Genomic DNA, 43675 nt, shown 5'->3' with positions numbered 1-43675 from the left:
TTCGGAAACGTCCGGAGGGACAGGGTTTCCGTTCAGGCCGCCAACCATGAGCGAAGTGAGCGGCACCTGCTGGCGGACCACATCGCCGTCGAGCGTGGCGACGATCCGGGCCAGGCCGCCGAGCACCTGTCCCGGATACTGCTGCTCCAGCCGGTCCACATGGGCCATGCCGTTGAGGATGGGAATGATGCTGGTCCCTGGCCCTACGAAAGCGCCGATCTCGCCGAGCACGCCCTCGAACGCGACGGCTTTGACCGTGACGAGGATCAGGTCGAAAGCCTCCGACCCGTCCGGGGCGGTGATGGTTTTCACCTGGTGCGTCCGGTCAGCGGTGGGGGAGACGAAGCGCAGCCCGTCGCGGCGGAGGACCTCCTGCTTGCGCGGCCGCACCAGATACGTGACATCCCGTCCCGCTTCCTGCAGGAGCGTACCGAACGCCCCGCCTGTTGCTCCGGCTCCGACGACGAGTATCCGCATGGGTGCATCCCTTCCGGTGGTTTTCGACTTGTTGATCGGGTCCAAAAGCCAGGACGGCCGCGGCTTTGTATCCGATGTTCCAAGGCTAGGCCGTTTCCGCAATGCGACCCACCGTCGGGGCCAACCTCACGACCGGCCCCAGATGGGCCGGGGCGTAGGGTGGGACGTGGACGAAAGGAGCACTTCATGAAGAAAATCCTCATGGTACTGACCAGCGTTTCCGAGATTGGCGATACTGGGGAGAAGACCGGCTACAACGTGGCCGAGGCTGCACATCCCTGGAAGGTGTTCAAGGATTCCGGGCATTTCGTTGACTTTGCGTCCATCCAGGGCGGTCAGCCGCCGCGCGACGAGGTGGACCCGAAAGATCCCATCCAGGTTGCCTTCACGGAGGATGAGACCACGCGCGCCGGCCTCTACAACACCGCCCGCGTCGACGTCGTTGATCCGGACCAGTACGACGCCGTCTACCTCGTGGGCGGCCACGGCACCATGTGGGACTTCCCGGACAGCGAAGGCCTGCAGAGCCTGGTGGCCAGGGTCTACAACAACGACGGCTTGGTGGGCGCGGTCTGCCACGGACCGGCCGGCCTGCTGAACGTGGAACTGGAGAACGGGCTTCGCCTCGTCGAGGGCCGGAGGGTGGCCGCCTTCACCAACGACGAGGAGGTCGCCGCAGGCAAGGACAAGGTCATTCCGTTCTTCCTGGCAGACCGGCTTGAGGAACAGGGCGCCACACACGTCTCCTCCGGTGTCTTTGAGGAAAGGGTCGTGGTTGACGACCGGCTGGTGACCGGTCAGAACCCGGCGTCAGCTGCCGGTGTTGCCAAGGAGATGGAGAAGCTCTTCGCAGCGGTCATCCACCAGGAAAAAGCCGAGGAACAGCATGACGCGGAGGCTCTGCGCGCCGAGAAGGACGCGATTAAGGCGGCTGCTGCTGCCGAAGGGGAGCAGTAACCCAACGCTCACTGAGACTGGCGGACACGCTGCAAGGACGCCCGCATTAGCCCTTGAGCGGTTGGGACCGATCGCCCTACAGTGACTGCCAACGACACTTCAGGAGAGACGACATGTCCCTTGTCCGCGTGCATAACTTCTCGGTCTCCCTCGACGGCTTCGGCACCGGTGAGGGCCAGCAACTGGACGCTCCATTCGGCCACGCCGGCACGCGGCTGCTGGAGTGGGCCTTCGAGACGCGGACCTTCCGCGCTATGGGCATCCACGGGGAATCGGAAGGATCCTTCGGCATCGACGAGGCGTTCGCCAGCCAGTGGGGACCCGGGATCGGCGTCGAAATCATGGGGCGCAACAAATTCGGCCCTCAACGCGGTCCCTGGGAGAGCGAGGATTGGAAGGGGTGGTGGGGTGAGAACCCTGTGTTTCACACCCCTGTGGTTGTTCTGACGCACCATCCCCGGCCGGTCCTCGAGATGGAAGGTGGAACAACCTTCCATTTTGTTGACGCTGACCCCGTCTCCGCGCTTGAGAAGGCCCGCGCCCTGGCAGGGGGACTGGACGTCAGGATCGGCGGCGGCGCCAGCACTGTGCGGCAGTTCCTGGAGGCCGACCTGATCGACCACATGCATATTGTCCTCGTGCCGATCCTCCTGGGCCGGGGCGAACGGCTCTGGGACGGACTCGAAGGACTCCAAGAACGCTTTGACATTGAAGCGACCCCTTCTCCCCAAGGCGTGGTCCACCTGGTCTTTACCCGTCGCCCGGCCCGTTGACCCGTCACGCTGGGGAGGGCATGAGAACGCGGCCAGGGTTCCTCGGTCCATTCCCCGCAGTCGCGGCAGTGCTAGCGCAGGTCAAAGAGGCGTTGCGCCCGTTCACCTTCAAGGACAGGTTGCGGCTCCGGCAGCGTTCAACGATGGCGCCCAGGTTCGGTTCTCGGGCTATGCCACTGCCCGTGTCAGGGGAGTCGGTCCGGCGGTGACGGCCGTAAGGTCGCTTCATGGGCACCAAACGAGACGGCGAGCTGGAAGGGCAAAGCTCCATCAACGAGCTGCTCGACAAGCCCATCGGCGACAAGCCAATCCAGCTGCCGCTGCCGTTCCATCTCCAGGTCCGGCCGGGGGAATTCCGCCGCGCGTCCTGAGGCGCGGCCAAGGTATGACGACGGCGGGGCTCGCCTTCCCGCCGTCGTCCCGGAATCTTGTGTTCAGAGGTCGTGCGGGCAAATTTCGGTGCCCGCCAGCCCAGGCCTTCCCTGCCCGAATGAGGGTTCGTCGTCGCTTCCCGCCCAGATGACACCGCCTCCGGGGCAGGGCATCACATAGAACGCGCGGCCATCAAGCTGCGCCCGCAGATGGCTTCCGTCATCCTCCACCACTTCCCAGCCCGCCGCTGGGAGCGCTCCCCGATAGTGCTGCAACACGTCGGCGCCTCCTGGAAGCTTAAACCAGCGGCTACAGCCGCCGACGCCACTCATGCCGCCGCCACTGAAATGGCCGATGTGGCTGATGGAATCGAACGCCTGCTGGGCCTCACGATCCGCGCTGGCCATGGGTTCAGCGGTGCCCTCGGTGACGCATTGCGGAGCGGAAACAAACTGGCTTTCCATCTTCTGCCCCAGCGCTGCGGGGGTGACAGCGAACATCCCGAGCAGCATGAGGACCGGGATGGCCACGGCCGTCAGCCGCATCCACCGCCGTGTCGAGATCATGAAGCCGATCATGGCAACCACCGCCACCAGACCGAGCCCCAATCCCGAGGGTCCGGCTGTGAGCCCCCACGTGAGACCCTCCAACGGGGTACCGCTCACGTCGCCGTAAATTCTCATGAATTCGTAGTGGACCATCACAGCCAACACCGCCAGGCCTGCCCCAACGACGAGCAGCACGGCAGCAGAAACGAGTCGGCCGGTCACGGGCATGGCTCATTGTATTCCCGGCCCAGTCCTGGAGACAGGGGACGTAGTCCACGGTCGGCGTCAGGGTTACCCCGCCACGGCCGCGTTCGCTGCCTGGGACGCCTCCATCCACTCGCTCAGCCACGGGGCCCGGACGCTCGGTGTGATCCGGCAGTCGGCCACGAAGGTTCCCTTCGCCCCGGCGTCGATCCAGTCCGTGAGCGCGGACAGGTCCGCCAGCGAACGGATGATCGCCGACTCCGCACCGAGCGCGCGGGCGATGCCGCTGAAGTCCACCTCGGGGATCAGCATGGGCTTTTCGGTCAGGCCCTGGGAACCGTACTGGTGGATCTCGGCTCCGTACGCGGCGTCGTTGTAGATCACCACGATGGCACTCTTTGCCGAACCGATGAGCGATTCGAGGTCGGACAGGCCCATCAGGAAACCGCCGTCGCCCGAGGCCAGCACCAGGGTGCGGCCGTCCTCCACTGCGCGGGCTGCCCCGACGGCGCTCGCGAGTCCCAGCCCGATGGACTGGAAGGCGGTCCCCACCATCACCAGGTCCTGCGGCCGTGGGATGTTCCAGTACATGGGAGCCCAGCCGATGAAGTGCCCGCCGTCCTGGACCACCGTGCGGCGCTCGGGCAGCACCGCATCCAGCGCTGTGGCAAGGGCGCGCGGGTCCAGCCGGCCGTCGGGAGTCTCGTCGGTGCCGGGGTGGTGTCCCGGCCCGGAAGTCAGGCGCCGGCGGGCTTCGGCCCGCCAGCCTTCTGCCGAAGTTCCGCCATCCAGCAGTTGGAGGATGTGTGCGGCGGCTGTCTTCGCATCAGCGCTGACGAACACGTCCACACGCGGGTTGGTCGCTTCCAAGCCCGCATCGATCTGGATGACCGTGCTATCCGGGCCGAGCAGGTGCCCGAACCGCATGGTGAAGGGGCTCATGCTCGCCCCGGCCACCAGGACCACATCCGCCTCGCCCATGAGTTCGGCTGCGGTGTCCGTGCCGAAGCCGCCCGCGACACCGAGGTACCCCTCGCCCTGCAGGAGGTTGAGGGCCAGGGCGGTTCCGGCGGTCAGTGCGCCCAGGCGGTCGGCGAGCTCCCGGAGCTCGGGGCCGGCGCCGGCGAGGTGCGCACCGCGCCCGGCCAGGATCAGCGGCCGCTTGGCCCCGGCGAGCAGGCGGGCTACCTGCCCAAGGCCGCCGTCGACGTCGTCCGTAACCTTCGCTGCCGACTGCTCAGGCAGGTCCTCTTCCGGAGCCTCGAGGGCCGCAAGGTCGTAGGGAATGGCAAGGACGACGGCGGTGCGCCGGGTGAGTGCGTACTCCACCGCCTGCCGGCTGATGGCGCCCGCGGCATCGCGGGTTACGGTGAACGTGGCCGCGCCGAGGCCCGCGGCGATGGCCGCCTGGTCCACGTCCCAGGGCCGGGCGCCGCTGCTCGGAGCATCCCCGGTCACCAGCACAACGGGGATCTGCGCCTGGACCGCCTCGGCGAGGGCCGTCAGTGCATTGGTGTAGCCGGGGCCGTAGGTGGTGGTGCCCGCTGCGAGGCGTCCGGAGGTCCGGTAGTAGGCGTCGGCCGCGGCGATGGCGGCGCCCTCGTGCCGAACGGGGGAGAAGCGGATGCCCTGCTTCTCCGCAGCGTCCAGGAAGTAGACGTTCCCGTTGCCCATGACGCCGAAGACATCGCTGACATAGCTGCTGAGAACCTGGGCCACACGGCCTGACACGGTAAGTGAAGTCATGCAGGAAGCCTGTGGGCCACACCTCAGATAAGCAATAGCACCGGTTTTGGTTGGGACTTTTGGCAGCAAGGAGAAGAGTGAACTGAAAATTTGCCTATCTGTGGTGCGCATCACCCACCTCTAGTCGGAGGGGCGGCCTTCCTGCTCGGACAGGCGGCTGATGAGGCCGTCGTAGCGGGGCGGCATGAGTTCCAGGATGGAGATGGCCGTGCTGGTCCGCTCGATTCCGTCGATCTCCAGGATCTCGTTGGTGATGCGGTAGAGGTCGGCGGTGCCGCGGGCCACCACCTTGGCCATGAGGTCCGCGTCGCCGGTGGTGGCGTGCACCTCGATGACCTCCGGGATCGCCGCGAGCCCGTCCTCCACGGAACCCGTCCGCGTCTGGCTGATGGACAGGGAGAGGAAGGCCATGAGTTCATATCCGAGTGCGGCGGGGTCCAGCCTGCGGCTGAACGAGCGGAGGGCGCCGCTGTGCTCCAGCCGCGCCAGACGGGCGTGGACGGTGTTGCGTGCGACGCCGAGTGTCCGGGAGAGCGCCAGGGCGCTGGCTTCGGGGTCCTCGTCGAGGGCCAGGATGATCCGGCCGTCGAGGGAATCGAGGGTGCGGGAGTTCGCGATGGTCATATTTTCACCACATACAGTAGAAGTTGAGCAGTTGTCCCAATGGCTAGAGCGTATCTTGCTATGTGGGCCGGGTCACAGCCATGATCGGTCCTCATGACCCGTGATCAGCTCCTGACCGCACCGGGCACCGCGCTTCCCACCCTTAGAAGCGCGGTCACCGGACTTCCGTCCTACGTCCCGGGCCGGCGCAGCGCCGGCGTGGACGTCGCAGCTCTCGCCAGCAACGAAAGCCACTACGAACCGCTGCCCGCAGCCATCATCGCGGTGGCCGCAGCGGCCGGTGCCATGAACCGCTATCCGGACAGTGCCGCCGTCGAACTTCGCGAACGGATCGCCCGCCACCTCGGCGTCACGGACGGGGAGGTCGCGGTGGGGCCGGGCAGCGTGGGCGTCCTCCAGCAGATCATCACCGGACTGTGCGACGCCGGGGACGAAGTGATCTTCGCGTGGCGCTCCTTCGAGGCCTACCCAATCCTGGTGGAGCTGGCAGGCGCCCGGCCGGTCCGCATCCCGCTGAACCACCTTGAGGGCCACGACCTCGATGCCATGGCCGCTGCCGTCACCGACCGCACCAAAGTCATCCTGCTCTGCACCCCCAACAATCCCACCGGCGTGTCGATTAGCCACGAACGGATCGAGGCCTTCTTGCAATCCGTCCGCTCCGACATCCTCGTGGTGATCGACGAGGCGTATGTGGAATACGCCGAAGCGGGCAGCGCCCCCGATTCCCTGGCGCTCTACCGCGGGTACCCGAACGTCTGCATCCTGCGGACCTTCTCGAAGGCCTACGGGCTGGCCGGCCTGCGTGTGGGATACGCCGTGGCGGCACCGGTCATCGCTGAGGGACTGCGCCGCACCGCCCTTCCGTTCTCCGTAAGCGCGCTGGCCCAGAAGGCGGCGATCGCGTCGCTGGACGCGGGGGAGGAGATGGAAGCGCGAGTCGCCGTCGTGAAGCAGGAGCGCGCACGGATGGCCGCGCAGCTGGAAGCCCAGGGCTGGAAACTGCAGCCGAGCCAGGGCAATTTCCTGTGGATCCGTGCCGGCAACGAGCTCCGGGCAAGGCTTTTGGAGGCGTTCGACGGCGCGGACATCCTGGTCCGGGCGTACCAGGGCGACGGCATGCGGATCACCGTTGCCGACCCCGCCTCCAACGACCGCGTGCTCCGGATCCTGGAATCCCACGCGGCCTAAAACTCCTTGACACCCAACCCCCACCCGTTCCACCTACTAACCAGAGGAATCCCCATGGAACAACAGACAAAGACGTCTGCGCGCCCACTCGGCGCCGCCCTCAAACCCCGCCAGCTCACCATGATGGGCCTCGGCAGCGCCATCGGCGCGGGCCTCTTCATCGGTTCCGGCGCGGGCATCCAGGCCGCCGGCCCGGCGGTGCTGATCTCCTACCTTGTGGCCGGCACCCTTATCATCCTGGTGATGTGGGCGCTCGGCGAGATGGCCGCCGCAAACCCGGACAGCGGTGCCTTCTCCGTCTACACCGCCAAGGCCTACGGGCCGGTGGCCGGTGCCACCGTGGGCTGGCTCTGGTGGCTGCAGCTCGTGGTGGTCATCGCGGCAGAGGCGCTCGGGGCGGCAGGCCTGCTGGCCACCATCTTCCCGGCCCTGCCGGTGTGGCTGATGGCCTTTGTGTTCATCGTGGTGCTCACCGCTGTGAACTTGACGAGCGTGAAGAACTTCGGCGAGTTCGAGTTCTGGTTCGCGCTGCTGAAGGTGGCGGCAATCGTGGCCTTCCTGGCGGTGGGCGCTGCCCTGCTCTTCGGCTGGCTGCCGGGCGTCCAGTCGCCGGGCCTGTCCAACTTCATGGGCGAGGGGTTCGCGCCCAGTGGCTTTGGCGGGATTGCCACGGCACTGTTCGTGGTGGCGTTCGCGTTCGGCGGCACCGAGATCGTGTCCGTCGCGGCAGCCGAGACCGCGGAGCCTGCGCGCAGCGTGAAGAAAGCAGTTCGCACTGTGCTGTGGCGCATCCTGGTGTTCTACATCGGTGCGATCTTCATTATCGCGGCTGTGGTTCCCGTTGGATCTGAGGGGCTGAAGAGCCCGTTTGCCGCGGTATTGGAGGCCGCCGGCATGCCCGGCGCAGCTACCGCCATCACCCTGGTGGCCGTAGCAGCACTGCTGTCCGCGCTCAACGCCAACCTCTACGGTGCCTCCCGGATGGCGTACTCCCTTGCGGAGCGGGGCGAAGCCCCCCGTTGGCTCGCCTCCGTGTCCAAGGCGCGAGTCCCGGTGGTCGCAGTGCTGGCCAGCGTCGCCTTCGGCGTTGTCACGGTTGTGCTGGAGCTGGCTTTCCCCGAGATGGTCCTTGGCGTCCTGCTGAACATCGTGGGTTCCACCTGCCTGCTGGTGTGGACGTCCGCGCTCCTGGCCCAGCTGGCGCTGCGCCTCCGGGCCGATCGTGAGGGAACGGAGCTTCCCCTGCGGATGCCCGGCTTCCCGTGGCTCACTGGCTTCGGGCTGCTCATCCTCGCGGCGATCTTCACGGTGGGTTTCATCGGCGAGGACTCCCGTCCCCAGCTCCTGAGCACCTTCGGACTCGTGGCGCTGTTGGCGGTGGCGAACTGGCTGAATCACCGTGGCCGGAAGGTTGCGCCCGCTGTCGAGCCTTCGGAGGGCGCCAAGCCGCCGGTACTCATCGACTGATCCAGGCGGCTGAACCACTTGCGGGTTCAGGGCACATGAAGGGCGCGTCCGGCTTCGGCTGGGCGCGCCCTTCGCTGGTTTGTATCGCAGGCGTCCGGTCAGCCATGGCAAAAACAACGACGCCCCGACCATTTGCGGCCATACTTGGATCACCACACTCTCTGCAGACCGGGTCGAGAGGATCGGAGTGGCGAATCCGGCGGGGAAGGCGCTGTTGCACACCTGTCTCGTTGAACTACAGGCTGCTGATCAGCACATCACATGAAACGGTGGACGGTCTGGCTATGGATGCTGACGTCTTAAAGGCAATTGAGGTTTCCCACCTTCATGAGGTTGCGCCCGAAAGCCTGCGCAAGTTGCTCGCAGGGGCCCAGTGCAAAGATGTGCCGACGCGTACGGTCACGCATCGCGAAGGCGACAGGAATCCGCACCTGGAACTGATCCTGTCTGGTGTAGTCAGAGTCTTTGTTAGAGCTCCGGACGGACGCACCTTGACCATCCGCTACTGCCGGCCAGGATCCCTGCTCGGCGCAGGATCGCTGTTTGCTGCGGATTTCTCCCTACCTGCTTCCCTTCAGACGCTGACGGCCACAAAGTTGTTGAGCTTGTTGCCGGAAAACGTGCACCGAAGTGTGAATGAGGATCCGAAGGTCGCGCTTGCTCTGCTGGAGGAACTCAGCGAACGGGTTCTGACTTTCATTTACGAGATTCCCGACAGCGCCTTCGCCAGCGTCCGACAACGGATCGCCCGGCACATGCTCGATTTGGCCTCCGAGCTGGCGCCTGAACAAGTCCGGGTTGGCCAGGAGCTCAATACCGAGCTCGTGGTCACGGCATCGCAGAGTGAACTAGCGGAGGCAGTGGGGACGGCGCGGGAAGTTGTGGTGAGGATTCTGCGTGAGCTACGGCACGAAGGCATAGTTCACACTGGCCGGACCGGCATCGTCATTCTGGACCCCGCGCGGCTGGTCCAGGAGACGCGGTGGAACATAGGTTCCTGACAGGCCAACGAGTACCGAACCACACTGGAGTTTCCAATGGATCTAGTAAGGCAGGCGCGTCGTGGTCATTGATTGTGTGGTGGTTGGAGCTGGCCCAGCCGGGCTCGCCGCTAGTTCCGTGTTATCGAAGTGCGGCATCGAGCATGTTGTTCTGGAGCGGGGTCGGCCAGGTGAAACTTGGCGGACCCAGCGCTGGGATTCGCTGCACGTCAACAATCCCGCGTTCATGAACGCGATGCTAGGTGAACAGGAACCAGACACTTACCTGAGCCGACAGGAAGTGGTGCAGCGTCTCGAAGAGCTGGCTTCGAAAGCGCCGGTGTGCGCTGGCATCGACGTCGTTGGGCTGGCCCGGCACAATGGTCGGTGGCTCCTGCGCACAAGTGACGGCCAACTCCAAGCTCGCACTGTCGTGGTCGCATGCGGCGGTGAAAACGTACCACGTGTGCCTGCCCTTGCAGGGCGGCTGCCGGACCGTATCATGCAACGCCATGCTGCAACATATAGGAAACCCAGCGATCTGGCCGAAGGGGCGGTACTGGTTGTCGGCAGCGCACAGTCCGGGGCCCAGATCACTGACGACTTACTGGGGGCAGGCAGGCGTGTGTGGGTTGGCAACCTGCCCGGTCGGTCATGCACCGGCAAGATATCGCGGAAGAGACATTGCGCGATGGTTGGACGAGGCAGGCTTCTTTGAGCAGCGCACCGAGGACCTGCCAGACCCCCGATTGGTCCGGGCAGTACCCCCATTGTGGGGACCCCACGGACACGCTATGAGCCTGCAGTCCCTGTCCAAGGCCGGAGCCACACTCACGGGTCGTCTCGTAGCGGTCCAAGGTGCGACCCTCACATTCGACGACAGCACCGCGGCGAATATTGCCTACGGAGACCGTTTCGCGGCGAACACTCGAAGCCTGATCGACGCCCATATTCAAGCTAGTGGGCTTGACGCGCCACCGGCCGAACCGGACCCAGCGGAACAGCCGTTTGAGATTGATCCGCCCCGACTCCTTCGCCTCTCGAGTGCGGGGATAGCTAGTGTCATTTGGTGTACTGGCTACAAGGGCGCTTTCCGCTGGCTTGGGGAGGACATGACGGATTCCGAGGGTGCGCCATTGCGCCATGGACCAGCTTCACCTGCTCCGGGTATCTGGTTCATCGGCTTGCGCTGGCTCATACACCGCACTTCAGGAAACTTCATAGGCTTCCCCAGAGATGCCGAAGTCATCGCCAACGATGTGCGGAGCTTTCTGGCTGCCAAGGTCTCCTGAGAGCCGGGATGAAGGTCACGGTGGTGGTCATAGTGACACTGGCAGGTTTTCCGGATTAGGGGTATCTCCTTTTTCCCTCAGGACCCCGATTCATCTACTTCCTGGTGGGCCCAATTGGGATTGTGGAGGCTGATCTTGGGCTTGACGCTCGGGTGCGGGCGGTGGAGGTCGGGCTGAAGATTGTGGAGCGGGTGCGGCAGTCTTTCCCCGTTGTTCTGGCAGCGACGGTTGTAGAGGCTGCGAGGTTCTGGCCTGACTTGGCTCATTTGCTTAGTGCGTGAGTTTTGGGCTCCGGATGGCGTCGAGAATGGCCTGCTGCTCGGCGGCGATGTCGGAGGCGAGTGTCTGGTGGGTGCCGTTGATGGCCATGGTCGCTGAGCGCAGGGGTCGGAGTTGTTTGATCACGTTACTCACTGCGAGACCTGTCCGGTTCTGGACTGTTTGGGAGACGGCAAGCGCGGCGAACACGATGGTCAGGTGCGCCTCGATCGCGTCACGGGTGCGGTGAAACATGGGCCTTGCGCGCAGGTCTGTTTTGCTCATCCGGAAGGACTGCTCGACGTGCCACAGGTCGTGGTGTGCCGATGACTTCCCCTGCGGTCATGATGTTTGCGGGGATATTGGTCACGTACCCTTTCAGAGCGGCCAGTTGCCGGGCACGCGTCAGTGATGCCTCGTCGAGGCTGCGCGCCCCGCCGGAGGTCTTGACGAACCTCGGGGTCCGGGCCGCTTTCTGGCCCTCGATGACCTCGCGGGCCCGGTTTTCCTGGGCTGTGAGTGTTTTGTTGTCGTGGACGGCTCGCTTGCGGGAGTACGCCCACACTGCCCGCCATTCGACGACCCGGGCGATGACCAGGTCGCGGAAGACCTCGTCGCCGAGGCCTTCGAATCCCAGGGCTGTGAAGACGCTGGCCAACGCATCGAACAGGACGCGTGAGTCCGTGCCGACCACGCGGGCAGGGCCCGTGCGCCCAGCTGGTGCTGCAGTGTCGGCGAGGTCGAACAGGCGCGGATCGCTGGCCGGAGGGACCAGGCCCAGCACTGGAGGCGTGCGCTCGACACCGAGTTCCAGGACGCCCTGGGCAGGGTCCTCCAGCAGCTCGCGGGCACGCGCCAGCAGCACACCGAGCTCGGCCTCCGTATGCGCCGAGCCGACGTGCTCAACGATGCGTTGCCGGCCTCTCACATACTCCGCGATCTGCACCCCGGTCGCGCCCGAGGCCGTCCGCACCCTCCTGATGAATGCCACACGGTGACACTAGAACAAATCCCATTAGTGCGTGAAAAACCGCTCAACCGCGAACATCACCGCAGGTCAGCGGCCTGCACCCCCCCCGGCGAATCCGCAGCCCGTGAGCCAACTCAGGTCTGGCGGCGTCTTTGCGGCCTCCGAAAAGGATTGCGTTGCTCAACTCTACTTCTTTCCCGTTTCTAGCATCATCTCCCTTTGTCGGAGGATTGGTAGCGAGGAAATATGGGGAGCCAATGTCCGCTGGGCCAAGGACGGGACTAGGTACGTCATCTCTTTGAGCCGGGAGGAAATTGAAGCTGAGCGCCAGAGTCATACGACTTCCCCCGGGTAGTTCACCTGCTTAGCTTGTAGCGTGTAGGCGCCATAGGCGGAGCGTCGCCGAAAGCTTCACAAACTGCCGGACAAGGTTCTCCTCAGCTTTGACCCGTAAGCTGGTCATACTTTTTTGAACTGCCTTTAGACAGGGCTACGGGGTACCGCGTCTCATTCAGCTCTACTTTCGTCCGTAAGGCCGATTCCAGGTCGACTCCGCAAACATCGCTCAGCCGAAGCAGATACGAGAATACGTCCGCGAGTTCAAGACTAAGCATCTGTACGTTAGCTGGGTCTGCCAGCCACGCTTCTACATCGGCATCGGTTGTCCACTGGAGCAATTCGGCCACTTCCCCAACTTCTCCGCTCAGCGCGAGAATGAGATTCCGAGGGGTATGGATTTTCCCCCAATCGCGCTCATCAGCGAACCGGCGTACTAATCCCTGAAGATCATTTACAGTCATCATGCACCAATAGTGATAGAAAAATGGAGCGGGTCTTTGTTTAGCGGAACGAAGCACTTCAGGCAATGCAGTGCATCCCGCTGAGGGCGGGAACACCGGGCTGACCGTTAGCGACGTTCAGGAGGGAGCACAGAACGCCTTTTCTTATTTATGCGCGGCAGTTGCCTACTCACTAATTTGGCGGGGTCATAAAGCACCGCATAGAGCAGTAGATACCATCCCGCAAAGAACCGGTTCCGTACCTGGTGCGTGGCGTAAGTGGCACGCCGCACGTAGGGCAGACGTTCCTCTGGAGGCAGTCTGACAGGTATAGCCGCCGGGCTTCGACGCTGAGTTCGTCGCGTTGCGGTCTTCCTTCATTATTAGAATTCATCACGCGTTTCCCGTTGCGTAGGTTTCTACTTCGTCGTTCAAGACGTCTAGCGTGACCCCTGCATGCAGAAACATCTCACGACTGCGGGCCGCCGCATGGTACTTCTTGAGCGCTACGACTCGCTCCACGCCGGCACTGATCAGAAGCATAGTGCACGTGGCGCACGGCTCCATTGAGCAATACACCGTCGATCCCTCGAGCGACAGGCCATTTCTCGCAGCTTGAACTAGGGCGTTCTGTTCGGCATGAACTGTTCTGATGCAGTGCTCTCTGATATTGCCGTCTTCAAGCAACACCCTGCCCCATTCATGACCTACGTCGTCGCAGTGTGGCAGACCGGCGGGTGACCCCACGTATCCAGTGCAGATGATCCGCTTATCCCGGACAACCACGCATCCGCTTTGACCTCGATCACACGTCGCTCGTTTGGATACCGCCGCGACAAGATCGCAGAAGTACTCTTCCCAAGAGGGGCGGCTCATAGGTTAACCCTTCCATATTGGACGTCTTGGTTCCAATACCCATCCGGACCGTTCGTTGTACTTGTCTTTGTCGAGGAGTGGGTTGGCAAAGATGATGCCAGGATCGTCCTTAGCTAGGTCACCCAAGTAGACGTCTTTCCCATCCATGCTTACATACACGCAGCCATCCGGCGAAAGCGTGTAGTAGCTATTGTCTAGGTCGCGAGTGCTCTCTGCTACCACTGTCGCTCTAACGTCTAGCCGCTCACAGCGCTCGAGTAATTCCACACGAAACTCTTCGAAGGCTTCATCGGACATCTCGTACTCCTGCCGATTGGCCTCTGCAAAGCCTCGTACAGGATAGAACTGGAAGACTTTCCAGCGCTCCACGCCCCAAGCATCGAGGTGCTGCGGGATCTCCAGGAGCTCCTTAGTGTTGAATCCAAGAGCAACGCTATTCATCTTGAGTCGTACAGGCTCTGATCGATAGCGGTCTAGTAATTTGAGCACGCGTTCGTAATGGCCCTCTTGTCGTCCCGCGCGGACATTGATTGCATCACCGATCCCCTCCAGCGGTAGGGTCAGCCAGTCTAAACCCTGAGGAAGTCCCGTGGGCCAGACCCTGTCTATGAGTGCACCGTTAGTGATGAGCATGGTTTCGACACCAAGACGGGAGGTCTCTTCTATCAGGGTCTTAAGGCCCTTGAAGAGTAGTGGCTCCCCTCCTGCCCAACTCATCTTGCTCATTCCTGCGGCTGCCAACTTCTGCGTGATCGATAAGGCGTCCGCCAAGCTGAGCTTCTTACGATCCAATACTCTCCAGCAAAAGCCGCAGGAGTAGTTGCAGTTGTTGGTCAGCAGCCATGACACGTTGTAAGGCGCGTTGGAGTTGGGCTCAAATGTCACTTGACTGATTCTCCTGCTCAATTGCCAACTACTTACTTGGAGGCGGGAAGTCGGTAGGTGCTAATTCGGCGGCTTCCCACCACAGTGACTCGAAGGTGCTCTCGAAAAATGCGTGCTCGACACTGCCTGCAAAATACTCAACCGCTGGCCCTTGGATACTGAGTTGGCGCACGGGCCGCGGACAGTCAAATAGGCTGTCGCCGATGTAGCAGAGAGTATTGCGGGGGAATGAAGTTGTGTAGCGAGTCTCTATCGCTGCCGCACTCCCTCCGGACGCCCTGACCCTCTCCGTGAGTTGGCTCAGCAGTGTATGCGCCTCCCGAAATTCAGCGTATTCGCTCGAACTGTAGGCGTGAGCAAGCGCACCTGTGTCAGCACGCCAGTCGTGAATGGATTTTTGGCTATGTCCCGGGATTTGTACTGTCGTCCTTGGATCGAATAGCAGAAATTGGAGTGATGCGCCTGCCAGGATAACTTCTACCAGCTGATCAAAATGATCCCGCAGGAAGTCCCTGCCAGCCGAAGCGTATATCTTGATCCCGTCGGTTTCCTCGCCACTGCTCTGCGCGGTAAGTAGCCGGTTAATCCTGTCCCGGATTGATCCGTCGACTCTAGAAGTGCGCCAATTAGGCCTCGCCTTCGTGCGGGAAACTTTCTCTGCAATTGAACCCAGAGTTGCTGTCAGGCCGATGCTGTGAGCTGATTTTACGCCGGCCTTTGCCTCGTACGAGATTACGGTCACGCCCTTCTTCTGCAAGTCATCGCGCCGGACTTGCCCGACGTTCGGTAATATCGCGTAGTGCCGAACTACAGACTCTTCATGTCGGCGGCGCAGTCGATCAGTTATCAGTTGAAAATCTTGGTCTTCCAAGCTGTAGCCAACATAGAGCACCGTTTGGTCCCGCAGCATCTCGCTAAAGAAGGCAGAAGTGAACTCATCTTCCAAGACGTCTGCGTATTTGCTCGTCTCCCACACTATCGACGAGGGCCGGTAGTAAACGCCATGAAGATGAAAGACCCAAGAGGTGAGTAGATTCTTGCGAGCAGCGTCTACAAGGGGATAGTCCGTCTTTTCACTTGTGAAGGACCCTGTTCGAACGTTTTGCCAAGGCCGCTTGGGATCGTGTGCGGCCAGGACATGCTCCAGTGCCCGCTCAAGCATGCAGTCCCAGTTGGTTGTAACCGCACGGCGCACGCCTAAACGAGATATGAGTCGATGAGCGTCACTTTGTGCCTCGCTCCAGAAATGCCGTCGGAAAAAATCTGCCCTCTCGTTCTTGGTCAGGCGACCAAGGAGATCATCACCGACTGTCTGTGGGGAAAGAGCGCTGAGTTCGGCAGCCCTCGATGAATCAATAGTCCCCGCCTTCAGAGCTTCCTGAATGAGAGACTTTCCAAGAGCGTCCCAAAGCGGTAGCCCTGCAGTGGCCGAAAGGCCCGAACCAGCAAAAAGAACGACGGAGTCCTCCCGGAGCTTTTTGATCAACTCCGCTGGTATCTGATCGTGGCTCATCGAGCTCCGCCACTCGAAATCAAGGGAAGCCCGCGACGTTCAAGTTCTGACATAAGCCATTGACTCGAGCTATCCGCATCCCTGAAGGTGGTGTCCACCAGCACAACTGGCGTCGCCGCCGCGGCCATGACACTTGAATAGCTTTCTTCGAGACGGCTGTCCATCGAAACATCGAGCCAGAGATTTGCGGTGCCGTCGCTCAATGCCCTTGACCGTCTGATTGCTGGTTCTGCGGTCACGTAGACGACCAGGTCTGGACTCCTATACTTCGAATCTCCCAGAAATTCTGCAACGTAGCCCGTCAAGTCGTCGCCAAGTAGCAGTTGATGGTAGGCGGCAGTGGAGTATATGTAGCGATCTAAAACAATATGCGACCCTTGGTCAGCCAGCAGCCGTGCACCTTTCAGCGCGTTGCATGTGCGATAAAAGCAAAATCGATCCATAGGAGAGAGTGCGTCGGCCTCCTCTCGAAGGCCCGCAAGCGGGGCTACAATTCCTGATTGGTATTCTCCACCTACATGGTTCGCCAGCGCTTTCGCCAGCGTCGTCTTCCCCGAGGAGTCGGGGCCTTCAAACACAATGAACACTTGGTCCTCGAATCAGCCTTGCACATCACCCATATCGACAGTCAAAAGATTAGCGTCAGGGCAGGATGAGTTACCCAAATGCGCTGTATGTGTCGACGTCACGTCGATGAAAGTGCGATATGTGAATAGTTGACGTGCACAGTGCATGAATATATACGGCCTGCCGGAGATGTGCGCTCTGCGCACCCGCACGTTGAAGCTGCCCTCGCTGGTCCTGTTCGGGCTGGCGTACCTGACCCGATCATCGTCCTGGGGATCTTCGGCATCATCGCCGAAACCACCGGCGGCGCCGCGCCCGCCGCGTACCTCGTGGCACTCGTGGCCATGCTGTTCACCGCGCACAGCTACGGCCGGATGGCCATCGCCTACCCCGTAGCCGGCTCCGCCTACACCTACGTCCGCCGCTCCATCGATTCCCGGGTCGGGTTCCTGGTGGGGTGGGCCGTCCTTCTGGACTACCTCTTCCTGCCCATGGCCATCTGGCTCATCGGCGGCTCCTACCTGAGCGCCCAGTTCCCGGGCATCCCCATCGGCGTCTGGATCGTGGGATTCATCGTCATCACCACGCTGCTGAACATCCTGGGCATCAAGGTGGCCGACAAGGCCAACTACGTGCTGATGGCCTTCCAGCTGCTGGTCCTCGTGTTCTTCGTGGCACTGGCCATCGGCAACGTGGTGTCCGCCAACGGCGCCGGGGGACTGGCCAGCGGGGAGCCGTTCTTCAACGACACCGCCAGCTTCACCACCATCTCCGCCGGCGCCGCCATCGCTGCCTACTCGTTCCTGGGATTCGACGCGGTCACCACGCTCACCGAGGAAACCACCAATCCGCGCCGGACGGTGCCGCGCGCCATCATGCTGGTGGCCCTGATCGGCGGCGGCATCTTCGTGGCGGTGTCCTACGTGACCCAGCTGGTCCACCCCGGCGGCGTGTTCGAGGACTCTGCGTCCGCGGCCAGCTCCATCGCCGTGCAGATCGGCGGGCAGCTGTTCGGTGCCGTGTTCCTGGCCGGCCTGGTGGTGGCGCAGTTCGCCTCCGGCCTCGCCGCGCAGGCCAGCGCCTCCCGCCTGCTGTACGCGATGGGCCGCGACTCCGTCCTGCCCAAGGCAGTCTTTGGCCGGCTCAGCGAGAAGTTCCACACCCCTGCGGCGAACCTGGTGATCACGGGCATCGTGGGCCTGATCGCGATCTTCCTGGACGTGGCCACGTCGACGTCGTTCATCAACTTTGGTGCCTTCACCGCCTTCACGCTGGTGAACGCCGCGGTGGTGTTCCACTATGTGCGCCAGCGCCGGGCCGGGCAGCAGCTGAACCCGGTGTCCTACGTGGTGGTCCCGGTGATCGGCGCGATCATCTGCGCCTACCTGCTCTCCCGGCTGGACAGCAACGCCATTACGCTGGGGGTGTCCTGGCTGGTGCTGGGTGTGGTGGTCCTGGCCCTGATCACGCGCGGGTTCAAGGCCTCGCCACCGGAGATGACGGCAACGGAGAAGGCGACGGTCGAGGCGGCCGCCTGACGCTTGCAAGTTTGTAGTGTGGCCTGCGGGGCCCGAGGGAAGGAACTCTTGTGAAGATTGGGCTGGGGCAGCTGGAGTCGGGCGCCGACATCCGGGCCAACCTCGCCGCGATCGACCGGTTCACCTCCGAGGCAGCGCACGACGGCGCCGCGCTGGTCGCCTTCCCCGAGTACGCCACCTACGAGAAGAAGAAGGTGGACGCGACGTTCCCCGCGGTGGCCGAGCCGCTGGACGGGTCCGTCTGCCGGGAGCTCGCCGCCATCGCCCGCCGCCACCGCATCGCGCTGGTGGCGGGCGTGGTGGAGACCTCGAACGAGCCGGACAGGGCGTACAACACGCTGGTGGCGTTCGGACCCGATGGCGGCCGGCTGGCTTTCTACCGGAAGATCCACCTTTTTGATGCGCAGGGCTTTGGGGAGTCCACATTCATCAAGCCCGGCCCGTCCACTGAGCCGGTGGTGTTCGAGTGCGGGGGAGTGCGGTTCGGGCTGATGACCTGTTACGACCTGCGGTTCCCGGAGCTGGCCAGGTCCCTGGCCGACGCCGGCGCGCAGGTCCTGCTGGTCTGCTCGTCCTGGGTGCCAGGCGAGCACAAGACGGAGCAGTGGCTGGCGTTGAACGCGGCGCGGGCGATTGAGAACAGCGTGTACGTGGCGGGGGTGTGCCAGGCGCCGCCGGTGTCGGTGGGGCGAAGCGTGCTGGTGGACCCGATGGGCGTCGTTGAGGCTGACCTCGGGCTTGAGCCGGGTGTCCGTGCGGTGGAGGTCTCGCTGGAAACGGTGGACCGCGTGCGAGACTCGTTCCCGATGTTCCGGCAGCGGCGGTTGTAGGGACTGGGCTTAGTTCTGTTTGCCGAAGACTTTAGGACCTCGGCTTAATGCCCTCGGCACCTAGGGGATTTAGGGGACGGAAGCACGAACGCTGGCCGCGCGGCGCAAGAATGCCCTGCTTCCGGATTGTGCTGAATAAGGCTCACAGCAGAGGTTGCATGGTATGGAGTGCGTCTGTTTGTCAGGAAGACGAGCGCGTGCACCGAATCTTAGGTTGTCTGTGCCGTTGGTTTTTCTAGTAGCTGCAACCCGGAATTGCGTCCAGTCAAGAAATCATCTGGGATTCAATATTGCCAATTTCCAGTGCAGTAACGACAACGTTGCCCGAGCTGAACCGCAAGTGGGGGAGCGCCTTCTGCTACCTGTCCGGGTCATGAGACGAGGAGAGCAAGATAAGTCTTCAGTAGTGATGTTAGCTGCACCTTGCAGACATCAGAACGCAGGACCGTATCGACCGTCGTGCGTATGGATGGTCCGGAGTAGCCTGGCTGATCGTCTGATGTTTGCTTTGAAACTAGAGCTGAATAACTGGATGACGCGGCTCTGGGAACTACTTGTTACCCGAAAGGCGTCGGAAGTCTGACAACCTCCGGACAAGCTTCGTAGGTCTGCGGATATGATCATCGAGTAGATAATCGACGGCTGGAGAGAAGACATTGAAAAACCCCGCGCATGAACTGTTGGAGCTTTTCGAACGGTGGGGGGAGCATCCCGGCGGAAGTGCTCTTGATAGTCGTGGGCTACAAACCGACGAAGACACTGCTATCGACGACCATCTTTATGCCATGTGTCTGCTGGCCGCTATGAAAAACTGCGTTGACGACCTCGAGCGCGGTGGTTATCGCGTCAAATCATTCAGGCGAAGCTTCCGTCTTTGGACCAAGGCTGTGATGAATTACCCGCACGCGTGGAATGCCGGTGCCAACAGTGCCGTGTTCAGTGTGCACACTATGGATACCCTGGAGAACCTGGCAGCCGCTATTGATCGGCACCTGCCAGCTCCAACCCCGGAACGCGTTGCTGAGATTATGTCCTACCTGGACGAAGTTGTGACACTTCTTGAAGAGGACGAGGAGCTTTCTTCTGAACTACGACTACACGTTTCAAGGATCGTGCAGACAATCCGCGGCTGTATCGTCGAGGAGAAGGCCTACGGTGAGACAGATCTTAAGCAGGCATTGTACGACCTTTGGGTTGCCCTCTACGCGGCGGCCGGTCAGTCTGACGGAGACAAACGCGGCCGCTGGGCGACTATGGCAGAGACGATTTACCGGCCGGCTGCAGCAAGTTTCATTGGTTCCATGCCGGGCCTCGCTATTGCTGCAGCCCAACTTGCGCAGCAATGATGGTCCAAAGCTGATCATCTTGAATAGCAATCATAATTCGTCGCCGTTGCCGCATTAAACAACAGACGCAAGCCGCCTGATTCCCGGATCTAGCGAAATTTCCTCCACGTATTATTGCTTATACACGTGCATTCTTAGCGGGGGAAGAACGGCGTCGCCTACGAAAGCTACCATTCTAACTACGATAAGCGAGTACGCCCACGATCGAAATTGTTGATGACGCCGCGCAATTGTGGCGCGACCGCACCCGAGCGTTTGGGTTGATCGATGTGATTAGATAATTGAAGGACTGACTAGAATGAAGGAATACGTCTGATGGCATCAGAACAAAGCCTGGAGGCTGACCCCGTTACACTGAACGTGCGACTTGGCGACGATGTGCAGTTGTATTGTCCGCTTTTTCAACGGCGGTATGTATGGGGCAGGACGCAAATCGATCGCTTGTGGGATGACATCGACACTATTCGCGATGAGACCTATCCCCGCCGTTTCTTGGGAGCCCTTGTATTCAATGAAGATTTGGCCTCCACTGCTACCCAGGCAGGACGTTATTGGATAATCGACGGGCAGCAGCGCCTAACGACAATGGTATTGACGCTGGTCGCCCTGGCTGCTCACGCTCAACACTTTGGTGAGGAGGGTAAGGAAATCGCTCAAGATTTGTTCGGGCAGTACCTTGTGAGCCGTAAGAAGAATAGTAAGAACCAGCCAAAATTGTGTCCAACGCTGACGGATACTCGGCAGTTCAACGACATTATGAGGTCTGCGTTCGGCTACGAATTTGATCTTGAAGTCGACATGTCACGGGAGGCGGGAGACCCCGACGGTGACATGACGAAGGCTTACAACATCATTCTCAGCCATATTGTGAAGCGAACATCAAAACTATCTGACGACGAGGAACTCGGTGATGAAGAGGTCATAAGTAACATAGAAAAGCTTCGAGATGTTCTCCTTGAGGCGCTCGAGTTTGTCGAAATTCGACTGGGTTCTAGCCACGATCCCAACGAGGTGTTCGACCGCCTGAATAACGAAGGAGTGAAGCTCGGCATCATCGACCTCGTCCGTAACGATGTACTTAAGCGGTTGGACAAGGATGGAAAGCAAGCCCTCAAGGTTTATCAGAACGAGTGGAAACCGTTCGAGGAGGCGTTCTCCGACAATGGGGCCAAGACGGGATATTTTTTCCCCTTCGCCTTGACAATCGATCCGACAGTGACCAAGGCTTCTACCTTCAACGCGCTCTCTTCGCGATGGAGTGACCTGGTTAAAGACAAAGAGCTCGATGCCCGGGGCGAACTGCTCGAAATCATGAGTGACTTGAGGTCCCATCAGGCTTCGTTCAACGCTATTCATTCCGGTCGACTGGACCAGGTCGAACCTGAACTGACGGAACACGTTCGGCGGCTTGTGGATCTGAACAGACCAGGGTCGACCTATCCTTATGTCATGCAACTGCTCACCAGCGCAAGCAGTGGTGATTGTAATGTTGCCAACGCCACTGAGTGCCTTGAAATTATCGAGTCCTTCCTCGTCCGCCGTGGCCTCTTGGGCATTGAACCTACCGGTCTACACGCGATTTTCAAGAAACTTTGGAAGGACGCAAACTCGGACCCCTCGCTCGTGCGACAAAGGATTGTGTCGTCAACCGTGCAGTTCCCTGAGGACGCCGCAGTCTCTCAGGCAATCCGGACAGGGAACCTGTACAACCGAAAGATAAGGAACTACGTCATCCTTGAGTATGAACGCGCCGTCTCAACGGGAGATGTTCTTGACTCTTTCCCGCCAATGACCGTGGATCATCTGATGCCGCAGAACTATAGCGACGACTGGAAAAAAGCAATTTCCGCCGAGGATCATAAGAGGCTCGTCAATACCTGGGGAAATCTAGTGCCCTTGTCCTTGCACGCCAATTCCACCAAAGGATGCCGGTCCTGGAACGAAGCACGGAGCCTTCTGCAATCAGAGTCTGTTTTCTCGACAACCAAGCAGGTCTACATGAACAGTGCGCTCTGGAACGCAGAAACGATCGAGCAGCGGTCAGCTGAAATCGAGGCCTGGGCACTCCAACGCTGGCCTTTCTTTGAAAATCTTCTTTAAGGCCAGCGACGGGGGCAGTTTGAGAGACTGTCGGCAGAGAGTGGGTTGCGTAGTGCATAGCGAGACGTGCTTTAAGGGCCTTCGCAAATGAGCATGGTTAGGGCGGTCGGCGGCTGACGTCGTAGTTGCGGCCGCTTGTGCTGCGGCGTGGTGCGGGAGGAATGAGACCAGGGCCTCTTTCGAATTGGTAGCGACCAAGCAAACCAATAACCAAAGAGACCCCGACATGAATAACTGTATGTCTTGTTCCGATGACCGGTGATGCACGCGGCCGGACGCGCTGCTCGGTGTCGAGGGCGTTCACGTCAGCTCCGTCACGGCGACTGGAAGAGGCCTGGTCCTGGGCGTCGAGACCGGCGAGGACGTCACCGGTTGTTCGGCCTGCGACGTCGTTGCCGTGGGCCATGGCCTCCGGCGGGTTCGGCTTCATGACATCCCGTGTTTCGGCAAGCCCATGATGTTATGGGCCAAGCGCGTTTGGCGCGCTGCCCCGACCGCGACTGCCCGAGAACGACGGTCACCGAGGACCATGCACTGGCCGGGTTGAGGGCGAAACTCACTGCCCGCGCTGCAGCCTGGGCGACGGACGCGCTGGAACATTTCGACACCTTGGTCTCGGCCCTGGCCCACCAGCTCGGCGTCTCCTCGCACACGGTCTGGGACACAGTAAAGAGTGAGGCGACCGGGCGGATCTCAGCAACCGGCAGGCTGAAAGGGGTGGACGCGCTCGGCGTCGATGAGCATGTATCGTCCCACACAGGTCCGCCCGGCACCGGGATGGTCACAGGGATCGTGGACCACACCCCGCGGCACCCACGGCATGGTCCATGCGCGGTTGCTGGACCTCGGGCCGGTCCGGTAAGGCAACTCTTCGCGGTTCGTGCGGGTTCCAGTTCGAGTCGTTAGAGACAAAGGGGCCCGTGACCCTGCTGGGATGAGTGTGTCTAGCATTCAACTTGGAACAGGACCACGAGCCGTGAACGAGGCTGCCGGGGTCGCAGCCGACCCTGCCACGATTCTCTTCCACCTGCCCACCAGCAGTGTGCTGAAAAGGCCAGCAGACGTCACTGCCCGATCCTGAGTGCTACACGCCGAGAAGCAGCCAGCAAGACCTGGAGCGTAGTCAGGCGTTGTTGGCCATCGATGATATTGGACGAGGACAGCCTGCGCGGAAGATGGCGGCGCGATTGGATAACGACGGCACCGAGGAAGTATGAGCGGGGGTCATGACGACCATGCTCGTCGAAAACTTCCGACGCCGTGCGGACGTCGGTCCACAAGGGCGCCCAGTTGGGCGCTCCATCCCAGACATAGGGACGCTGAAACAGCGGCACTACCAGGTCATGGTCGGCGCAAAGACATGACCAAGAGTAACGTCTCCGGCTTTCATTAATTCCCCCATTTCGATCGAAAGTTTGCTTGGCTCAGGTTGCAGTATGACTGTTGATGCGACTTAGAGGACGCTTTAATGAGAAATCAGATCTTGATATCTTCAATGCTTTCCTCGATAAGCTCGAATTCACTGGATTCCGTGTAATCGAAATATTCAACTATGCGTTGCGAAACAGCAACTAACCGGTGCTCTTCAAACCCGGGAACGTTGTCGCCAGGGCCGACATATACCCAGTCAAGATTCTTTCGGTAGTAAAATTTCTCGTCGTTCACCAGCATCAGCACGAGAAGCGCTATCCCGCTGGTACTCATGGTGACGAAGTATTCTTCATGATCCCCAGGTTGTCGCGTGCACGGCCACCGATCCAATCGCGCTTCGACTATTGAGTCCGGATCCAGGTTGTAGTAGAACTCGTCGTCATGCTTGAAATAGCCTGACTTGAGGATGTTCCGATCAATCAAATGGTCCGTGGACAGTATGACACCTGAACTGATAGCGTAGCGATGTGCCGACTTCATATCTCCCCAAGTCACATATCTAGATAGCATAATTCTCCTTTCGCTGCAGGGCTGCAGAAATTAAAGAGCCAGCGTGGGCGTTCAAAATATCTACGTTTGATTGGAAACCCATTGCCCGAAGTCGTGCGCCGTTAGTTGCTGACTCTCCTTTACATGGTTTTCACTGTGCTGGTCCCAAAATGCAATCGCAAAAGGCTCAAGGCTTTTATCAATGCGGTGAAGATACTCGCCTCCATAAGGGCGTACGTCTCCTTCATCGGCAGGCATGTGGTTTTCGAAGTCGAATACAGGCCAGTATCCGTGTTGCCATGTTCCTGACCGTCTGGCTTCGCCGTAGCCGGTGTCCATGGCTCCGCGCACCAAGTCGCGTATGGAAAAGTTGGGTACCTCGTGAGGGTCGTCAGAGACGAACTGGATTGATGAATCAGAAAATTTTGGTGGTGTTGAACGCTTCCCGCTAACGCTTCCAGCGCTGTCCCACCAGTTGACCGCTTCTACTAAGTTGTCCATGCCCAGCTGCTGCAGACGCCGCTTGTGACCTTTTTTCCAATTGACAGGAATCCAGGATGCCCTGTGCCGCAGCCAAGTACGGGAGCGTGATTGCACCACAAGTCCGCGAGTCTCATCTGTTGCTTCATCAATGACGAGCCACACCTTTGCCGAGCATGCCAGTAGTGGACAAACTGAGTCCCAAGTGAGCTCGCTTTGCTCAACTATGCGAAACAGCAGCTCATCAAAGGTAGGGACAACTTGAATAGGAGCGCCCGAAGCGATGGCGAAGGCCGTGTGCAGATCAATGGCGGTTTCTTCGGCGGGCGCTGAAGAGTTGGAAACAGGGGCTTCTCGCAGTGAGTTCTCTGCCTGTTCGATGAGGACAGAGCGCTGGAAGCGCTCGCGTAGCGAGAGGTTGTCTTCGAGTGTCCACTGACCTTTCGAGGTACGCTTCCAAATAATCCCTTGGGTGGCCAGCTGCACTTGGAAATTAAGGCTTCCGAACTTCCGCTGCACAAACAACTGCTGTTCCTGAGCGCCGAAGATTTCATAGGCAAGCCCTGATCGCTCAGCAGGGTGGTCGTACCATTCCACGGCTTGCTCTACTAGGTAACCAACTTCCACTCCGACGCTCGACTCGTCCAATTGAGAATGATCGAAGTAGGACAAATCGCCGCCGGGAGGGATAAGGAAGAACCAAGCGTCCTCATCGTGACATTGAGTAACGTCCAGCCATTCGCCGTTTGCCCGGTACTGGTACTCCTCGGAACCACCGACAACGTAACGGACCAGAAAGAGCTCGCGGCCGCCGTCAGGGTGTGGAGCGCCGATAAATTGAAGTTGCCATTTCGTGGCCTCCTCCTGAATCAGATCCGCCTCAGGCGCAACATCTTGGTCTTCGTTAGCCACCCCAACCTGCTTTCGTTGAACGAACTCCGAATAGTGTCTCACCGACTACCGACACGGCAGTAACAGTCTGATTGCTTTGGCTGGGCAAGCCGAGCCAAGAGCGGGATCCTAGTATGTTTGGATTACCACCAGCTAGTCATACGGAAGTTATTCCTCCAGCGGGTGCATGGGGAAGCAGCAAGCACAGGAGCAGGTCTTGACAGTTACAGCCGAAAACCGGGAACTCAACGTCGCACCCGGTTCGGTGGTCCACGTCCGTGATGAGGAGTGGCTGGTCACCAGCCTCGAGAAGTCCGTCGATGGCACCCTGATCAGGGTTCAAGGCCTCAGCGAGCTCGTCAGGGACACCACCGCGGCCTTCTACTCCGCCCTTGACGATATCGAAGTCGTAGACCCAGCAAAGTCCAAGGTGGTCGCGGATGACACCCCGAACTACCGGAAGGCACGCCTCTTCCTGGAGACCACGCTCCGCAAAACCCCAACACCGCAGTCCGCAGAACACCTCACGGTCTCAACGCGCATGCTCTCTAGAAACCTGAAGTACCAGCAGATAGCCGTGGCAAAGGCCCTGGACACCAAAAACATCAGGCCCCGCATCCTCATCGCGGACGCCGTCGGCTTGGGCAAGACCTTGGAGATCGGCATGATCCTCAGCGAGCTGGTCAAACGCGGCCGCGGGGAACGAATCCTCGTAGTCACGCCCCGCCACGTCCTGGAGCAGATGCAGCATGAGCTGTGGTGCCGCTTCGCCCTGCCGTTCGTCCGCCTCGACTCCGCCGGCATCCAGAAGGTCCGCCAAAAACTGCCAGCCACGCGCAACCCGTTCACCTACTACAAGCGCGCCATCATCTCCATCGACACCCTCAAGAGCGCCCGCTACCGCGCCCACCTGAACAAGCTCCACTGGGACGCCGTCGTCATCGACGAATCCCACAACCTGACCAACACCGGCACACTCAATAACGAGCTCGCCCGCATCCTCGCCCCCAATACGGAGGCCTTGATCCTCGCCTCGGCCACTCCACACAACGGCCGTAACGAGTCCTTCGCCGAGCTCCTTCGTCTCCTTGACCCCACGGTCGTCCGCCCTGACGGGACCTTTGATCCCAAACAGGTGGAGAACCTCATCATCCGCCGGCACCGCCACAGCCCTGAGGTCGCCCAGGAAGTCGGCGCAGACTGGGCCGAGCGGGAAGAACCGGACAACCGGCTCGTCGCCGCCTCAGCCGCGGAGAATGCCATAGCCGAGGAGCTCTCCAACACCTGGCTCTACCCTGAGGGTCGTCCGTCCCCCTACTCAGGACAGAACGGGTCCCTGTTCTCCTGGACGCTCGCCAAGGCTTTCCTCTCCAGCCCAGCGGCCTTGCTGGAGACAGTAACCGAGCGTCTGAAAAAGCTCGACGCCGACGCCCCCACTGAGGCCAGAGAGACTGAGGCGTTGGGTCGCCTTCGTCAGCTCGCCGAAAACGCCAACACCGGCGAATCAGGCAAATACAACGAACTTGTCGCTTACCTGAAGAAGATTGGCGTCGGCAAGGGATCCCCAGTGAGAGCTGTCGTCTTCGCCGAACGCGTCGCCACGCTCAAGTGGCTGCAGGAGGCTCTGCCCAAAGCCCTCGGCCTCAAGCCGGAAAATGTCGACATCCTCCATGGCGGCCGAAGCGATGTCGAGCAGCAGAACATCGTGGACCAGTTCAAGCGTGGCAACAGCCCGCTGCGGGTACTCGTCACGGGCGACCTGGCCTCTGAAGGTGTCAACCTGCATGCCGAATGCCACCACCTGATCCATTTCGATATTCCGTGGAGCCTCATCCGGATCGAGCAGCGCAACGGCCGCATCGACCGCTTCGGCCAGCGCCACAAGCCCCAGATCACCACCCTTCTGCTGAGCCCCAGCAACACCCGCTTCTCGGGCGACATCAAGGTGCTCACCCGGCTGATGGAGCGGGAGCACGAAGCCCACGCCGTGCTGAATGACGTTGCCTCCCTCATGGGAAAGTACAGCGTCAAGCAGGAGGAGGACGCCATCCTGGATGTCCTCCTCGGCAAGAAGGAGTTCGAAGACACCGTCGGCGCACCAGACCCGGACCCCGAGTCTGGCGACGTCTGGGACTTCCTCGACTTCGAAGCCCTCAACCAGGACGGACCGAGCGAAGACGTACCGATAGAGAAACCCTCGGGCCTCTACGCCACGGACCTGGACTTCCTCGACGAAGCACTGAACGAGGCCTTCGGCGAACCTCAGAAGAAACTCGGCTGGACCATTCACCCAGGCCACGGCCTGGCAGAGCTGAACCCGCCCGCGGACCTTCAGCACCGGCTAGGATACCTTCCCCAGGACTACTTGTCCGAGCGGAGGGTCACAGAGACGCTCAAGCTTGCTACCACTGTGGAGGCCGGCACCCGCCAACTGGACCGGGCCCGCGAATCTGATGATATGAGCTGGCCGGAAGCGCACTACCTAGGCCCGCTCCACCCCGTCCTGGACTGGGCCAGCGACCGCGCCCTGGGATCGATGTCCCGCAGCGAAGTGCTCGCCGTCCGGGGCGACGTCGACGCCCCGCAGGTTCTCCTCATGGGCACCCTCATGAACCGCCGCGGCCAGGTCGTGTCCAAGGCCTTCATCGCCGTCGAGTTCCCCGATCCCAGCAATCCCAACTTCTGCATGGACCAGCCCCTCGAGGACCTGGGGGACCACCTGGCCGCCATCGGCGTCCACAACAAAGCGACAAACCCAGGTCCTGTCAGCCTGGACGGTCTGCAGGCCCTCCTCCCACGGGCGGTGGCGAATGCCAAACAGACAATGCAAATGACGTTCGAGTCCGCGGCCACAGCAGCCGAGCAGCGACTGCAGTCGTGGACGGACCGCGCCACCGACTGGACCCAGTTGTCCTTCGAACTCACGCAACGGGCCGAGGTCAAGAAACAGCGCGAGCGCGTCAACGAAGAGCAGCTCATCGCGGAGTCGCTCGCGCCTGCCCAGCGCCTGGTCCGCCCGCTCCTGATCGTCGTTCCCCGTAATACCCCTACAGCCGTACCGGAAGGTGCTGACCAGTAATGCCGTCCTTTGATTCGATCGTTGTCGGTGAAGACTGGATCAGCGAACACTTCTTCACCACGGATTCCACCAAGGAGTCCTTCCAAGCGGAAGTCATCAAACTCCGGAAGTCCTGGGACGAGCAAGCCAAGGAAGGCCACCCCACCACGCTGTCCCGCTTCGCTGAAGTGCGCGGCCGGTTGCAGATCCTCCTCGCCGGACTGGCCGAGGACCCTGCGGGCGCTCGCGAAGCATGCGCCCTCCTGCGCACCGCGCTCGGGTTTAAAGGTACGACGGCGGCAGTCACCTTTGAGCGCAGCGGCACCGAGACATTGGTTCCCGGCGTGTGGATGACAGACACCGCCGACGTCGTGTTCCTTGAGGCCAGTGCAGCCGACGCTGCTGAAGATGTTCTGTCATCGGTAGAGCCGCTGGGACGCGTGCTCGTCGACGGCAAGGAGATGCCGTCCCTGACACTGGCCAAGCTCGTCTCGGAAATTTACCTTGCGGAACGCTCGCCCAAGTACGTGGTCGTCATGGCTGGACGTTGGCTGGTGCTGACGGAACAGGAACGCTGGGCCGAGGGCCGCTATCTCGCCGCCGACGCCCTGCTGGTTGCCGACCGAAACGACACCCGAAAGCATTCGGAAACCGATCGGTTCCTTGCCATCTTCGGCCGGGACTCGCTTATGCCAACTCCCGACGGATCCATCTGGTGGGATGACATCCTGGCGGCCTCCGTCAAACACACGGTAGGTGTCTCCCAGGACCTGCGGGAGGGCATCCGCCGTTCCATCGAAATCATCGCCAATGACGTGCTCAAGAGGCGAGCCGCTCGGGGGCTTCCCGTTGAGGACGTAGATGGTCAGGACCTGGCGCGCCAGTCCCTGCGGTTCCTTTACCGCGTACTGTTTCTGCTGTACGCGGAGGCGTCCCCGGAGATGGGTGTGTTGCCCATTGGCGCGGGTGAATACAACGAGGGTTACGGCCTGGACCGGCTCCGGGAATTGACGCTCGTCAATATTCAGTCCCAGGAATCGCAGCGGGGGACGCACTTCTATGATTCGCTGGAGCGGCTGTTCCGGCTCGTCGACGACGGCCACAAGCCCCAGCGTGCATCGACTACTGCTGAGGGCCCTTCAGGAGATAACGAGGGACTCGTCTTCCAACCGCTGAAGGCCGACCTCTTCCAAGAATCAGCAACTTCCCTCATTAACGATGCAGGGCTGAGTAATTCCGAGCTTCAGCGCGTCCTGCAGCACCTGCTGCTGAGCAAGGAGGCCCGCGGAAAGGACCGCGGCTTCATCTCCTACGCGGAGCTGGGCATAAACCAGCTTGGCGCCGTCTATGAAGGCCTAATGTCCTACACCGGCTTCATCGCTGCGGAGCCCCTTTACGAGGTGGCGAAGGACGGCAACCCGGAGAAAGGCTCCTGGGTGGTCCCTGTGGACCACTCCGAGTCCATCGATGCGAAGCACTTCGTAAAGTACGAGGACGAGCGGACGGGGGAGAGGAAGCTTGTGATCCACGAGACCGGTTCCTTTGTGTTCCGTCTCGCTGGTCGTGAGCGTCAGCAGTCTGCTTCGTATTACACACCCGAGGTGTTGACGAAGTTCGTGGTCTCCCAGGCCCTCGAGGAGCTGCTGGATCAGAACGGGATCCCCACGCTGGCGGACGACATCCTCAAGTTGACCGTTTGCGAGCCAGCACTGGGTTCCGGCGCGTTCGCTATTGAAGCGGTCCGCCAGCTCGCCGATGAATATCTAAAGCGCAAGCAAAAGGAACTTGACCGCCAGATTCCTGCCGACGAGTACCCTCAGGAACTGCAGAAGGTCAAAGCACAGATCGCCCTGCATCAGGTCCACGGCGTTGACCTGAACTCGACAGCGGTGGAGCTCGCCGAAGTGTCGCTGTGGTTGGACACAATGGTCAAAGACCTTCAGGCTCCGTGGTTCGGGCTGCGCCTGCGCCGGGGAAACTCGCTCATCGGTTCGCGAAGGGCCACGTATTCACGTCAATCCGTGAACGACAAGACATGGCTGAAGTCCGAGCCCGCCGAGGCGCCGCTCACGGGTCTGGTTGGGGCTATGGAGGACGACACGGATGATCCGAACGCCGTAAGCCGGATCCACCACTTCTTGTTGCCCGCTGAAGGCTGGGGCGCCGCCGGCGACGCCAAGGAAGTCAAAGACTTGGCGGGTGAAGCACAGAAAGAGCTGAAGGCCTGGCGAACCAAAGTCAAAGCAAGGCCGAGCAAGACGCAGCTGGATCGCCTTGTCGCTTTGGGCAGTCGAGTGGAATCGCTGTGGAAGTTGACCCTGCGTCGCCTACAGGTCGCCGAGGCCGAGGCCCGCCGCGGAATCGACTATTTCGGCAGGTCTACTCTGCCAGTTGAAGGTGATGGCTCGCTGGTTGAGCCTGTGGAAACCTCAGCGATAACCCGAGAGCAAATCGAGCAGTCACTCAACGATCCAGACGGTTCGTATCAGCGCCTCCGTCGGGTCATGGACGCTTGGAACGCCCTCTGGTTCTGGCCATTATCCGAACGCGCCACCGGAGGAGTGCATCCGCCATCGCTCGAAAATTGGATCTCCGCTCTCGAGGGAATCCTCGGGACCGAAGTGTCCGCAGGAAAGCCCTCAAGGAAATACGGCCTCATCGAGGGCCAAACCTCGGTTCTCTCCATGGCGTCTTGGGGCGAGCTGGACGCCATCGAATCCTTCGACCTCAGCACTTCGCAGGTTAAACCAACGGCCTCAGTCAAATCGGAGCACGCGTGGCTCGACGTTTGCGAGCGTGTCGCTAGCGATCAGGGATTCTTCCACTGGGAACTCGATTTTGCGTCGGTCTTCGGCCGCGGTGGCTTTGACCTTCAAGTGGGTAACCCTCCATGGGTACGACCGCGCTCCGATGAGGCTGCCCTATTGGCCGAGGGCAATCCATGGTGGCAGCTGGTTGATAAACCGACGCAGGCACAAATTAAGGTCAAGCGCGACGAAACCCTGGGAAGGGAGGGCGTGCGGGAATACTTCGTTGAGAATGCGATTCCCACGGCCGTGCTCGCGGAATTCCTCGGGTCAACAGTTGACTACTCCTTGCTAGCTGGTCTGCAGCCGGACCTTTACCGCGCGTTTATGGTCCGCACCTGGCGTTCCTCCGCTCCGACCGGAGTAATCACCCTCATACATCCGGAGTCCCACTTCACCGAGAAGAAGGCCGCGCATCTTAGAGCTGAGACTTACCGTCGCCTGCGTCGGCATTGGCAGTTCATCAACGAGCTTTCGTTGTTCGAGATCCATCACCTGGTGACCTATGGCGTCCATGTCTACGGGGCACGACGCGCATCCCCACATTTCAAAATGGCGGCGTCGCTCTATCACCCCGATACAATCGCTCGCTCTGAGGTCCATGACGGTTCCGGCGAGGTCCCCGGATTGAAGGATGCTGACAGCCGCTGGGACACTCGACCGCACGCAGAGCGCATCATCGATGTTGACCAAGTACTGCTTGGCGTATGGGCCGACATTTTGGATGAGCCGGGTACGCCTGCCATCCAAGCCCGAATGGTGTACCCCGTAAACCTTGCGAGTTCCCGTGTGCTCGAGAAGCTCAGTAAGGCACCACGCGTGAGGGAACTCGGCCTCCAGTACTCGCGTGGTTGGGATGAATCCATCGATCGCAAGAAGGGATACTTTGAGGTCGGGTCCAAAATCAATGAGTGCTGGAGTGACGTCATTCTCCAGGGACCCCACTTCAGCGTCGCCAATCCGTTCGCAAAGCAGCCGAACCCAACAATGAAGAACAACCTCGATTGGACTGAAATTGACCTCGAGGCCCTGGCACCCGACTTCATTCCACGCACGAGCTACCAACGGGCCGTCGACCCAGTCAAATACAACGCAGACTACTCCAGCTGGGAAGTGGATGGAGTTAAGGTGTCAGCCCGCGAACAGCACAGAGTTGGGTGGAGGCTAATGGCAGCCACGACTGGCGTGAGGACCTTTTACCCCACCGTTCTTCTACCGGGTGTCGCGCACGTCAACGGGGTGATTTCGGGATACGGAAAGAGTCTTGCCGATGGAGCATCGGCGCTCGAATTGGCTGGCATTTTAGGATCGATTCCAGTGGACTTCTTAGCCAAGGCTGGGTCGCTGGGACACTTCTACGGGTCTGTGGTTGATACGTTGCCGGCGCCCATAGGCCATGACCTAAGCGCGGAAGTCCGGCTTCGAGCAGCGAAACTGATATGCCTGACAAAAGACTTTGGAACACTTTGGCATTCAGCCACGGCTTCGGAGTGGATTCCCACCAGTCCAGCCCGTGTTGCTGCGGAGCGCCGCCGGCTACATGTGGAATTGGATGCACTTGCGGCAATACTCCTGGACATAGATGCCGACGAACTCTGTACCATTTACCGCACGCAATTCCCTGTGCTTCGTGGGTATGAGCAGAATGACCTTTATGACGCAAACGGGCGGAAGGTCCCCGGAGACATGAGCCGGCTATACCGGAATTCTGGAGACGCCCTGACCCTCCAGGAACGTACTTGGACTCACCCACAGAGCTGCGTCGAGTACGTCTTCGAGTTTCCGTTCCAGAGCTTCGACCGTGAAGAGGACATGCGGAAGGCGTACTCGCACTTCTCGAGCATGCTGGGGGACAGCGCCTAATGTCGGAACTGCTTCCCACCAGCCAAGCTGGCGACCTCCGCCGAGGTCTCTCCGACTATCTGGCCACGACCTTTGCTCTGACTGACGGCAATGCGCAAACTGCAATCAAGGATTTCCTTGCCGATCCAGATCAGGGTCTCTTCAAGGGCTCGTATGTCCGATTGAGACTGCCCTTCGAAACAGCCGAGCCGGGCTGGAACGACTGTTTCGATTGGCACGAGGGGTTCGAGCCCTACGGGCACCAGGCCCGAGCGTTCCAGCGGCTGAGCAGCAAGGCCATCGCCAGCAACGGTGTCAGCGCCAGCCGCCGCCCGCAGCCCACTCTTGTCACGACAGGAACGGGCTCCGGCAAGACCGAGGCGTTCCTGTACCCGATCCTGGATCACGTCCTCCGCGCTAAACGTAATGGCGTCACAGGCATGAAGGCGCTCATCCTCTACCCGATGAACGCTCTCGCTAATGACCAAGCCAAGCGTCTGGCCGAAATGCTGACCGCCTATCCCGCACTCTCCGGGATCAGCGCTGGCATCTACACAGGGCAGCAAGACACCAGCCGTACCAAGGTTGCTAAGGATGGGCTCGTCAATGATCGGCAGGTATTTCGCGAAGATCCGCCGGACATCCTCCTAACCAACTACAAAATGCTGGACATGCTCCTGCTCCGCCAAGAGGACGCCCCTCTCTGGCAGAAGTCCGCCACAAGCCTGCAATACGTCGTCCTCGATGAGTTTCATACTTACGACGGTGCACAAGGAACTGACGTCGCAATGCTGCTGCGCCGGCTCGGGCTGTCGCTAAAGAGCTACTGGCCCGGCGACCTCGCCGACCACCCGCAGGGGCTGACCGAGGAGGACCGTGCTCGGCCGCTCGGCCGCGTAACTCCCGTTGCCACCTCCGCCACCCTTGGCAGTAAGGGCGACCCCGAGGCTATGCTCCGTTTTGCTGAGACTGTCTTCGGCGAAGATTTCCCCCCTGAGGCCGTGATCACCGAGTCCAGGCTGAGCCCCCAAGACTGGTCATCCCTCGGCTCCGGCACTGCCTGGGAGAAGGACCTGCACACCGTCGCGTTTAGCATCGCCGAGACGAACGCAAGCGTAGCGGCACTCCGGGCAGCGGGCGCCGGGCCGGAAACCGTAGTTGAACCAATTCTCGACGCGCTCTTTGAGCAGAGGCCCAAGAACCTGCTCGACGCGATGCGTACGCACTCGCTCACCGCAGCCCTTCTCGATCACGCAACAGTCGCCGTCGACCTCGCCAAACTGACTCAGGCAATCTTCCCGACGCATGCTTTGCCAGCGGGAGTCAGGGAATCTGACGCCGAAGAGTTCTTATCCCACGTCATCGCGCTGCTCAGCCACATCCGGGCGCGCCACGGTCGTGAGGCACTTACCGTAGAGACCCACCTCTGGATCCGCGAGATGTCCAGGGTGGACGCAGCCGTGGACACAGTGCCTCGGTTCCGCTGGTCAGATGACGGAATCGATCAGTCGAACGACATGTTCCTGCCCGCCGTCTATTGCCGGCACTGCGGACGGTCCGGCTGGGGCGCCGTCCTGGCACCTACCGGCATGGATCTGGAGCTGGACGACTCCAAGATCCGCGAGGCCCGCCTGGCGAACAACCCGAGGTTCAGAACTCTCATCTCTGCCGCCGCCGAGGCTGACATCATCGAGTTCCGTCAGGACGGCGCGGAGCAAGTCCAGGGACTGCATTGGCTGCACACTGTCAACCGGGGACTTTCGAAGACTCCTCCCGCAGCTGACAGCGCGGACCTCGCCGAAGGCCGCGTCATTCCTGTGCTGATGCTCACTGGCCAGGACGCGGATGATCAGTCCAAGAGGGATGTCTGCCCTTCCTGTCTGGCCAAGGAAGGCATCGCCTTTATGGGCAGTGCCGTCGCCACCATGCTCTCCGTGAGCATCTCCAACCTCTTCGGCGCTGAAGGCCTGGACGAGGGAGAGAAGAAGGCCCTGGTCTTCACCGACAGCGTTCAGGACGCCGCCCACCGGGCCGGGTACGTCCAGTCCCGCTCCCACACCATGACGCTCCGCACCGCGCTGCGCCGTGCCCTGAGCGAAGACACCGCGACACTCTCAGAGGTTGTCGACGCCGCCATCGCCCATGCGAAATCGCCCACGGAGCGATATCAGCTGGTTGCCCCCGAATACGTTGACCGCCAGAGTTTCCGGCAGTTCTGGAACTCAAAGGCTACGCCGGCCGAACAGGCGCGCGGACGCCGGTTCGCCAGGCGCCGCCTGCAGTTCGACGCCCTGCTGGAGCTCGGCCTGCAATCCCGCACTGGCCGGACGCTGGAGCTCACCGGTTCTCTCGCCGTCGAGACGGATGCAGGCAGCGCCACACGCATGCTCGCCGTCGGCCGCCGGGCGTACGACTCGGTGCAGCACCAGACGATGGTGGGGGACACTCCGCCTACCGACCAGCAGTTGCTGCAGTGGATCCGCGGCACCGTTGAGCGGATCCGCCTCCAAGGGGGCATCAACCACGAGTGGCTCAAGGGATACATCGCTACGGACGGCAAACGGTGGCAGATCTGGGGAGGCCGGCCCAAAGGGGAAGGCATGCCTGCTTTCCCGTCCGGGCGACCCGCGCCGGCGTTCCCGCGGATTGGCCGAGCGGACGCCTCAACCGAAAACCTGGACACCGTCACGCCATCGACGTCGTGGTACTCCCGGTGGACGGCCCGCTGCCTCGGCATTGCGCCGTCGGACAGCGGCTACCTTTCCAAAGCGCTGATCACCGCGCTGGAAGAAGACGGTCTGCTTGGCAAGACGAGCACCAACTCCGGAGCCGACGTCTACTGGCTGGATCCGGCCAAGATCATGCTCTCCGTTCCCGCCGTTGTCGACCTCGAGTCCGGCCGCCATGTCCTTGCGTGCAAGGTCTGCAAGGCCGTGACTCCGGGGAGCCTGACCGTCATCGACCAGCTCGACGGCGCACCATGCACTTTGGTCCGGTGCAGCGGAAGGTTGGAACGCCAGGCGGGCGACTCCCGGAACTTCTACCGGGACCTTTACTCCTCGCGGGAAAGCAAACGCGTGGTCGCTCGGGAGCACACCTCCCTCCTGGACGACAAGACCCGTATTCTCTACGAGACCCAGTTCAAGTCGGGATCCGACAATCCGCAGGCTCCCAATGTCCTGGTGGCCACGCCCACTTTGGAGATGGGCATTGACATTGGCGACCTCTCCTGCGTCATGCTTGCCTCGCTGCCCACTTCAGTCGCGTCCTACCTGCAGCGCGTCGGCCGTGCAGGCCGCCTCACCGGCAACTCGCTGGTCCTCGCGTTCGTTCGGGGCCGGGGCGAGCATCTGCCCAAGCTGCATGACCCGCTGTCTGTCATTAACGGTGAGGTCCGTCCGCCTGCAACGTATCTGGACGCAGAAGAGATCCTCGGACGCCAGTATGTCGCCCACGTGGCAGACCGGTTCGCCCGGACCGCTGGTCGCCCCCACCCGCGCGACGCGGTCCAGGCTCTCGGAAGCGTTGCAGCGGGCTCGTTCATCGGGGACCTGATCCAGGACGCCACGACGAATGCCAAAGATTACCTGGCGGAGTTCCTGGGCCAGTTCGGCGAAAGGGTCTCCGAGGGAAGCTGCCAGCGGCTGATTGCTTGGGCATCCGAGCACGATGACGGCGAGCCCAGCGGTCTCGCCCGGCACCTCATCCGGGCGGCAGGGGAGTGGAAAGCCGACATCGACGAGCTGGAGGCCCGCCGCAAAGAAATCGACAAGGCTCTGCCGGAGCTGGAGGCAGCGGCCAAAGAAGCAGAGCGGTTGGACGACAAGTCCTCTGACGCGGTTCAAGCACTCCGCACTGCTAAAGCGACGCTCCGCATGATCGGCGACCAGCTCAAGCAGCTCCGCGGCGACTATTGGATCTCGGTATTGGAAGCGTACGGAGTCCTGCCCAACTACACACTCCTGGACGATTCCGTGAGCCTGGACGTTGGCCTGTCATGGAAGGATGCCGACACGCAGGAGTTCGTCACGGACACCGTGACATACAACCGTGGTGCCTCCGTAGCGCTCAGCGAGTTCGCCCCCGGCGCCACGTTCTACGCCCAAGGCATGGAGATCCTGATCGACGCAGTGGACCTCGGGCCACAGCAAAGCCACATTCAGAAATGGCAGGTGTGCCCACAGTGCGGCTGGATCAAGACAGACGTGGGCACCAGCGCACCGGTTACCAGCTGCGTCAGGTGTACGACGGCGGCAATCGCCGACATGGGCCAGATCTTCGACGTCGTGGTCATGAAAAAAGTCTCTGCTGAAGTCCGACGCGACGAGGCCGCCATCAATGACCGCCGGGATAACCGCGTCCGTGAACGATTTACGATCGCTGCCGCGGCTGATATCGATCAGCAGCACCTGCAAAAGCGCTGGTTCGTGGAAGGGTATGAGTTCGGCGCGGAGTACTTCAACCGGGTAGACATCCGGTGGATCAACACCGGGCGGACCGCGTCGAATGGCGGAGGCCGGACGATTGCCGGCGACGACGTGCGTACACCGATGTTCCGGCTGTGTTCCTACTGCGGCCAGCTGGACCAGTCGGCCAAAGAGAACCGGCCGAACGAGCACCGGTTCTGGTGCAAGTTCCGGAAGGAAACCCAGGAGAGCATCAAGGAAGTAGTCCTGGCGCGCGAGCTCAATACCCAGGGCGTGGTGTTGCACCTTCCGCTGGACGTCACCTACGGCGACGATTTCTCGGTGCCGAGTCTTCAGGCCGCGCTGCTCATGGGTCTCCAGAAAGTCTTGGGCGGCGCACCTGATCACCTCGGGGTGCTGAAGATCAACGATCCCGCACATGGCGGTGGCCGGATCGCACTCATGCTCCACGACAAGGTCCCCGGAGGCACGGGCTACCTGGCGGAGTTCGCAGATGCGAAGCGGGTGTGGGAGCTACTGTACGCAGCCTGGGAGATCGTGCGCGACTGCAGCTGCCGGTTCGAGGAACGCCTTGCCTGCCACCACTGCCTCCTGCCGCACGCCGAGCCGTGGCAGGTCGACAAGGTCGCCCGCGCAAGTGCGGAGCGGCTGCTTGGTCTCCTCTTGCGCTCGGGGCAGAAGGCCGCCGATGATGAGGTCCCGCCGTCGTACTCGGACTGGACAGTAACCGAAGAAGCGCCGAGCGCCGAAACGTCCATCGAATCATTGCTGGAAAAGCGGTTCCGGAAAGCCTGGATGGACCGACTCAAAGCAGCGGGCGCGCACACTAAGGTCACCCCCGGTGCGCTCGCCGACACTATTACCTTCCGGATCCCCGGTCAGAGCTTCCAGTGGCAGCTTCTGCCGCAGGTGGATGTTGCCGGCACACGGCCGGACTTCCTGCTGAAAGGACCGCCGGACCCGAACTTTCCGGTGCTGGCGATTTACACCGACGGTTTCGCCTTCCACGCTTCGCCGGAGCACAACCGGATTGCGGACGACGCCGAGAAGCGCGACAAGCTTCGGCACACCTCGGAGCTGTCTTCGGCTGTGGTTCCTTGGGCCGTCACATGGGAGGACGTGAATGTCTTTGAAGCTGGACCCTCAGCGCCGGTTACGTTGCCGTCCTGGGCCAACGCCAAGCTGAACGCACAGCTGATGGCCAAATTCCCTGTGGACGCGTCCATCATGGGTGTGCTGGGACGGGATGCCATGAGCATGCTCTGGCAGTGGGTCAACAAGCCGGATCCTGAAGCGTGGGCTAAGTTTTCTGAGCTGGTGCCGCTGATGCTCATGCAGCAGAAGCCGCAGCCTTCGGACGCGGACGCTGTTTACGAGCATGCTGTGGCCTTGGCTCGCGGAGAACAGCCCGCGCTGCCCACCGGTAGTGTGACCGCATGGACATACAGATCCGGAAGCGTCGGCTTTGCTGCCGCGGGCTCGCCCAACAGCCTGTCCACAATCGCCGTCGGCCTTTGCCTCGATGATCGACAGGATGCACTCGCTTCTTCTTCGCACGAATCCTCCTGGCGCCTTTGGCTGCAGCTCTCGAACCTCCTGGCATTCAAACCCATAGGTTTGACCATCGGATCCGTAGCTTCCGGAGTGAGCGCGGCCGGGTCGGTTGCTGCAGAAGTCGCTCGCCAGGAGATGACGGACGAGGTCGGACCTGCGTGGAGGCCACTTCTGGATCAGGCAACTGAATTCGAAAAAACACTGCTGTTGCAGCTTGCCACTGCCGGTTTGGATATTCTGCCAGAGCTCGGATACGAGGTGGACGGCGTGCCCGTTTCAATCGCCTGGCCGGACCATCACCTTGCCGTTGTATTCGACGGTGACGAACGTGAAGGACTGGAAGCCTCGGGATGGACCACCGTGGGAATTGACGTTGATGAAATACGCGAACTGCTGAAGGTAAAGGGGGCTTGACGTGGCACTCGTGACATGGATCAAGCAGAAGGACAAGATCGACGGCGCGATGAAGGCTAAGGTCTACTCCTTCTTTGAGAAGTTGCAGAAAGATGACACTGCACCCGGCCTCCACATCGAACCGATGCATACGCCTGCCGACCCTCGCGTCCGCACCGGCCGTATCGATTTGAACTACCGCGCCGTGCTGTTCAAAGTTGCGTTCGAGAACATCCCGCATTACTTCTACTACGGGGCATGGCCCCACGACCAGGCAATCGACATCGCCCGGTCTAGCGTGCTGCAGGTGAACTCTGTCAACGGTGTCCTCGAGGTGGTGCGTGCATCAACACCGACTCCCGTGCCGCCGTCGGACACTGCGACCGGGGAGCGAGTCGAGGTGGTCGAGCCGGAGGCTCCCGAGGAGGAGGTAGAGCCCGAATCACCACAGCTCTGGACGAACCCGCTTGCAGCCTGCGGGATGGATCAGGGCGAGTTGGTGGCAAACCTGGGCCTTGCCGCCGATCTTGTGAGCAAGGCCTTCGCCGCTTCATCTGATGAGGAACTTCTGGATGTTTTGGGCGATGCTCCGGAGTGGCAGGCCACGGCGCTGCTGGAGCTCGCCGCTGGGACATCCGTCTCAGAGGTGCGGGACAAGCTGGCCCTGAGCCGCTACGTCGACGACCCGGAAGAGTCCGAAGAGGACAAGATCAAGCGGGCGCTCGAGCACCCGGCAACGAAGATGCAGTTCACGTTCGTGGGGGACAACTCCGAAGAACTGAAGAAAGTCATCGAAGGCGGCGACTTCGACTCCTGGCGTACCTTCCTCCACCCGGAACAGCGCGTCTATGCCGAACGCCGCTACAGTGGATCCTTTAGGCTTTCCGGCGGTGCCGGCACAGGCAAAACCGTTGTGCTGCTGCACCGGGCAAGGGCACTTGCTCTTGCGGAGCCTTCTTCTCGTATAGTGCTGACCACGTACACGACCACCCTTGCTGAATCGCTTGAAAGCGGACTGGCAAAGCTCGACGCGGGTCTTCCTCGTACATCCAAGCCTGGTGACCGGGGTATTCATGTTGCTGGTGTGGATTCGCTAGTCAACAAGGTATTCCGTGCCGCTACTGAAGCCGAACAGCGGCAGTCAATGAAGGATCTGTTTGGCCTTGAGGCTGCAGCTCCAGGCAAGATACTGGAGGCGGACCGAGCGCGCCAACAATGGGAATCCGCGCTTAGCGACGTGGAGCACGAACTCGAGCCTGAGCTCGCCAACCCCACATTCCTTCAGCAGGAATACGAGACCGTCGTGCTGCCAAACTTCATTACGGGTAAAGACGAGTATCTCAAGGTCCCCCGCGCGGGGCGCGGCACAGCACTCAACCGCGCCAAGAGGCTGGCCGTGTGGAAGGTCATCGAGGGCTACAGGTACTACAACCGGATCGACATGCACGCCTCCTTCGTTGAGATGGCACACCTCGCAGCTTTGATCCTGAAGCAGCGCGCCGAGAATGGCCTGACCCGGATGGCAGACCACGTTCTGATCGACGAGGCCCAGGATTTGCATGCAGGTCACTGGCTCTTCCTTCGGGAACTGGTGCAGCAGGGTCCTGACGACCTGTTTATTGCCGAGGACTCGCACCAACGCATCTACGGACAGAAGGTTCCGCTGTCCCGTTTTGGCATCGGAATTGTCGGCAGGTCTCGGCGGCTGACCCTCAACTACCGCACCACACAGCAGAACCTGGCGTACGCCGTCGGACTTCTGAAAGGCATTCCCGTCACGGACATCGAGGGCACCGATGAATCCGTCAACGGATATACGTCTTCCCGTGTGGGACCGAAGCCACAGGAACACGCGGCAACGTCCTATGTGGAGGAGCTGGACAACCTCGCCCAGACGCTGCGGACATGGCAGGAGGAAGGCGTGCCGCTGGAAACAGTCGGCATTCTGGTTCGCGCGAACTTCCAGATTGGCAAGGTGATCAGCGGACTTAATGAACGGGGACTAGAGGCGCGGATTGCCGGATCCGCCGCTGCTTCCGGGGTGCCGGCAGTGATGACTATGCACCGATCAAAGGGCATGGAGTTCACCAGAGCTGTTCTGTTCGGCATGTCGGACCAGTCGATGCCGGCCGCATACCAGCTGCAGAACCTGGCTCCGGCCGAACAAGCGGATGCGCTTCTGCGCGAGCGTTCGCTCCTCTACGTGGCTGCTACCAGGGCCCGGGACGGGCTTGTCGTGTCATGGAGCGGCAAACCGTCAGAGCTGCTTGGTACAAAGTAGTTTCCATACATAACGGCAATTGGGGGAGAAATGGCGGCAGGATCGACGACGACGAAGTCCCGATGGTGGGATGGAGACGCCAAACAGCGGTACTGGATGGAACTGGTCAACGTGGACACCTGGGGGAGCGAGCTCATTGCACCCGATACACCGCGTTATGACTTGATGAGGGACGTGCGCGTTGGAGATGTTGTTCTCCATTGGGTTGGAAAGAACAATCCAATGCGCTTCAAATCCGGCATGTATGGTGCGTCGATCGTAGCGGGGGAGCTTCAGCCCCGCGCAGGGGACTGGTACGGGAAGCCCGCAAACACGATTCCCCTGACGAACTACAGGCCTTTGCCTCACCCCTATCTCCTGACCGATCTCCGTGCAGATCATCAGTCCGACATCCTTGGCATTAGGAGCGAACTTGAACGTGATTACTCCGGGCGCGGCAAATTCACCCTTTATTTTCCGTTTCAGGAGCATCCGACGAGCGGGCTGAAACCGAACCAGGGGTACCTGTTCAAGCTTCCGGCGGAGGTCATCGATGCTGCTCCGGACCTACTGCCTGACAGTGATTGGGGTGGCTTTGACCGGCCTCTCGTTGCACCTCCGGTCAGCGGGCAAAACGGTGTGAGGCAGCGGTACGCTGGCTTCTGCGCGGATCCGGTCCTTAAGAGAGCCATTGAGGTGCAGGCCGTGCGTCAGGCGATTGGACACTACGAGACTTTGGGGTTCGCTGTGGAGGATGTCGGAGCCTACCGGTCCTACGACCTCGAAGCAGTGCGTGGTGACGAAGTTCGCCGCGTCGAAGTGAAGGGTTCTCAAGGACACGTTCAAAAGGTCATCCTCACCCGCAACGAGGTGACAAATGCCAACGAGTTCGCCCAAACAGATTTAGTCGTGGTCGCGGAGATTCAATGGGAGCGCCATCTGGATGGCAAGATCACTACCGCGGACGGGCTGCTGAGTGTTTATCCCGACTGGACGCCGTCGCCCGAAAACCTCGTGCCCTTGAGCTATGAGTACTTCCTGGATTAGAACTACTGCGAGATGGGTGGGGGGTCGGACCCCCGACCCCCCCAACCCATCAGGCCCTAATAAACCTTGTCCGCCAGCTTGTCCGCGAGATCAGAAGGCGCGAAGTCCTTCGTGTGATAAGTGGTCCACCCCTGCTCCGCGAGCCAGTCGTCCCGTTCGTCGTCGCGGTCCACGAGTACTGCCACTCGGGAGGAAGGCCACAACAGATCTACCTGCCACTGGTTGTCTGGGCCGATGTCTGCCCCCCAGTCTCCGAGCTCTACTTCGACTTCTACAAGTTCGGGGATCAGTTCCTTCAAATCGTGACCGGATTCGGCAAAGACGGTCAGCCAGGCGCTCTGCCGGATGCTTTCCGGAATGCCCAAGTCTTCGGCAACGGAGGATTTCCCTGAAGTCTCAACGCCAAGCGTCCCTAGTGGATTCAACTGTGCCCATTCAAGAAAACCGAGCCCAATCTGCCCGTGCACGCCGAATAGGGTGCCCCGGTCCAGGTTGGAATTGAACAGCTCGCAGCTAGTTTCCGGGACGAGGACACAGCAATGGCAGGCTGCGAGGTTTCGCGCATCCGTTCCTGATCCTCGCGACTCGATGCAGACAGGGTCGGCCGAGCACCACGATGTACGGAACAAGCCTTCATCCAGTGCAGGACCAAGCCGCTTCGGGCTCGCTTGCGCTGCGATGCCACCCAGGCTGCCGGCCGAGT

The 43675-nt window shown here is 61.0% G+C and carries 31 protein-coding genes (1 of these 31 running past the window's edge); 16 read left to right on the top strand and 15 right to left on the bottom strand.

Translation table 11 applies throughout. The features are described from left to right. Positions 1-477 (bottom strand): 2-dehydropantoate 2-reductase N-terminal domain-containing protein (locus P2Q66_RS14700; protein ID WP_275729284.1); only part of this gene is annotated, 477 nt, incomplete at its 3' end. A gap of 186 nt (positions 478-663) precedes the next feature. Between P2Q66_RS14700 and P2Q66_RS14695 the strand changes: the two genes are divergently transcribed. The 3 genes from P2Q66_RS14695 (at position 664) to P2Q66_RS14685 (ending at position 2578) form a co-directional block, all read left to right on the top strand. Then, positions 664-1434: a type 1 glutamine amidotransferase domain-containing protein gene (locus P2Q66_RS14695; protein WP_275729282.1), complete on the top strand. Its 771-nt coding sequence runs from the start codon at positions 664-666 to the stop codon at positions 1432-1434. Positions 1435-1547: 113 nt separating this feature from the next. Further along, on the top strand, positions 1548-2207 hold the full coding sequence (locus P2Q66_RS14690; protein ID WP_275729280.1) for a dihydrofolate reductase family protein: 660 nt from the start codon (positions 1548-1550) through the stop codon (positions 2205-2207). Positions 2208-2434: 227 nt separating this feature from the next. Further along, complete coding sequence (locus tag P2Q66_RS14685; RefSeq protein WP_275729278.1) at positions 2435-2578, top strand: hypothetical protein; 144 nt, start codon at positions 2435-2437, stop codon at positions 2576-2578. Positions 2579-2641: 63 nt separating this feature from the next. Here P2Q66_RS14685 and P2Q66_RS14680 read toward each other — a convergent pair whose 3' ends face one another. From P2Q66_RS14680 to P2Q66_RS14670, 3 genes are all read right to left on the bottom strand, one after another. Further along, a complete protein-coding gene (locus P2Q66_RS14680) occupies positions 2642-3349 on the bottom strand; it encodes a hypothetical protein (protein WP_275729277.1) in 708 nt (235 codons plus the stop codon). A 69-nt stretch (positions 3350-3418) separates the two neighbouring features. Then, positions 3419-5077, bottom strand: a complete 1659-nt coding sequence (locus P2Q66_RS14675) for a thiamine pyrophosphate-binding protein (RefSeq protein WP_275729274.1) — start codon at positions 5075-5077, stop codon at positions 3419-3421. A gap of 120 nt (positions 5078-5197) precedes the next feature. Then, positions 5198-5701 (bottom strand): Lrp/AsnC family transcriptional regulator, encoded by a 504-nt coding sequence (locus P2Q66_RS14670; protein ID WP_275729272.1) that lies wholly within the window; start codon positions 5699-5701, stop codon positions 5198-5200. A gap of 93 nt (positions 5702-5794) precedes the next feature. On the opposite strand from P2Q66_RS14670, the gene hisC reads away from it, so the two are divergent. The 3 genes from hisC (at position 5795) to P2Q66_RS14655 (ending at position 9360) form a co-directional block, all read left to right on the top strand. Further along, positions 5795-6892 carry a histidinol-phosphate transaminase gene (hisC, locus tag P2Q66_RS14665; RefSeq protein WP_275729270.1) on the top strand — a complete coding sequence of 366 codons (1098 nt, stop codon included), beginning with the start codon at positions 5795-5797 and terminating at the stop codon, positions 6890-6892. A gap of 54 nt (positions 6893-6946) precedes the next feature. Beyond that, on the top strand, positions 6947-8359 hold the full coding sequence (locus P2Q66_RS14660; RefSeq protein ID WP_275729268.1) for an amino acid permease: 1413 nt from the start codon (positions 6947-6949) through the stop codon (positions 8357-8359). Between the two features lie 230 nt (positions 8360-8589). Continuing rightward, positions 8590-9360, top strand: coding sequence for a Crp/Fnr family transcriptional regulator (locus P2Q66_RS14655; RefSeq protein WP_275729266.1), 771 nt, complete (start codon positions 8590-8592; stop codon positions 9358-9360). A 238-nt stretch (positions 9361-9598) separates the two neighbouring features. On the opposite strand, the gene P2Q66_RS14650 is transcribed toward P2Q66_RS14655, so the two are convergent. After that, entirely contained in the window at positions 9599-9760 is a 162-nt protein-coding gene (locus P2Q66_RS14650; RefSeq protein ID WP_275729265.1) for a hypothetical protein, read from the bottom strand. 373 nt (positions 9761-10133) lie between these two features. On the opposite strand from P2Q66_RS14650, the gene P2Q66_RS14645 reads away from it, so the two are divergent. Next, the gene (locus P2Q66_RS14645; protein WP_275729263.1) at positions 10134-10631 is read left to right on the top strand and encodes a hypothetical protein; all 498 of its coding nucleotides are present in this window, start codon (positions 10134-10136) and stop codon (positions 10629-10631) included. A gap of 270 nt (positions 10632-10901) precedes the next feature. Here the strand turns inward: P2Q66_RS14645 and P2Q66_RS14640 are convergent, their stop codons facing one another. The 7 genes from P2Q66_RS14640 to P2Q66_RS14610 all read right to left on the bottom strand — a co-directional run bounded on the left by P2Q66_RS14640 (position 10902) and on the right by P2Q66_RS14610 (position 16499). Next, the gene (locus tag P2Q66_RS14640; RefSeq protein ID WP_275729261.1) at positions 10902-11144 is read right to left on the bottom strand and encodes a hypothetical protein; all 243 of its coding nucleotides are present in this window, start codon (positions 11142-11144) and stop codon (positions 10902-10904) included. Next, positions 11125-11880, bottom strand: coding sequence for a hypothetical protein (locus P2Q66_RS14635; protein WP_275729260.1), 756 nt, complete (start codon positions 11878-11880; stop codon positions 11125-11127). Before P2Q66_RS14635 ends, P2Q66_RS14640 begins: the two co-directional genes overlap by 20 nt. 416 nt (positions 11881-12296) lie before the next feature. Further along, entirely contained in the window at positions 12297-12662 is a 366-nt protein-coding gene (locus P2Q66_RS14630; RefSeq protein ID WP_275729258.1) for a nucleotide pyrophosphohydrolase, read from the bottom strand. A 369-nt stretch (positions 12663-13031) separates the two neighbouring features. Then, complete coding sequence (locus P2Q66_RS14625) at positions 13032-13514, bottom strand: cytidine/deoxycytidylate deaminase family protein (RefSeq protein ID WP_275729256.1); 483 nt, start codon at positions 13512-13514, stop codon at positions 13032-13034. Between the two features lie 3 nt (positions 13515-13517). Further along, on the bottom strand, positions 13518-14399 hold the full coding sequence (locus P2Q66_RS14620) for a radical SAM protein (protein ID WP_275729254.1): 882 nt from the start codon (positions 14397-14399) through the stop codon (positions 13518-13520). 28 nt (positions 14400-14427) lie between these two features. Beyond that, on the bottom strand, positions 14428-15912 hold the full coding sequence (locus tag P2Q66_RS14615) for an SIR2 family protein (RefSeq protein WP_275729252.1): 1485 nt from the start codon (positions 15910-15912) through the stop codon (positions 14428-14430). Further along, positions 15909-16499, bottom strand: a complete 591-nt coding sequence (locus P2Q66_RS14610) for an AAA family ATPase (RefSeq protein ID WP_275729250.1) — start codon at positions 16497-16499, stop codon at positions 15909-15911. The genes P2Q66_RS14615 and P2Q66_RS14610 overlap by 4 nt, the downstream gene beginning before the upstream one ends. A 171-nt stretch (positions 16500-16670) precedes the next feature. Between P2Q66_RS14610 and P2Q66_RS14605 the strand changes: the two genes are divergently transcribed. From P2Q66_RS14605 to P2Q66_RS14590, 4 genes are all read left to right on the top strand, one after another. Next, positions 16671-18017: an APC family permease gene (locus tag P2Q66_RS14605; protein WP_275729248.1), complete on the top strand. Its 1347-nt coding sequence runs from the start codon at positions 16671-16673 to the stop codon at positions 18015-18017. A gap of 50 nt (positions 18018-18067) precedes the next feature. Next, entirely contained in the window at positions 18068-18847 is a 780-nt protein-coding gene (locus P2Q66_RS14600) for a carbon-nitrogen hydrolase family protein (protein ID WP_275729247.1), read from the top strand. Positions 18848-19503: 656 nt separating this feature from the next. After that, positions 19504-20193 (top strand): hypothetical protein, encoded by a 690-nt coding sequence (locus P2Q66_RS14595; RefSeq protein WP_275729245.1) that lies wholly within the window; start codon positions 19504-19506, stop codon positions 20191-20193. Positions 20194-20508: 315 nt separating this feature from the next. Continuing rightward, a complete protein-coding gene (locus P2Q66_RS14590) occupies positions 20509-22293 on the top strand; it encodes a DUF262 domain-containing HNH endonuclease family protein (RefSeq protein ID WP_275729244.1) in 1785 nt (594 codons plus the stop codon). A gap of 1476 nt (positions 22294-23769) precedes the next feature. Here P2Q66_RS14590 and P2Q66_RS14585 read toward each other — a convergent pair. Both P2Q66_RS14585 and P2Q66_RS14580 read right to left on the bottom strand, forming a co-directional pair. Continuing rightward, a complete protein-coding gene (locus P2Q66_RS14585; protein ID WP_275729243.1) occupies positions 23770-24204 on the bottom strand; it encodes a hypothetical protein in 435 nt (144 codons plus the stop codon). 90 nt (positions 24205-24294) lie between these two features. After that, positions 24295-25605, bottom strand: a complete 1311-nt coding sequence (locus P2Q66_RS14580; protein WP_275729240.1) for a hypothetical protein — start codon at positions 25603-25605, stop codon at positions 24295-24297. A 196-nt stretch (positions 25606-25801) separates the two neighbouring features. Here P2Q66_RS14580 and P2Q66_RS14575 point away from each other — a divergent pair, with 196 nt between their 5' ends. From P2Q66_RS14575 to P2Q66_RS14555, 5 genes are all read left to right on the top strand, one after another. Continuing rightward, positions 25802-28663 carry a helicase-related protein gene (locus P2Q66_RS14575; protein ID WP_275729238.1) on the top strand — a complete coding sequence of 954 codons (2862 nt, stop codon included), beginning with the start codon at positions 25802-25804 and terminating at the stop codon, positions 28661-28663. After that, a complete protein-coding gene (locus tag P2Q66_RS14570; RefSeq protein ID WP_275729236.1) occupies positions 28663-33312 on the top strand; it encodes a DNA methyltransferase in 4650 nt (1549 codons plus the stop codon). The genes P2Q66_RS14575 and P2Q66_RS14570 overlap by 1 nt, the downstream gene beginning before the upstream one ends. 161 nt (positions 33313-33473) lie before the next feature. Beyond that, positions 33474-39686, top strand: coding sequence for a DEAD/DEAH box helicase (locus tag P2Q66_RS14565; RefSeq protein WP_275729233.1), 6213 nt, complete (start codon positions 33474-33476; stop codon positions 39684-39686). A gap of 1 nt (position 39687) precedes the next feature. Then, positions 39688-41946 (top strand): 3'-5' exonuclease, encoded by a 2259-nt coding sequence (locus P2Q66_RS14560; RefSeq protein ID WP_275729231.1) that lies wholly within the window; start codon positions 39688-39690, stop codon positions 41944-41946. A 96-nt stretch (positions 41947-42042) separates the two neighbouring features. Beyond that, positions 42043-42972 (top strand): DUF3883 domain-containing protein, encoded by a 930-nt coding sequence (locus tag P2Q66_RS14555; RefSeq protein WP_275729228.1) that lies wholly within the window; start codon positions 42043-42045, stop codon positions 42970-42972. Positions 42973-43028: 56 nt separating this feature from the next. Here the strand turns inward: P2Q66_RS14555 and P2Q66_RS14550 are convergent, their stop codons facing one another. Then, positions 43029-43675, bottom strand: partial view of a DUF1998 domain-containing protein gene (locus tag P2Q66_RS14550; RefSeq protein ID WP_275729226.1) — the 3' end only. 1444 nt of this gene lie beyond the right edge of the window; only the last 647 of its 2091 coding nucleotides appear in the window; its start codon lies off the right edge, out of view — the gene reads right to left on this strand; its stop codon occupies positions 43029-43031.

Origin of the sequence: Arthrobacter sp. Cr_A7 (genome assembly GCF_029222765.1) — a bacterium.
GTDB lineage: Bacteria > Actinomycetota > Actinomycetes > Actinomycetales > Micrococcaceae > Arthrobacter.
Note: the sequence above shows the minus strand (reverse complement) of the source record. Positions and strands in the feature narration are given on the sequence as shown.

Excerpts from the sequence above, each read along its gene's own strand:
- P2Q66_RS14695 (WP_275729282.1), top strand. The coding sequence starts at position 664 with ATGAAGAAAATCCTCATGGTACTGACCAGCGTTTCCGAGATTGGCGAT.
- P2Q66_RS14690 (WP_275729280.1), top strand. The coding sequence starts at position 1,548 with ATGTCCCTTGTCCGCGTGCATAACTTCTCGGTCTCCCTCGACGGCTTC.
- P2Q66_RS14685 (WP_275729278.1), top strand. The coding sequence starts at position 2,435 with ATGGGCACCAAACGAGACGGCGAGCTGGAAGGGCAAAGCTCCATCAAC.
- P2Q66_RS14675 (WP_275729274.1), bottom strand. The coding sequence starts at position 5,077 with ATGACTTCACTTACCGTGTCAGGCCGTGTGGCCCAGGTTCTCAGCAGC.
- P2Q66_RS14670 (WP_275729272.1), bottom strand. The coding sequence starts at position 5,701 with ATGACCATCGCGAACTCCCGCACCCTCGATTCCCTCGACGGCCGGATC.
- hisC (WP_275729270.1), top strand. The coding sequence starts at position 5,795 with ATGACCCGTGATCAGCTCCTGACCGCACCGGGCACCGCGCTTCCCACC.
- P2Q66_RS14660 (WP_275729268.1), top strand. The coding sequence starts at position 6,947 with ATGGAACAACAGACAAAGACGTCTGCGCGCCCACTCGGCGCCGCCCTC.
- P2Q66_RS14645 (WP_275729263.1), top strand. The coding sequence starts at position 10,134 with ATGAGCCTGCAGTCCCTGTCCAAGGCCGGAGCCACACTCACGGGTCGT.
- P2Q66_RS14640 (WP_275729261.1), bottom strand. The coding sequence starts at position 11,144 with ATGTTTCACCGCACCCGTGACGCGATCGAGGCGCACCTGACCATCGTG.
- P2Q66_RS14630 (WP_275729258.1), bottom strand. The coding sequence starts at position 12,662 with ATGATGACTGTAAATGATCTTCAGGGATTAGTACGCCGGTTCGCTGAT.
- P2Q66_RS14625 (WP_275729256.1), bottom strand. The coding sequence starts at position 13,514 with ATGAGCCGCCCCTCTTGGGAAGAGTACTTCTGCGATCTTGTCGCGGCG.
- P2Q66_RS14615 (WP_275729252.1), bottom strand. The coding sequence starts at position 15,912 with ATGAGCCACGATCAGATACCAGCGGAGTTGATCAAAAAGCTCCGGGAG.
- P2Q66_RS14590 (WP_275729244.1), top strand. The coding sequence starts at position 20,509 with ATGGCATCAGAACAAAGCCTGGAGGCTGACCCCGTTACACTGAACGTG.
- P2Q66_RS14585 (WP_275729243.1), bottom strand. The coding sequence starts at position 24,204 with ATGAAGTCGGCACATCGCTACGCTATCAGTTCAGGTGTCATACTGTCC.
- P2Q66_RS14570 (WP_275729236.1), top strand. The coding sequence starts at position 28,663 with ATGCCGTCCTTTGATTCGATCGTTGTCGGTGAAGACTGGATCAGCGAA.
- P2Q66_RS14555 (WP_275729228.1), top strand. The coding sequence starts at position 42,043 with ATGGAACTGGTCAACGTGGACACCTGGGGGAGCGAGCTCATTGCACCC.